Annotated in this window: 58 protein-coding genes, 1 tRNA gene and 4 pseudogenes (1 of these 63 cut by a window edge); 22 read left to right on the top strand and 41 right to left on the bottom strand. The window is 64.2% G+C overall.

Annotated elements, in window-relative coordinates; genetic code table 11:
• From AB0C34_RS19095 to AB0C34_RS19050, 10 genes are all read right to left on the bottom strand, one after another.
• Nucleotides 1-59, bottom strand: partial view of a DUF6374 family protein gene (locus AB0C34_RS19095; RefSeq protein WP_357074283.1) — the 5' portion only. Its footprint begins 181 nt before the window's first position; the window shows 59 of its 240 coding nt (coding positions 1-59); the start codon lies at nucleotides 57-59; the stop codon falls past the left edge of the window.
• A gap of 257 nt (nucleotides 60-316) precedes the next feature.
• Entirely contained in the window at nucleotides 317-1,615 is a 1,299-nt protein-coding gene (locus tag AB0C34_RS19090; RefSeq protein ID WP_357074280.1) for a cytochrome P450, read from the bottom strand.
• Nucleotides 1,616-2,003: 388 nt separating this feature from the next.
• A complete protein-coding gene (locus AB0C34_RS19085; RefSeq protein WP_357074277.1) occupies nucleotides 2,004-3,833 on the bottom strand; it encodes an acyl-CoA dehydrogenase family protein in 1,830 nt (609 codons plus the stop codon).
• A 1,340-nt stretch (nucleotides 3,834-5,173) separates the two neighbouring features.
• Nucleotides 5,174-6,424, bottom strand: coding sequence for a cytochrome P450 (locus AB0C34_RS19080; RefSeq protein ID WP_357074274.1), 1,251 nt, complete (start codon nucleotides 6,422-6,424; stop codon nucleotides 5,174-5,176).
• 175 nt (nucleotides 6,425-6,599) lie between these two features.
• Nucleotides 6,600-7,832, bottom strand: coding sequence for a cytochrome P450 (locus AB0C34_RS19075; RefSeq protein WP_357074271.1), 1,233 nt, complete (start codon nucleotides 7,830-7,832; stop codon nucleotides 6,600-6,602).
• A 9-nt stretch (nucleotides 7,833-7,841) separates the two neighbouring features.
• On the bottom strand, nucleotides 7,842-9,089 hold the full coding sequence (locus AB0C34_RS19070) for a cytochrome P450 (protein WP_357074269.1): 1,248 nt from the start codon (nucleotides 9,087-9,089) through the stop codon (nucleotides 7,842-7,844).
• 23 nt (nucleotides 9,090-9,112) lie between these two features.
• Nucleotides 9,113-9,718, bottom strand: a complete 606-nt coding sequence (locus AB0C34_RS19065) for an ATP/GTP-binding protein (RefSeq protein WP_357074266.1) — start codon at nucleotides 9,716-9,718, stop codon at nucleotides 9,113-9,115.
• Entirely contained in the window at nucleotides 9,693-10,037 is a 345-nt protein-coding gene (locus AB0C34_RS19060) for a DUF742 domain-containing protein (protein ID WP_357074263.1), read from the bottom strand. Before AB0C34_RS19060 ends, AB0C34_RS19065 begins: the two co-directional genes overlap by 26 nt.
• Complete coding sequence (locus tag AB0C34_RS19055) at nucleotides 10,034-10,459, bottom strand: roadblock/LC7 domain-containing protein (protein ID WP_357074260.1); 426 nt, start codon at nucleotides 10,457-10,459, stop codon at nucleotides 10,034-10,036. Before AB0C34_RS19055 ends, AB0C34_RS19060 begins: the two co-directional genes overlap by 4 nt.
• Nucleotides 10,459-11,853: a sensor histidine kinase gene (locus tag AB0C34_RS19050; protein WP_357074257.1), complete on the bottom strand. Its 1,395-nt coding sequence runs from the start codon at nucleotides 11,851-11,853 to the stop codon at nucleotides 10,459-10,461. The genes AB0C34_RS19055 and AB0C34_RS19050 overlap by 1 nt, the downstream gene beginning before the upstream one ends.
• A gap of 686 nt (nucleotides 11,854-12,539) precedes the next feature.
• Between AB0C34_RS19050 and AB0C34_RS19045 the strand changes: the two genes are divergently transcribed.
• Entirely contained in the window at nucleotides 12,540-12,971 is a 432-nt protein-coding gene (locus tag AB0C34_RS19045; RefSeq protein WP_357074254.1) for an SRPBCC family protein, read from the top strand.
• A gap of 115 nt (nucleotides 12,972-13,086) precedes the next feature.
• Here the strand turns inward: AB0C34_RS19045 and AB0C34_RS19040 are convergent, their stop codons facing one another.
• Entirely contained in the window at nucleotides 13,087-13,803 is a 717-nt protein-coding gene (locus tag AB0C34_RS19040; RefSeq protein ID WP_357074251.1) for an SDR family NAD(P)-dependent oxidoreductase, read from the bottom strand.
• An 85-nt stretch (nucleotides 13,804-13,888) separates the two neighbouring features.
• Here AB0C34_RS19040 and AB0C34_RS19035 point away from each other — a divergent pair, with 85 nt between their 5' ends.
• Together AB0C34_RS19035 and AB0C34_RS19030 are read left to right on the top strand one after the other, a co-directional pair.
• Nucleotides 13,889-14,440 (top strand): helix-turn-helix domain-containing protein, encoded by a 552-nt coding sequence (locus AB0C34_RS19035; protein ID WP_357074248.1) that lies wholly within the window; start codon nucleotides 13,889-13,891, stop codon nucleotides 14,438-14,440.
• A 22-nt stretch (nucleotides 14,441-14,462) separates the two neighbouring features.
• Nucleotides 14,463-15,248 (top strand): alpha/beta fold hydrolase, encoded by a 786-nt coding sequence (locus AB0C34_RS19030; protein WP_357074246.1) that lies wholly within the window; start codon nucleotides 14,463-14,465, stop codon nucleotides 15,246-15,248.
• Nucleotides 15,249-15,311: 63 nt separating this feature from the next.
• Here AB0C34_RS19030 and AB0C34_RS19025 read toward each other — a convergent pair whose 3' ends face one another.
• Complete coding sequence (locus tag AB0C34_RS19025) at nucleotides 15,312-16,850, bottom strand: DHA2 family efflux MFS transporter permease subunit (protein ID WP_357074243.1); 1,539 nt, start codon at nucleotides 16,848-16,850, stop codon at nucleotides 15,312-15,314.
• Nucleotides 16,847-17,782 carry a 4-hydroxy-tetrahydrodipicolinate synthase gene (dapA, locus tag AB0C34_RS19020; RefSeq protein ID WP_357074240.1) on the bottom strand — a complete coding sequence of 312 codons (936 nt, stop codon included), beginning with the start codon at nucleotides 17,780-17,782 and terminating at the stop codon, nucleotides 16,847-16,849. The genes AB0C34_RS19025 and dapA overlap by 4 nt, the downstream gene beginning before the upstream one ends.
• A 70-nt stretch (nucleotides 17,783-17,852) precedes the next feature.
• Here dapA and AB0C34_RS19015 point away from each other — a divergent pair.
• Nucleotides 17,853-18,718, top strand: a pseudogene (locus AB0C34_RS19015) (LysR family transcriptional regulator).
• 3 nt (nucleotides 18,719-18,721) lie between these two features.
• Here the strand turns inward: AB0C34_RS19015 and AB0C34_RS19010 are convergent.
• Complete coding sequence (locus AB0C34_RS19010; protein WP_357074237.1) at nucleotides 18,722-19,375, bottom strand: hypothetical protein; 654 nt, start codon at nucleotides 19,373-19,375, stop codon at nucleotides 18,722-18,724.
• A gap of 275 nt (nucleotides 19,376-19,650) precedes the next feature.
• Between AB0C34_RS19010 and AB0C34_RS19005 the strand changes: the two genes are divergently transcribed.
• The gene (locus AB0C34_RS19005) at nucleotides 19,651-19,845 is read left to right on the top strand and encodes a hypothetical protein (RefSeq protein ID WP_357074234.1); all 195 of its coding nucleotides are present in this window, start codon (nucleotides 19,651-19,653) and stop codon (nucleotides 19,843-19,845) included.
• A 220-nt stretch (nucleotides 19,846-20,065) separates the two neighbouring features.
• On the opposite strand, the gene AB0C34_RS19000 is transcribed toward AB0C34_RS19005, so the two are convergent.
• Both AB0C34_RS19000 and AB0C34_RS18995 read right to left on the bottom strand, forming a co-directional pair.
• Nucleotides 20,066-20,560, bottom strand: coding sequence for an MFS transporter (locus tag AB0C34_RS19000; protein ID WP_357074232.1), 495 nt, complete (start codon nucleotides 20,558-20,560; stop codon nucleotides 20,066-20,068).
• Nucleotides 20,548-20,736 carry a hypothetical protein gene (locus tag AB0C34_RS18995; RefSeq protein ID WP_357074229.1) on the bottom strand — a complete coding sequence of 63 codons (189 nt, stop codon included), beginning with the start codon at nucleotides 20,734-20,736 and terminating at the stop codon, nucleotides 20,548-20,550. The genes AB0C34_RS19000 and AB0C34_RS18995 overlap by 13 nt, the downstream gene beginning before the upstream one ends.
• An 80-nt stretch (nucleotides 20,737-20,816) precedes the next feature.
• Here AB0C34_RS18995 and AB0C34_RS18990 point away from each other — a divergent pair.
• Together AB0C34_RS18990 and AB0C34_RS18985 are read left to right on the top strand one after the other, a co-directional pair.
• Nucleotides 20,817-21,186 (top strand): annotated as a pseudogene (locus AB0C34_RS18990) (dihydrodipicolinate synthase family protein); the annotation flags it as partial.
• Nucleotide 21,187: 1 nt separating this feature from the next.
• On the top strand, nucleotides 21,188-22,294 hold the full coding sequence (locus tag AB0C34_RS18985; RefSeq protein ID WP_357074226.1) for an aldehyde dehydrogenase family protein: 1,107 nt from the start codon (nucleotides 21,188-21,190) through the stop codon (nucleotides 22,292-22,294).
• 145 nt (nucleotides 22,295-22,439) lie between these two features.
• Here the strand turns inward: AB0C34_RS18985 and AB0C34_RS18980 are convergent, their stop codons facing one another.
• A complete protein-coding gene (locus tag AB0C34_RS18980) occupies nucleotides 22,440-23,414 on the bottom strand; it encodes a helix-turn-helix domain-containing protein (protein WP_357074223.1) in 975 nt (324 codons plus the stop codon).
• A gap of 51 nt (nucleotides 23,415-23,465) precedes the next feature.
• On the opposite strand from AB0C34_RS18980, the gene AB0C34_RS18975 reads away from it, so the two are divergent.
• Both AB0C34_RS18975 and AB0C34_RS18970 read left to right on the top strand, forming a co-directional pair.
• Nucleotides 23,466-23,858: a cupin domain-containing protein gene (locus AB0C34_RS18975; protein WP_357074220.1), complete on the top strand. Its 393-nt coding sequence runs from the start codon at nucleotides 23,466-23,468 to the stop codon at nucleotides 23,856-23,858.
• A 10-nt stretch (nucleotides 23,859-23,868) separates the two neighbouring features.
• Entirely contained in the window at nucleotides 23,869-24,093 is a 225-nt protein-coding gene (locus tag AB0C34_RS18970; RefSeq protein WP_357074217.1) for an aldehyde dehydrogenase family protein, read from the top strand.
• Here the strand turns inward: AB0C34_RS18970 and AB0C34_RS18965 are convergent.
• Entirely contained in the window at nucleotides 24,082-24,810 is a 729-nt protein-coding gene (locus tag AB0C34_RS18965; protein ID WP_357074215.1) for a hypothetical protein, read from the bottom strand. The two genes, AB0C34_RS18970 and AB0C34_RS18965, sit on opposite strands and share 12 nt — an antisense overlap.
• Nucleotides 24,811-25,009: 199 nt before the next feature.
• On the opposite strand from AB0C34_RS18965, the gene AB0C34_RS18960 reads away from it, so the two are divergent.
• Nucleotides 25,010-25,429 (top strand): hypothetical protein, encoded by a 420-nt coding sequence (locus AB0C34_RS18960; protein WP_357074212.1) that lies wholly within the window; start codon nucleotides 25,010-25,012, stop codon nucleotides 25,427-25,429.
• Between the two features lie 618 nt (nucleotides 25,430-26,047).
• Nucleotides 26,048-26,236, top strand: coding sequence for a hypothetical protein (locus tag AB0C34_RS18955; RefSeq protein WP_357074209.1), 189 nt, complete (start codon nucleotides 26,048-26,050; stop codon nucleotides 26,234-26,236).
• Nucleotides 26,237-26,517: 281 nt separating this feature from the next.
• Here AB0C34_RS18955 and istB read toward each other — a convergent pair whose 3' ends face one another.
• Together istB and istA are read right to left on the bottom strand one after the other, a co-directional pair.
• Nucleotides 26,518-27,402: an IS21-like element helper ATPase IstB gene (gene istB / locus AB0C34_RS18950; protein ID WP_357074206.1), complete on the bottom strand. Its 885-nt coding sequence runs from the start codon at nucleotides 27,400-27,402 to the stop codon at nucleotides 26,518-26,520.
• Nucleotides 27,399-29,027, bottom strand: a complete 1,629-nt coding sequence (gene istA / locus AB0C34_RS18945) for an IS21 family transposase (protein ID WP_357074203.1) — start codon at nucleotides 29,025-29,027, stop codon at nucleotides 27,399-27,401. The genes istB and istA overlap by 4 nt, the downstream gene beginning before the upstream one ends.
• Nucleotides 29,028-29,294: 267 nt before the next feature.
• Between istA and AB0C34_RS18940 the strand changes: the two genes are divergently transcribed.
• On the top strand, nucleotides 29,295-30,329 hold the full coding sequence (locus AB0C34_RS18940; protein ID WP_357074200.1) for a LysR substrate-binding domain-containing protein: 1,035 nt from the start codon (nucleotides 29,295-29,297) through the stop codon (nucleotides 30,327-30,329).
• Between the two features lie 142 nt (nucleotides 30,330-30,471).
• Here AB0C34_RS18940 and AB0C34_RS18935 read toward each other — a convergent pair whose 3' ends face one another.
• From AB0C34_RS18935 to AB0C34_RS18920, 4 genes and pseudogenes are all read right to left on the bottom strand, one after another.
• Nucleotides 30,472-30,867, bottom strand: coding sequence for an ectoine synthase (locus tag AB0C34_RS18935; RefSeq protein WP_357074197.1), 396 nt, complete (start codon nucleotides 30,865-30,867; stop codon nucleotides 30,472-30,474).
• A 169-nt stretch (nucleotides 30,868-31,036) separates the two neighbouring features.
• A pseudogene (locus AB0C34_RS18930) lies at nucleotides 31,037-31,293 on the bottom strand (diaminobutyrate--2-oxoglutarate transaminase); the annotation flags it as partial.
• Between the two features lie 50 nt (nucleotides 31,294-31,343).
• Nucleotides 31,344-32,816: an amino acid permease gene (locus AB0C34_RS18925; protein ID WP_357074194.1), complete on the bottom strand. Its 1,473-nt coding sequence runs from the start codon at nucleotides 32,814-32,816 to the stop codon at nucleotides 31,344-31,346.
• A 159-nt stretch (nucleotides 32,817-32,975) separates the two neighbouring features.
• Nucleotides 32,976-33,740, bottom strand: a complete 765-nt coding sequence (locus AB0C34_RS18920) for a flavodoxin family protein (protein WP_357074191.1) — start codon at nucleotides 33,738-33,740, stop codon at nucleotides 32,976-32,978.
• Nucleotides 33,741-34,184: 444 nt separating this feature from the next.
• On the opposite strand from AB0C34_RS18920, the gene AB0C34_RS18915 reads away from it, so the two are divergent.
• The 6 genes and pseudogenes from AB0C34_RS18915 (at nucleotide 34,185) to AB0C34_RS18890 (ending at nucleotide 38,056) form a co-directional block, all read left to right on the top strand.
• On the top strand, nucleotides 34,185-34,493 hold the full coding sequence (locus tag AB0C34_RS18915) for a hypothetical protein (protein ID WP_357074188.1): 309 nt from the start codon (nucleotides 34,185-34,187) through the stop codon (nucleotides 34,491-34,493).
• Between the two features lie 518 nt (nucleotides 34,494-35,011).
• Nucleotides 35,012-35,545, top strand: a complete 534-nt coding sequence (locus AB0C34_RS18910) for a hypothetical protein (protein ID WP_357074185.1) — start codon at nucleotides 35,012-35,014, stop codon at nucleotides 35,543-35,545.
• Nucleotides 35,546-35,693: 148 nt separating this feature from the next.
• Entirely contained in the window at nucleotides 35,694-36,809 is a 1,116-nt protein-coding gene (locus AB0C34_RS18905) for an aldehyde dehydrogenase family protein (RefSeq protein WP_357074182.1), read from the top strand.
• Entirely contained in the window at nucleotides 36,757-37,308 is a 552-nt protein-coding gene (locus AB0C34_RS18900) for a hypothetical protein (RefSeq protein ID WP_357074179.1), read from the top strand. The genes AB0C34_RS18905 and AB0C34_RS18900 overlap by 53 nt, the downstream gene beginning before the upstream one ends.
• Before the next feature lie 24 nt (nucleotides 37,309-37,332).
• A pseudogene (locus AB0C34_RS18895) lies at nucleotides 37,333-37,509 on the top strand (enolase C-terminal domain-like protein); the annotation flags it as partial.
• A 154-nt stretch (nucleotides 37,510-37,663) separates the two neighbouring features.
• Nucleotides 37,664-38,056: an enolase C-terminal domain-like protein gene (locus tag AB0C34_RS18890; RefSeq protein ID WP_357074709.1), complete on the top strand. Its 393-nt coding sequence runs from the start codon at nucleotides 37,664-37,666 to the stop codon at nucleotides 38,054-38,056.
• Here the strand turns inward: AB0C34_RS18890 and AB0C34_RS18885 are convergent.
• Nucleotides 38,025-38,351 (bottom strand): GYD domain-containing protein, encoded by a 327-nt coding sequence (locus AB0C34_RS18885; RefSeq protein WP_357074176.1) that lies wholly within the window; start codon nucleotides 38,349-38,351, stop codon nucleotides 38,025-38,027. The two genes, AB0C34_RS18890 and AB0C34_RS18885, sit on opposite strands and share 32 nt — an antisense overlap.
• Nucleotides 38,352-38,790: 439 nt before the next feature.
• Between AB0C34_RS18885 and AB0C34_RS18880 the strand changes: the two genes are divergently transcribed.
• A tRNA-Pro gene (locus AB0C34_RS18880) sits at nucleotides 38,791-38,864 on the top strand.
• A 44-nt stretch (nucleotides 38,865-38,908) separates the two neighbouring features.
• Here AB0C34_RS18880 and AB0C34_RS18875 read toward each other — a convergent pair.
• From AB0C34_RS18875 to AB0C34_RS18800, 16 genes are all read right to left on the bottom strand, one after another.
• Nucleotides 38,909-40,180, bottom strand: a complete 1,272-nt coding sequence (locus AB0C34_RS18875) for a site-specific integrase (RefSeq protein ID WP_357074706.1) — start codon at nucleotides 40,178-40,180, stop codon at nucleotides 38,909-38,911.
• Nucleotides 40,180-40,464: a helix-turn-helix domain-containing protein gene (locus AB0C34_RS18870; RefSeq protein WP_357074173.1), complete on the bottom strand. Its 285-nt coding sequence runs from the start codon at nucleotides 40,462-40,464 to the stop codon at nucleotides 40,180-40,182. Before AB0C34_RS18870 ends, AB0C34_RS18875 begins: the two co-directional genes overlap by 1 nt.
• A complete protein-coding gene (locus AB0C34_RS18865) occupies nucleotides 40,461-41,396 on the bottom strand; it encodes a helix-turn-helix domain-containing protein (protein ID WP_357074170.1) in 936 nt (311 codons plus the stop codon). The genes AB0C34_RS18870 and AB0C34_RS18865 overlap by 4 nt, the downstream gene beginning before the upstream one ends.
• Nucleotides 41,393-41,806 (bottom strand): hypothetical protein, encoded by a 414-nt coding sequence (locus AB0C34_RS18860; protein WP_357074167.1) that lies wholly within the window; start codon nucleotides 41,804-41,806, stop codon nucleotides 41,393-41,395. Before AB0C34_RS18860 ends, AB0C34_RS18865 begins: the two co-directional genes overlap by 4 nt.
• Before the next feature lie 34 nt (nucleotides 41,807-41,840).
• Nucleotides 41,841-42,866, bottom strand: coding sequence for a toprim domain-containing protein (locus tag AB0C34_RS18855; RefSeq protein ID WP_357074164.1), 1,026 nt, complete (start codon nucleotides 42,864-42,866; stop codon nucleotides 41,841-41,843).
• A gap of 5 nt (nucleotides 42,867-42,871) precedes the next feature.
• The gene (locus tag AB0C34_RS18850) at nucleotides 42,872-43,213 is read right to left on the bottom strand and encodes a hypothetical protein (protein WP_357074161.1); all 342 of its coding nucleotides are present in this window, start codon (nucleotides 43,211-43,213) and stop codon (nucleotides 42,872-42,874) included.
• 1 nt (nucleotide 43,214) lies between these two features.
• Complete coding sequence (locus tag AB0C34_RS18845; protein WP_357074158.1) at nucleotides 43,215-44,741, bottom strand: hypothetical protein; 1,527 nt, start codon at nucleotides 44,739-44,741, stop codon at nucleotides 43,215-43,217.
• Between the two features lie 20 nt (nucleotides 44,742-44,761).
• Entirely contained in the window at nucleotides 44,762-45,391 is a 630-nt protein-coding gene (locus AB0C34_RS18840) for a hypothetical protein (RefSeq protein WP_357074155.1), read from the bottom strand.
• A gap of 40 nt (nucleotides 45,392-45,431) precedes the next feature.
• Nucleotides 45,432-47,441, bottom strand: coding sequence for a hypothetical protein (locus AB0C34_RS18835; protein ID WP_357074152.1), 2,010 nt, complete (start codon nucleotides 47,439-47,441; stop codon nucleotides 45,432-45,434).
• Nucleotides 47,438-48,538, bottom strand: coding sequence for a hypothetical protein (locus AB0C34_RS18830; protein WP_357074150.1), 1,101 nt, complete (start codon nucleotides 48,536-48,538; stop codon nucleotides 47,438-47,440). Before AB0C34_RS18830 ends, AB0C34_RS18835 begins: the two co-directional genes overlap by 4 nt.
• The gene (locus AB0C34_RS18825; protein ID WP_357074147.1) at nucleotides 48,535-48,933 is read right to left on the bottom strand and encodes a hypothetical protein; all 399 of its coding nucleotides are present in this window, start codon (nucleotides 48,931-48,933) and stop codon (nucleotides 48,535-48,537) included. The genes AB0C34_RS18830 and AB0C34_RS18825 overlap by 4 nt, the downstream gene beginning before the upstream one ends.
• Nucleotides 48,930-49,259 (bottom strand): hypothetical protein, encoded by a 330-nt coding sequence (locus AB0C34_RS18820; protein ID WP_357074144.1) that lies wholly within the window; start codon nucleotides 49,257-49,259, stop codon nucleotides 48,930-48,932. The genes AB0C34_RS18825 and AB0C34_RS18820 overlap by 4 nt, the downstream gene beginning before the upstream one ends.
• Nucleotides 49,256-49,579 carry a hypothetical protein gene (locus AB0C34_RS18815; protein ID WP_357074141.1) on the bottom strand — a complete coding sequence of 108 codons (324 nt, stop codon included), beginning with the start codon at nucleotides 49,577-49,579 and terminating at the stop codon, nucleotides 49,256-49,258. The genes AB0C34_RS18820 and AB0C34_RS18815 overlap by 4 nt, the downstream gene beginning before the upstream one ends.
• A gap of 145 nt (nucleotides 49,580-49,724) precedes the next feature.
• A complete protein-coding gene (locus AB0C34_RS18810; RefSeq protein ID WP_357074138.1) occupies nucleotides 49,725-49,940 on the bottom strand; it encodes a DNA-binding protein in 216 nt (71 codons plus the stop codon).
• Nucleotides 49,941-50,110: 170 nt separating this feature from the next.
• Nucleotides 50,111-50,815 carry a GntR family transcriptional regulator gene (locus AB0C34_RS18805; RefSeq protein ID WP_357074135.1) on the bottom strand — a complete coding sequence of 235 codons (705 nt, stop codon included), beginning with the start codon at nucleotides 50,813-50,815 and terminating at the stop codon, nucleotides 50,111-50,113.
• A 126-nt stretch (nucleotides 50,816-50,941) separates the two neighbouring features.
• Nucleotides 50,942-51,793 (bottom strand): hypothetical protein, encoded by an 852-nt coding sequence (locus tag AB0C34_RS18800; protein ID WP_357074133.1) that lies wholly within the window; start codon nucleotides 51,791-51,793, stop codon nucleotides 50,942-50,944.
• Nucleotides 51,794-52,417: 624 nt separating this feature from the next.
• Between AB0C34_RS18800 and AB0C34_RS18795 the strand changes: the two genes are divergently transcribed.
• From AB0C34_RS18795 to AB0C34_RS18785, 3 genes are all read left to right on the top strand, one after another.
• A complete protein-coding gene (locus tag AB0C34_RS18795) occupies nucleotides 52,418-53,563 on the top strand; it encodes a toll/interleukin-1 receptor domain-containing protein (RefSeq protein WP_357074130.1) in 1,146 nt (381 codons plus the stop codon).
• A 12-nt stretch (nucleotides 53,564-53,575) separates the two neighbouring features.
• The gene (locus AB0C34_RS18790) at nucleotides 53,576-54,046 is read left to right on the top strand and encodes a DUF4231 domain-containing protein (RefSeq protein ID WP_357074127.1); all 471 of its coding nucleotides are present in this window, start codon (nucleotides 53,576-53,578) and stop codon (nucleotides 54,044-54,046) included.
• A gap of 165 nt (nucleotides 54,047-54,211) precedes the next feature.
• On the top strand, nucleotides 54,212-55,102 hold the full coding sequence (locus AB0C34_RS18785; protein WP_357074124.1) for a hypothetical protein: 891 nt from the start codon (nucleotides 54,212-54,214) through the stop codon (nucleotides 55,100-55,102).
• The last annotated feature ends 687 nt before the right edge of the window (nucleotides 55,103-55,789 follow it).

Raw genomic sequence — 55,789 nt, 5'->3', positions numbered from 1 at the left:
CGCTCGCGCGCCTGCTCCAGGTTCATCCTGGCGGAAGGAATGGGCGCGAGATCGGACATGCGCAGACGATACCTCGAGTCGAACATACATTCGACACATGCCGCGCGGTCGATCCGGCAACGGTAGCCGACGGAAGCCGTCCGCCGACTCCGGACGACCGAGACCCGACGCGTGCTGTTCGCCGGGAGACGAACGCGTCAGTTCGGTTCCGGAGGATCGACGGCCGAGGCCGCCTACGCGAAGAGTCGGACAGATCGGACATGCGACCTCCGACGCCGGACAGTGCGCCCTACCTCCGTGTGTCCATCGGATCGGACTACGGCGTAGACAGTCCACCGGGATTGCCCGAGAAGATGTTGAGCGGAGGTGACTCCGGGAAGGCGACCGGTAGGGCGGTGAGCGCTCGGTGGAATGGACCGGGTCGCCAGGCCAACTCCTGCGGCGCGACAGCGAGTCGCATCTCGGGCAGGGCATCGAGCAGCTGATCGATGGCATCTTGGGCGATCAGGTACGACACAGACTTGGCTGGACAGGCGTGTGGCCCGAGACTCCACGCGAGATGCGCTCGGTTGTCGATGTAAGTACCCGAATTGATCGCGGGGTCATTGTTGCAGCCGGACATGCTGATGATTACCGGCTGGTGTGCGGGTAGCCAGACACCATCGATCAGGATCGGCTGTTTCGGGAAGGAGACGCAGTAGTTCGACAGCGGCGGGTCGGTGTACAGCACCTCGTCCAATGCGTCACGCGTCGACAGGCTTCCGCCGAGAATGCCGCTCCCGAATCGGTCGTCGGTGAGCATCAGCCGCAGGGTGTTGACGATCAGATTCTGCTGCGGTTCGATACCCGCGCCGTACAGGCACAGCACCTGATGAGCCATCTCGCCGTCGTCGAGGCCGGCCGGGTGCTGGCACAGCCCCGAGACGATGTCGCTACTCGGCTCGGCACGTTTCAGTTTCACCAGGTCGAACATCGCTCCGGTGAACATCGCGTGGCCCTTGTCGGCGTCCACGCCCTCGAACATCGCGGCCATGCCCATCGCCGCCCGCTGTCCGATCTCGGGCGGGCAGCCGAGCATGGCATTGACCACCGCGAAGGACAGCGGAAATGCGTACTGGTGAATCAGATCGGCCGAACCGTCCTGGCAGAAGGTGTTGATCAGTGGAACCGCTATCTGCTCCACGGTGGCGTGCAGCGCGAACATGTCGATCTCATCGATACCCGCGACAATGGCCTGCCGGTAGCGGGCATGTACCGCACCATCGTTTCGGATCATGGCCGGGCGCCACTCCAGCATCGGCCGAACCGGGCAGTCGCCGGGGATATCTTGTTGCCAGGTGCGCGAATCGGCCGGGAAGTGCTCGGGGTCGTTCAGGATCCGAATCGCGGCGTGATAGCCGATTACCAGCGTCGCCGGTACACCGGGCGCCAATTCCACCGGTGCCAGCGAACCATATCGGCGCCGCATCTCACGGTAGGCGCGTTGCGGGTCCGCCGCGTACTCCTCCGAATACAGCGCGACCCGGGGGCCGTCGGTAGCGATGGGCGATCCATGCTGGACAGGGCACGCTTGCACCGGGGACGAGTTGTGCGGCGGTAACTGTGGCTTGGTCAAAGACGAAACTCCAGACGAGGAACCAATATTGGGCGGGCGTGGTCAGCGCGCACACGCATATGCCTCGGTCACGCACGAATGGCGTACGGGCGCATGGGCGTACCAGTTTCGACCAAGATGCCGCGCGTACCTCGAGCAGGTACCGCGCGGCGCCTCGAACCGAACCCAACGCATACCGTACGCGAACCGCCGACGCAGGGCCGAGCTTGTGCGAATATCTCGATCGACCCGTCGACCCTCCATGGCGAATCAGCGCTATGCCCTGCGGAACAAAACGCTGATTCGACGTATCTACTTAGGAGGGCGCGGGTTTGGCGAATATGTCGACCCGAACGATACTCGAAACGAGCGCCATCACGCCGCCTGGCCCCACACCTCCGAATCGGCCCTACTCGCGCCGCACGGGCAACTGATCCCAGTCGGCGAAATCAAGCCACGCTTGCTGATAGTCGTCCGCGGCGATCGGCGCCGCCAGCGGTGGGATATCGAAAGCGCCCACCAGTATGTCCAGGTGATCGGCGAGCTCGCGGCGGCAGGCGGTGAGTTCCATCCCGAGCCGAGCCGCTCCCTCCGAGTTCAGCAGCCCCTGCGAGGTGTACCAGAGGGCGTGTTCTTGCAGACGTTCCAATCCATACGCCGTCGCCAAGACACCGAGCAGCCCGCGAGCGCGCCTGTCCCAACTGTGCTCCGCCGCAGCCAAAACACAGTCAGCGGCCAGTCGCTCGGCTATCGCTGTGGACAGTTCGATTGCCGCGGAGTCGGCCCCCAGGACGTCTGGACCGGTGTCGCCGGCCTCGGCCGCTGATGCCAACACGCGTTCTCGTTCGGTGAGCAGTCGCTGCCACCACGGGGTGTTGCCGGGCGAATTCGCGACGCTCAGCCCGGTGACCTCCAGATGGCTGGGCCCACGCCCTTGGGCGACCTGCCATGCCATCTTTCCGGTCGTCACCTGTAGAACCTGGTTCTCCCCCTCCGCGGTGATGATTCCTTCCACGTTCCCAGCCCAGTCCGTGATGTAGTTGGCGCGCAAGGCTCCCTGGGCCGCGCAGCGTTGACGGCATATTGACAGAACCGCCAACGCGGTATTCGACAGAATCGGCTTGGCCAACATCGCCCGGACGGATCGGGTGAGGTCGGCATCGTCCGCGAAACGTTCGCGGACATCCTTCGCAAGCAAGGTCATCGCGTAGACCTGCGCGACAGACGACGTGAGGTCACGCAGGAACGCGTCGCGTTCGCTCAAGGCCGGTCCGCTGCCTGCGCGGCGCTGTTTTGCGTAGTGCCAGGTAATTGCGGTCCCCGCCCTGGCGCCGGCCACCGCCGCGCTGGCCAGCGTAATCCGCCCGGTCTGCAAGGGGCTGATGGCACGGTGGAAGCGCGCTCCGCGTGACAACTTGCAGATCAACTGGCCGTCGGCGAAGTGAGCCCAGTCCCCGCCCAGCAGTCCCTCTGCGGGCACCACCGCATCCTGGAACATGATCATCGCGTTGTCCATCGGCGCCCATGCCTTTTCGGGCAGCGGCGCGACATGGACGCCGGCCGCAAGCCCCGCGTCCGTTCGTAGTCGTAGGAGAAACGGAAACACTCCTTCGTCGACGCCGTCGACCATGAGCCGGGCAGTCACGATCACCGTCTTGGGGACATTGCCCGCGGCGACGTTGGGCATGAACTTCACCGCACCCGCATTCGGGGTGCGCAGCAGGAAAGTTCCGTCGGGCTGGTGAATCGCCAGCGTCTGCATATCGGTGGCGTTGGTGCCCGCGAGTTCGGTGAGCATCAGCACGCCGATCGCCTCCGCACGGTCCAGTTCGTCCAGGCACTGCTGCTGATAGGGCGAACCGTTGCCCAACTCGTCGATTCCGCCGACGACGAGGCGGAAATGCCCCGACATAATCGGCAGCAGCCGGGGCGCGGCGATCGCCGCCCAGTCGAACACCGCACCGAGCAGCGCCGTGTCGGCAGCGATGCGACGCGACGACCCACCCAGATCACGGATGAGATTGCGCAGCATCTCATAGCTACGCTGCACTTCGGCGTCGTGCGTGTCACCCCGGGCATAGTGATCATCGAGCGCGACCATCGCCTTCTGCACCCGAGTGTGCAACTGGTCGTCGTCGCCGAACAGGGCAGCCCGCAAGGCCGTGGTTGTGGTGTCGACGTGCTGCGACACATCGGGCAGCGATGACACGAGCGTGGCGGGCGGGTCTGTGATGGTCATGATGTCCCCTAAGTCAGTTGGTGTCTGGGGTAGGCGTCCCGGAGTCCCCCGGTGTAGCGGGGTGCAGCTGACGAAAGTTCCGCAGGAAGGTGCGGTGCGCAAGGGCTGGTCACCCTTCCGTGTCGGAGGCTCCCGTTGCTGATCGAGAACCGGTGCGGATCGTCGCTTCTCAGGGATCTACCAAAGGTTGCCCACGAGGCAAGTGTGTGATGAATGGACACCGATAGTGGCTCTGCGCCAGCAGATCCGAGGCGGCAACGTGGTCGGACGCCCCTGAGCCGCAGAGCGGAGCCGCGCTTGGTTCCACGCGCTTCCGCTGGTGGAGTTCATCGAATCTCCGCCCGGTATGAATCGCGGCGCCGGCACCGAATTGCCAGCTGTCATCGGCGGTTACCTCACCACGATCGGCATCACACGAGGGGGAGCCTGTCACACCGGGATTGCGCCCATGCCTCGTGCCTCCAGCCACCCCACCGGCAACCGACATCGACCGAGACACTCGCACCGGTGCGTGTGCAGGAAGTCCTCCGTGGCCGCACTGCCCGGGCTCACCATCGAAGCGGCTTACCGGCAGCTCACCGGACGAAAACGCACTGAGCGGTAGGTCCATACCCAGGCCGGCCTAGCACTGGCCTGCAGACTCATCGACGCGCTGCGCGTTGTGCTGCGCTACGAATGCGAATATGCCTGTAGCGCAATCACTTTCGTCGGATTCGAGAATCGGCACAAACACTCGGAGTCCTTCCTTGCGGGGGCACGACGATGATCACCGGGCGCGCGGTGGCGGCCATCGGTTGGCACACATGATCAGATTGCCGAAGCGGCGTTCAGGGGTAGCGAAGAGGGAATGAAGCCTGTGTTACGTAACAGATCACAGCTCCGTCCCATGGGTGACCGTGTCCGCTCTGATGGGACCGGCCCCACGTAGTGAACTCTCACAGCATTGCCATCAGCAAATCATACACGTATACAACGGATTTCAGGCACCGAACCCGCTAGCTGACCTTTAACCCAGCGCCGGGTGGCGAGGACCGTATCGGCCAACAGGGCGTCCGGGGCCGCGACCAGCGCACACGCCGCCACCTATCCGCGCGGTCGGCCATGAAGAGACATCCGCTCACGACTACCGCTGCATCAGTCGGACTTTCGACACAAACTGCACCGCCCACGCCGAACCGGCATCCGCACCCACAGATGACCGAAGCCCTTGGTTGGGTAATCCGTTCTGGCGCAGGCGGATTACCCAACCAAGGGCTTCGCTTCGAGATCGATGGGAGGACTGGACCGAACCCGCCGCCCGAGAGCAGCACTGGGGCTCGGTCACTCACAAAGGGTTCTCCTTAAAACACCTTCAGCGGTGGCGATTCGGGAAAGACTACCGGCATGGACACCAGAGCCCGATGGAAAGGCCCTGGCCGCCACGACAATTGATCCGCCGGACAGGCGAGCCGAATATCGGGGAGAGCATCGAGCAACTGATCGATGGCGTTCTGCGCGACCAAGTACGCCACGGACTTTGCGGGGCAGGCATGCGGCCCGGCGCCCCACGCCAGATGCGAGTTGTTGTCGGTGTATTCCCCGTCGTGGATCGCGGGGTCATTGTTGCAACCCGCCATGCTGATGACTACGGGTTGGTGCGCGGGCAGCCAGACATCATCGATCAGGATCGGCTGCCTCGGATAGGTGACGCTGAAGTTCGCCAACGGCGGGTCGGTGAACAGCAACTCATTGAGCGCATCCCGAGTCGAAGGGCCTACTCCGGCGAACCGATCATCGGTGAGCATCAGCAGCAGCGTGTTCACGATCAGGTTCTGCAATGGCTCGATCCCCGCGCCATACAGAGTGACCAGCTGATTGATCAATTCCGCGTCGTCGAGTTGGTTCTGATGGGCCAGCAGCCGCGAGGTGATGTCGTCGCCAGGTTCGGCCCGCTTACGGGTGAGCAGGTCGAACAACGCGTTGGTCAACGTTGTGTTGATCTTGTCGGCGTCCACCCCCTCGAACATCGCGGCCAACGCCTTGGCGACCTGCTGCCCGATGTCCGGCGGGCAGCCGAGCATGGAGTTGAGCACAGCAAAGGTGAGTGGGAAAGCGTACTGGCTGATCAGGTCGGCCGTGCCACGCTCACAGAACGAGTTGATCAGCGGGACTGCCACCTGCTCGACGGCACTGTGCAGCGAGAACAGATCGATTTCGTCGATGGCGACCGTGTTGGCCTGCCGGTAGCGCGTGTGCTCGAGTCCCGCACTGCGCAACGCATTCGGGCGCCATTCCAGCATCGGCAGGATCGGGCAGTCACTGGGCACGCTCTTCTGCCAGCTGCGCGGGTCAGACGGAAAATGTTCCGGATCGTTGAGAATCTGCACGGCGGTGTGGTAGCCGATCACCAGCGTGGCGGGTACGTCCGGCGCCAGGTCCACCGGAACCAGCGAACCGTACTGGCGGCGCATCTCACGATAGGCGCGATGCGGATCTGCGGCGAATTCCTCGGTGTACAGCGCAACTCGGGTAACACCGGTCTCCACCGGTGATACGTGCGGAACTGGGCAGGCGCGAGCCTGGGTGCTGTGCTGTGGTGTGGTCAATGACATGACTCCAGGTATAGAACAGGAATACGACGGGCGTTCCGAGTGGTCTCGGGCATGTGTCCCCTTGCGTCGGAATGCGTTGTCAGGGCGGTGCGGCCCGCCGGGGCGGGGTCTTGATCAGGGCGAGGTGCGGCGCCGAGCCGCTACTTCTCGGTGCGTTGAACGAATGGAACCGCGGCTACTCCTCGCCGGCTAGGTAGACCGGTAACGTCCGGTGCCCATTCGACACGAAACTGACCACAGGCTCCACCTTCGACGCAGCCACGGCCAACCGCAGGTTCGGAAATCGCCGGAAGACCGCCGGGAGAACGATGGCGGCCTCCAGCCGCGCCAGCGGGGCGCCCAGGCAGTGGTGGACACCATGGCCGAAGGCCACGTGCTGATCCCTGGTCGGACGCGTGACATCGAATTCGTCGGCGGTCGCGCCGTGCACCTTCGGGTCGCGGTTGGCGCCCACGTAGCAGGCCAGGATCGCCTCGCCCTTGCGGATCCGGATCCCGTCGATCTCGATATCGTCGACGGCATAGCGCATCGGCAGGTGGGCGACCGGTGATTCGAAACGCAGCGTTTCCTCGACCAGATCAGTCCAGGGCACTCGGCCCTCGACGATCTCGGCACGCAGTTGCGGACGGGTCAGCAGCGCGAAGATCGCCTGATCGAGGAGGTTGACCGTGGTCTCGTGCCCGGCATTGATGACCAGCATCAGGGTGTCGACAAGTTCCTTCTCGGTCAGCCGCGAGCCGTCGTCCTCGTCCCGGGTGGCGATCAACACACTGGTGAGGTCGTCACCGGGAGTTTCGCGCCGATAGGCGACGAGTTCACTGATCAGCCGGTACATCTCGAGGTAGTTCGCCCGCGCTTGTTCGGGCGTGAACGAGCCGTCGAAAAACCCGTCGACACAGGTGCGGATTGGCGAACCCAAGTGTTCCGGCACGCCCATCAGCTCACTGAGGACCTGGATCGGGACCAGATAGGCGAATCGCGCACGGAAGTCGACCGACTCGCCCCTCGGCGTCACCGACAGATCGTCCAACAAGATCTCGGTGATCGCCTCGATGCGCGAACGCAGCGCCGCGGTACGGCGATGGGTGAAAGCCGGCGCCACCAATTTACGCAGGCGGCGGTGCCCGGCTCCGTACGCGGTGAACATATTGTCCACCGCCACCCAGGAGTGCAGTGGCCAGTCCTCGGTGATCTCGCCGTTTATGAATGCCGTCCAATGCTGCCGCGGGTCCTTCGACACTTGTGGGCCGGCCAGCAGGCTTTTGAGCACGGTGGCGTCGGTCACCGACCACGCGGGGACACCGCCGGGCAATTCCACCAGGCTGACCGGCCCTCGTGCACGTATCCGCGCCGACTCACCCTGGATGTCGGTACCGGTGGTGTCCAGAGCTATCGGTTCATGCTGCATCGACTCTCCTTACGGCATACTCAACGGCGGACACTCGGGGAATACGACCGGCAACGCGGCCATGGCACGGCTGAACGGGCCCGATCGCCACACCAGCTCCTCGGTCGGCACGGCCAGCTGTATCTCGGGGAGTGCGTCGAGCAACTGGTCGATGGCGTCCTGTACAACCAGGTACGCGATCGACTTGGCCGGGCAGGCGTGCGGCCCGGCACCCCACGCCAGATGCGAGCGATTGCCGGTGTAGTCCCCGCCGCGGATCGCCGGATCGTTGTTACAACCGGCCATGCTGATGACGACAGGTTGATGAGCGGGCAGCCAGGTGTTCTCGATCAGAATCGGCTGTCGCGGATAGGACATGCAGTAGTTCGCCAACGGCGGGTCATCGAATAGCACCTCGTCCAGCGCGTCGCGCGTCGACAGGCTCCCACCGAGGACATCGCCACCGAACCGCTTGTCGGTGAGCATCAGCAGCAGAGTATTGGTGATGAGATTCTGCTGCGGTTCGATACCCGCACCATAGAAGCTGATCAGCTGGGAGACCATCTCCGTGTCGTCCAGGTTGGCCGGGTGATGCGCCAGCCGTGACGTGACATCGTCACCGGGCTGGGCGCGACGGAGCTGGATCAACTCCATCAGCGCCTCGCTCAGAGTCTGCATTCCCCACGCGGCGTTGACCGTGTCGAAGAGCGCGGCCATGCCGGTCGCCACCCGCTGTCCGATTTCCGCCGAGCAGCCGACCAACTGGTTGATGATCTCGAAAGCGAGAGGCAGCGCGTATTGGCTCACCAAATCCGCCGAACCATCCGCGCTGAAGCTGTTGATCAGCGGTATGGCGATCTTTTCAACCGTGGCATGGAGCCCGTGCAAATCGATGGCGTCGATGCTCGCCGCATATGCCTGTCGGTACCGCGTATGCGCTAAGCCACTGTTGCGCAGCGCATTCGGATACCACATCATCATCGGCTTGATGGGTGAGTCGTCGGGAACGTCCTGCTGCCATATCCGTGGATCCGCCGGGAAGTGCTCGGGATCGTTGAGGATCCGCAGGGCGGTGTTGTAGCCGATCACCAACGTTGCGGGAACACCCGGTACCAACTCCATCGGAACCAGCGATCCGTGCTCGCTGCGCATTTCACGGTAGGCCCGATGCGGGTCGGCGGCGAACTCCGGGGTGCTCAACAGAACTCGGGGGCCAGCGTTGTCGATCGGTGAGCCGTGCGCGACGGGACACGTTCCGGGCGTGGCGACGTCGGACACGAAGTTCTCCGAATATGACGCGGTCAAAGACGGGACTCCAGACGTTGGAACAGGAATTCGACGAGAGTGATCAACGAGCGCAGACACGTCCCTCGGTCACGGGCGTCGAGCGACGTCAGCGGCGTGCCCGGTTCCAGGTCGAGCGCGTCGCGGACTTCGTCCAGTGAATAACGCTTGGCGCCCTCGAACTGGTTGACCGCAACGGAATACGGCACGCCGCGTTGTTCCAACACCGAAAGGACCTCGTCGGACTTCTCGATACGACGGGTATCGACCAGCACCAAGGCGCCGAGCGCGCCGCGGGCCAACTCCTCCCACAGCGGCACGAAGCGCTTCTGCCCCGGCGTGCCGAACAGGTAGAGCGCCAATTGCGGGCTCAGGGTGATGCGGCCGAAGTCCATGGCGACGGTCGTCTGCGATTTGCCGGGCAGACCCGCCATATCATCGATGCCGACGCTGGCCTCGGTGATGGTCTCCTCGGTGCGCAGCGGCCTGATCTCCGAAACGCTGTTGACGAAAGTGGTCTTTCCGACACCGAAGTTGCCTGCAACAAGCAGCTTCACCGACCGGATCACCGTGTCGGGTACGTAGTCGATAGCGTCGTCAGACCGCGAGAGCACGGAGCCCATTGAGTACCTCCTCCAGCAGGGCGATCTCCGGCAGGGTTTCCTCCGGGGTTGGGATGACCATATGGTCGCTGTCGAGGAGGTCGGCCACGATGATCTTCACGACGGACGGCGGTAGGTCGAGATAGGCGGCGATCTCGGCGATCGACAGGGCACTGCGGCACAGCGTCAGGACCCGGCGCGCGTCGGGGCTCGCACCGGGCGCCGGATCCTTGGCGGCGACGGCCAAGGTGACCAGGTCCAGTTCACGAGTGGGACGCGAACGTCCACTGGTGCGCACATAGGCGCGCACCAGATCGGGATCACGCCGGGATCTCGTCATGGCGTTTCGCTACCGTCGGGCCTCCTGCGGGGCTGGCTGCCGAGCTCGCGCCCGACCCGCGAGGCAAGCTCGTTCATCCGGTGCGCGACGAGACCGACATCGATGTCGGTCGTGGTCGAGACACCGAGTAGGGCACCCTCGCCCGCCGCGGTGATGAGGATCATCCCCTGGTCGTACTCGGTCATGTTCTGCCGCACACCGTTGTCGGAGCCGCCACAGAACTCACCGAGTGCCTTGCCGAGCGACCGCAGCCCCGAGGCCGCTGCGGCGAACCGCTCTGCGTCGTCCTTGGAAACGCCGTTCGAGTGGGCGATCCGCAGACCGTCCTCTGACAGCAGAACGGAGAACCGGACGCCGGGAATGCTGAGATCCTCCAGTAGCCAACCGAGTTTATTGCTGCTGTCGGTCACCGGTGTGCTCATCAGGATGTCATCCCTTCGGTGTGATCGGGTGCGGCGGCGCGGCCGCTCTGGGAGCCGCTCTGCCATGCGGCCGCGATATCAGGGCGGGCGAGTCCGGTTTCGGTGCGCGGGCCTCCCGACGTCGGTTCGGGCACCGACGTCACCGCTCGGCGCCGGCGCTTGGGTAAGCCGCCGCTGGTTATCTCGTGCACGGTGGATCCCTCATCCTCCCTCGGCCGCTCGTTCACTCCGGCTAGTACCGGTACCGGCACAGGCACCGATTCCGGCTCGGGCTGCGCGAGTTCGGTGATTTCGGCGGACTGTTCGATATTCTGTGGGGCAACCAGCAAGGGTTCGGGGACGTACACCATCGCGCGCATGCCGCCGTAGACGTTGGGGCCGTCGATGTACACGGTGAAGCCGTAACGGCGCGCCAGCGCGGCGATACCGGGGAAACCGACCTTGGGTGCGGGCCCGAGCTGGTGAATGTCGACCGGGCGCTCATTCGCGAGCACCTGCCGGGCCTCTTCCATCTGCTCGGCATTCATCCGCACGCCCGCGTCATCGATGATGACCGTGACGCCGTGGTGGCCCTCCTGGAAGCTGACATCCACGAAAGACATCGGCGGGGAATAACGTAGCGCGTTGTCGAGCAGTGTGGCCAGCGTGTGTACGAGCGGTTCCACGGCCCGGCTGATAACCACCCGGTCCAGTTGGCCCGAGCGCACGCGCAGGTAATCGCGGACACGACCGGTAGCGCCGCCGACCACGTCGGTGAGCGACTGCTGCGGCCAGCGCCGACCAGGAAGACCACCACACACAATGACGAACGACTGTGCCTGGCGGATCATCTGCTGAATGGTGTGGTCGATTCGGGTGAGCGTCGCGTAGACCTCGTCGTCCCGGTGTTGGCGCAGCGCGGCGCTCACCACCTGGCCGACGTCGGCGCCGAGGCTGACGACAGAGGTGCCGAACGAGCGGACCGCGGCGCTGGTCGCCTGACGCGACGCAGCGGACACCTCGGTACGCGCAACCTCCTCGGCGGCTTTGACCGCCTGCTGCACTTCGTTGTTGGTCTGCTCCCTGGTCTCCGAGCGCATCAGGCTCAGATCGTCGGCGTACCGCTCGGAGATCCACCGCAGGCACTGCGCCAGCCGCGAATTCTCCATGCCCGCCTGCACCTCGACCGGAGGAACCTGCGACTCGAACCGACGGATCGATTCGGCCACCGCGGGAAGCGTGGTGGCGGCGAACCGTTCCAGCGTGTCTTCTGTCGCGCGCTGTTCTCTGGTCAGAGCCTGGACCTTGGCCTGCTGAGCCTTGGCATATTGCACTGCATACAACGCCCCCGCTACGGCAATCACCAGAGCGGCGGCGAGGATCCATGAAAGCACCACGGCGATATCTTGATTCATCAGTTCTTTCGTCGTTGACTGGTCTCGGGGAATCGGCCCTCAGCCATCCTGCTTCGCTTGCCTTCCCTCGCCTGCCGACCATTGACGGACCGGTCGGTTGGGTCCGCGTCGGAGATCCGGAGCCCCGCGACGACACCGAGACTCACCGGTGTCTACTACCTCACTGTGCCCGCAGGACAGGCGATTCCATGATGAATCGCCGACCGCACGGCGTATGTCCGCACGATCACCAGAACCCGACCACCGCACATTAGCAGCATTCCATCGAAGTCTCTCGAGATGTACCGACACTTTTCAGTTTCCCGAAGCTGGGACGAAAGGCACTGCCGCACAGACGATTGGTGCGTAATAATGTTGGGCTACTGTGCCCTCCGAGATCGTGCACATCACGTCACGGCGCGACGCAGCGGCCCGTCGACAATTGATGTCGCCGCCACCGACACACGACAATGTCCTTACGCTGGGAATATGCCGACGAGAATGGGTATTCACTGATGTATCAATCGCTGTGTCGACAGTACCGGGATTCGACTGCTCGGCCAGTCCGGCGCAACGACACCGCCGGCGTATCGGCGCTGTCGCGCCCCATGGACAACAGACACGAACGCCGCCGCTCCACCGAGCTACACGTGATCTCGTCACCCGCCTGACTTCGGCGAACCGTCGGTACCGGATACCATGCGCCCATGGCAAAGCTGACGGTCTCCGTCGACGTCCCGATTTCCCCCGAGGACGCCTGGTCGCACACCTCCAACCTCGCCGAACTCGACAAATGGCTGACCATGCACGAAGCCTGGCGTGGGACCGTTCCCGCCGAACTGACCGTCGGCACTCAACTGGTCGGCATCGCCTCGGTGAAGGGCCTACGCAACCGAGTGACCTGGACCGTTCAGGCGGCCGAACCGCCCCGCCGGCTGCGACTGACCGGCGCGGGCAAAGGCGGGACCAAACTCGGCCTTCAACTACTCGTCGCCCCGAAAGGGTCGGGTTCGGAAGTCACCGTCGACATCGAGCTCGGCGGCAAGCCGCTGTTCGGCCCGATCGGATCCGGCGTCGCCCGCGCGGTCAAAGGTGACATCGAGCGCTCCCTCGACCGTTTCGTCGCGCTCTACGCCTGAACTCCTGCGCCGAGATACCTTGCGGCGAGTCGGGAATCGGCTCGTGGAGCAGACCTACGACACACCATGTATCGCCGCTGCGCACCGGGGCATCCGTCGCCAGCAGGCTCGGCGGTCAGCTGCTGAAGGCATCGAAGACTTCTTCGGCGCGGTCGCGGGTGCGATACATGTCCCAAGCCGCGTCCGCCAAGCGGTCGGGGTCGAGGGTATGACCCGCTGGGCTGCCGAAGCGGGCCGGGTCGGCGGTCACCATGGCGTGGATGTCGCCGCGTTCGACCAGGCCGCCGATAGTGAGGGTGCCGGCGTAGACGTGGCGCTCGACCAGTGCCGCGTTGAGGGTGAGGGCATAATTGCGGAGCGCGGCAGCCGCGAGGGCGAGGTGCCCGACCATCGGCATCGGACGGATGCTGGACAAGCCGCCGGCAAAAAGCAGTGCACCATCGCCACGATCCAGCATGCCGGGCAGCACGGCCCGCACCACCTCGACCGCCGGCCAGACCCCGTCGAACGCGGATTGCGCTGTGGCTATGTCGATTTCGGTGATCGGGACCGGCAGTCGAGTGAGACCGGGGCCGTAGTAGGCCACCGCGACTTCACTGTCGCGCTGGATCTCGTCGAGCACCGAACTCAGCGATGTCGGGTCCGTGACATCGGCGACATGAGCGGTGGCCTCGATGCCGTGCGTCACGAGATCCGCTAGGTATTCGCCGTGCCTGACGGCACTGCGTGAGACGACCGCGACGCGAAGACCTTCACGGCCGAAGCGTCGGGCCATCGACATTCCGAGACCGGGGCCGACGCCGATAATCAGGGCCGTTCCGCTGTTCGACATACCATCTCCTAGAATTCGAGGGGGTCCTCAATTTTCGACCGTACCACGAATCCGAGGCTCCCCTCAGATTTTGTAGACTGTCTCCATGACCAAGCCCCTGCGCCGGGACGCGGCCCGCAATCGCGCGAAGCTGCTGCATGAGGCGGCCGACGTGTTCGCCGAGCAGGGCCTCGACGGCTCGCTGGAGGAGATCGCGCGCCGCTCGGGGGTCAGCATCGGGACGCTGTACAACCACTTTCCGACCCGCGATGTGCTGATCGACGCGTTGATCCCACCGCGGGTGGCGGCATTGGACGAGGTGGCGGCGCGGGCGGCGGCCGAGCCGGACGCGTGGGCAGCGTTCGCCGGATTCACCAGGGACCTACTCGGCAGACTGACCACCGATCGTGGGTTGCTCGACGCGTTCACCGGCGACCATCCCGCGGCAGCCCAACTGGTGGCGGCGTGCCACCGGGGGATGTCTCAACTGTCATCGGTTCTCGACCGCGCGCGAGAAGCGGGGGCGGTGCGTTCCGACGCGAGCGACGAGGACGTCGTCAACCTGCTATGGGCGCTGTCGCTGCTCGGAGACGCCACCGGCACCATGGCATGGCGCCGATGCCTGGATCTCGTACTCGACGGCCTCCGAGCCCCCTGACCGCGCAAAGGAATTTGCACCCATGCCATACGCCGAAGCCACCGACGGCGTTCGCCTCGCCTATCAGTTCGCGGGTGTAGGCGAGCCGCTGGTCCTACTCGCCGGACAGGCCAACAACCACCACTGGTGGGACAGCGTCCGCACGGACTTCCAGGACGGCCACCACACGATCACGCTCGACTGGCGCGGTACCGGCGACAGCGACAAACCCGACGAGGTCTACAGCACACCGGGATTCGCCGACGACGTTGTCGCGGTGCTCGATGACCTCGGCATCGAGCGGACTGCCGTCTATGGAACGTCGATGGGTGGCCGGGTAGCGCAATGGCTAGCGGCCCGCCACCCAGATCGGGTGCACACCTTGGTGCTCGGCTGCACCTCCCCCGGCGGCCGCAATAGCGTCGAGCGCGGTCCCGCGATCAGGAGGTCACTGGCCCAACCGGACAAGGTTGCCGCGAGACAGGTGCTGCTGGAATTGATGTACACCCCGGCATGGCTGGCGAGCGAATCCGGCCCATACAATACGCTCGGCGACCCCAGGATGCCTGCCTACGCGAAGCGCAGGCATCTGTACGCCAGCAACAAACACGACGCGTGGGACGCCCTGCCGGACATCCATATTCCCACCCTCGTGCTGCACGGCAGCGACGACCGCTTCAACCCCGCCGCGAACGCCGACCTGCTGGCCGAGCGCATCGCCGGGGCCCGCGTACACCTGATTCCCGGCGCCCGGCATGCCTACTTCGACGAATTCCGCACCGTCGCGAGTCCGCTCGTCCGGGAATTCCTCGACGGAGCGCGTCCGTAACCGGCAGAGGACCGCGACGTCCCGAGATCACCGTGGAGACGGCTGATCTCGGGACGAATTGGACTACACGTGCACCACCGATGCCGCGTCCGCGGCCTCCGGATTCTTCAGCTTGGTCCGGGGCAGGAAGAACGCGGGGATCACGGTGAGGACGATCAGCACCAACGCCACCACGTAGGTGTGGCTGAAGGCCTCCGCGGCCCGCTGCAGACCCGTTTCGACCGCGCCCGGTGGGAGTTTGCTCGCCAGTGCGGGGTCGAAGTTCGCGGCAATCGCCGGACGGGCGAGCGGCTCGTTGTTCAGCAGGTTGGTCAGCACGACCGACATCGTCGCGGTACCGATCGAACCCGCGGTCTGGTTGACGATGTTCATCAGTGTCGAACCGCGCGCGACCTGCTGATGGGTCAGGGTCTGGATCGCCGCGGTCATGATCGGCATCATCGTGCAGCCCATGCCGAGCCCCATCACGAACAGGGCCGCGATCATGGTGACATACGAGCTGTCCGCGTCGAGCTGGACGAAGTAGGCCGTACCCAGCGAGATCAGCGCGATACCGAAGATCACGATCTTGCCGGGACCGATCTTGTCGACCAAGCGTCCGGCGATCGGCATGGTGAGCATCGCACCGAGACCCTGTGGCGCGATCAGCAGACCTGCCTGCAGCGCCGATTCACCGCGCACCTGCTGCAGATAGGTCGGCAGCAGCAGGCCGGCTCCGAAGAAAGCGATCGCGAACAGCACCATGGTGAGCACCGAGAAGGTCAATGAGCGGTTGCGGAACAGGTGCAGATCGATCAGCGGGTGCTCGGTGCGCAGCGCATGGAACACGAACGAGATCATCAGGACTACGCCGATGATCACGGGAATCAGCACCCTCGCCGCCTTGACCGTCCCCTCACCGGGGATGGAGGAGACACCGAACAGGAACAGCGCAAGACCGGGTGAGGCAAGCAGCATGCCGAGGAAATCGAACGACTCCGACGGCTCCGGCTTGTCGCCGGGGAACACGATGACGGCGAGTACCAGCGCGATCACACCGATCGGCAGGTTGATCAGGAAGATCCAGTGCCAGCTGAAGTTCTCGATCAACCAGCCACCCAGGATCGGACCGCCGATCGGGCCGAGCAGCATTGGCACGCCGAGCACCGCCATCACCCGGCCGACCCGCTGCGGGCCCGCCGCATGCGTCATGATTGTCATGCCCAGTGGCATCAACATGCCGCCGCCGATGCCCTGGATCACGCGAAACGCGATCAGCGACTCGATGTTCCAGGCCGTGCTGCACAGCACCGAGCCGAGCACGAAGAAGGTCAGCGCCATGATGTAGAGCCGTTTGGTGCCGAAGCGGTCCGCGGCCCATCCGGTCAGCGGGATCACGCTGGCCAGCGCGAGCGTATAACCGGTCATGGTCCACGCCGCGACCGCGTAACTGGTGTCGAACTCCCGCTGGAAGGTGGGGATCGCGACGCTGACGACGGTGATGTCGAGGATCGACATGATCGCGCCGAGCACGACCACGCCCGCGACCTTGAAGACGGCCGCATCCAGCTTGTCGGCCGACGGGTCGAGTCCAGCCGCGTGAGTATCCGGAGGTTGTGTCACCGCTTCAGCGTTGCACTTCTGCGCTCTTCGCACCAGGGCATTACGGTTCCGCGTGTCGCGAAGTCGTCGAATGCGGCCAAGGCAGCCTCGGTCGCGGCGTCGCTCGCGGGCAGCAGAGGCAACCGGACCGCGGGACTGGGGATACGCCCCTGCGCCGCGAGAACCGCCTTGATGACCACCGGGTTGGGTTCGGCGAACAAGGTGGCCGACAGTGCCGCGAGCCGGTGACCGAGCAGCCGCGCCGGGTCGATCGGACCGTCGTGCCAGGCCCGAACGAGGGCGGCGAACGATGCGGTGTGTACCGCCGCGGACGCGGCGATCGCACCGGACGCACCGAGAGCGAGTAACGGCGCAATGTACTGGTCGTCGCCGGCCAGCACCGCGAAGTCGGCGCGGCGCGCGCCCATCAGCGCGATGGTGTCGTCATCGATGGCGCCGACAGCATGTTTGACGCCGATCACGTTCGGCAGGTCGGCCAACGCGAGCAAGGTGTCGGGGCCGAGCGTTCGACCGGTTCGGTACGGGATGTTGTACACGATCAGCGGCACCGGGCTGGACGCCGCCATGTGGCGGAAGTGCGCGAGCACCCCGGCCTCGGTCGGACGCGTGTAGTACGGGACCACGGCGAGCGCGGCGGTACTGTAGGCATCCAGCCCGGCGAGAGCTTCGACCGAACCCGCGGTGGAGTTCGATCCTGCGCCGACGATCAGCGGGGCATCACGCTCCCGGCAGACGCGCGCGCAGATATCGAGGATCAGCGCACGCTCCGCGGCGGTCAGCGTCGCGGGTTCCCCGGTGGTTCCCAGCGCGACGATTCCGGTGGCGCCGTCGTCGAGGACCTCGTTGGCGAGCCGCTCCAGGGCTTCGGCGGCCAGCGCGCCGCCGACGGCGAAGGGTGTGACCAGCGGAACGAACAGGCCTGCGAGCGTCATACCGACCAGCCTCTCCGGGCCGAAGATTCAGGTCGAGTTCAATCTATACCGCGGAACATAAGGTGACCTTATGCTCGATGTACGCAAACTGCGCTTACTACGTGAACTGGCTCATCACGAGACCATCGCGGCGGTGGCGCAGGCCCTCGTCTACACGCCGTCGGCGGTGTCACAACAGCTGGCCGCCCTGGAGCGCGAGGCAGGCGTGCCGTTGCTGGAACGGACCGGACGCCGGGTCACGCTGACACCAGCGGCGCTCGCGCTCGTCGAGCGCACGGAGACCATCCTGGCAGTGCTCGAGCAGGCCACCGCCGACCTGGCCTCGATTCGGACCGAGTTGACCGGGACACTGCGCATCGGCGCGTTCCCCACGGCCGTCCGGACCATCCTCTCCCCCGCACTTGTCGCGCTGAGCAGCGCATATCCACACCTGGAACTGCGGGTGACCGAACTGGATCCGGCACTGGCGCCCGACGCGCTGCGCGCCGAGCGGCTGGACGTCGCCCTGGTGCAGGACTACGACTACGTCCCGATCTCCACCGACCCCGGCCTGGAGACCGAGCCGCTGGTGGAGGAAACCGTCTTCCTCGCCGCACAGTTCGCCGCCCCGCTTTCGGCGCATCGCGAAGCCGTTGGATTGCAAGCACTCCCGGCACACTGTGTCACACGATGACCCTACGGGCGTGCGAGGCGGCCGGATTCACGCCGCGCATCCGCCATCACGCCGACGACTTCGGTACCGTGCTCGCGCTCGTTGCCGCCGAACAAGGGGTCGCCCTCGTCCCGGAACTCGGCGCGCTCGAATGCCCGTCCGGAATCATCCTCAACCCCCTGCCGACTCGACGACGGACCCGCCTGGCCTACCGACGCGGCACCGGGAACCATCCCGCGGTGCGAGCCGCACGGCACGCACTGTTGCAGGCGGCGGGGCGCTGACCGTCAGCGCAGCCGATATCGACTGGTAGGCACCAGATCCAGGTTTCGGTCGCCGCCGAAGGTGGCGACGCTTGTCATCAACTTGCCGATCCGGCGCGCGAGATCCGCATCGTCACCGCCACTGCCGTAGAAGGCGTGCGGATCGGTGAGCGCTTCGATCGGGAACAACTCTTCCACGATGCCCGCGATCACGGGCGCGTCGGGTGTGGCCGGTCCGGTCACAAGATTCTGCACATAGCCGAACGTCGCCTGGGTCTCGATGGCGATCGGGGTGTGGGTGCGCCAGCGGTCCAGCCACTCGGCGTGCGACAGGTCATCCGGTTTGCGCAGGAACGCGAGGTTGGCCAGCCCCGGCGAACGTTCCAGCGGGACGACAACCGGCGGGACGATCGGCGTCACCTCCTCGACGTGCCAGCCCACCACCTGCCCGGCGACCGAGTTGAGCACCTCCGCCGCCCTCGCGGGAGCCTGCTGCCATGTCCACCAGATGCCGACGACCGCCTGCACCGGCGCATCGAACGTCGTGATTCGAAGCATCGCGTTCGCCACATCCGCGTCGGAGATATTGACCTGCACCGCGTCGGCCCCGATCAGCCGCCGCGCGAGGTCAGCCGTCACGAGATCACCGGCACCCCACAGCGCGAAGATCGATTTCATCACAGTCCGCTTTCGAGAACACGTTTCACTTCGCAGAGTAGCTCACCCCGCAGTGGCGCACCGTGACTGCATGGCCTCGGACAGCCGTACCCACCCAGGCCCAGGCTTGCCAGCGATCGCGGCCGCGCCGGCACCTGACGGACCACGAGCAATCGAAGCCACGGGAGCGGCCCGGGTGTACGCCTGTCGTATTACCTGTTCAAGCGCCCGTTTGACGCACAGGGGACCGGGTAATAGCGCCGGGTACCACCCCTACACAGGAGAGGTTCCACATCATGAGGATTACGCGCGGTGCGAAGCTCATCCGTCTCGACGACAACCAAGTGGCGGTACAAGTCAAGGTGATCCGACGCAGCCCCGTGGCGTACGCGGAGATCGAGCCGCGCGGTGGCGGACATCGCCGCGCGATCCTGTTACAGGAACTCGAACGGGACTATCGGCTCGAACCAGGACTGGCAATGGATCAATAGCATTCGCTGATCCGGACCCAGCACCGATCCGGACCCCAGCACCGCCTCCCTCGTACTCGCCCGTGCACGCCCCAGATCGAACTGACCGCGATCGCCTGGCCGGATACCTGGGCGAGTCGGCGGCCAAGTGGAACCATGCGAAACCCCGACGCTCGCCACGCGAGCGCCGGGGTACGTTCGGGTTCGGCGACGAGATGGTACTTCGGCCGCGGGAGACCGGCTAACGCTTCCATGTCCGCCAGGTGCAGGCGATCGGCCCGACGACGAACACGTAGGAGATCACCGCCGCCAGGGCGCAGCCGCCGACGAAGACGAGCGCCCAGTCGTAGGAACCGGTGGAGTCGACGAGATAGCCGATGATGATCGGCATGGTGATCGCCGCGACGGCGCCGAAGCTGTTGAAGACACCGCCGCCGAGTCCGGAGATCTCTTTGGGCGAGTCATCGGACATGACGGCCCACCCGAGAGCGCCGAATCCCTCGCCGAAGAACGAGAGCGACATCAGCGCGACAACCATCCAGGAATCCTCGACGTAATTGCACAGAATGATCGAGCTGGCCAGCAGCAGCCCGGCGATGATCGGGATCTTGCGGGCGGCGGACTGTGACAGGCCCGGGCGCAACAGAACATCGGAAATCACGCCACCACTGAGGCCACCGATGAATGCGCAGATCGCCGGAAGCACCGCGATGAAACCCGCCTTCAGAATGGACATGCCGCGCGTTCCTGGACGAGATACACCGGAAACCAGGTGAGGAAGAACCCCGTAATGGCGGTGATGAAGAACTGGCCGAAGAAGATGCCGAGAAGCATGCGATTGGACAGCAGCAACGTCAGGTAGCGCACCTGGTCACCACCACCCGTCCGAGGTGCGGCGCCGGGCTGGTCCATGTCGACCAGCGCGCCGCCCTCCTCGAGGTAGGCGATTTCGTCCTCGGACAGGCGCGGGTGCTGCTTCGTGCCGTAGATGCGTCTATTCCGCCATCGGCGATCGCCTCACTTACATCGGCGGACTCCCCACCGCGGTGATGTTCGCCCTGCCGTACCTCGCTTTGGGCGTCACCACCTATTCTTCGGCGATCGTCACCTTCGTTCCGCAATTCGCGCTCGACTTCTACTCCGCGCTCCGGCGCGGCGACAGCGCCTTTGTGATCAACGCGCTCAACGAGTTCGTGATCCCGTACTGCAACCTGTGCAATCGCAAAGAGGGCTACGCGGTCAGCATCATCAAGGGTGGCAAGAAAGTCATCGGCCGCGACGCCGGTCCGATCCGAACCCCTGACCGATCTCGACGATATCGAACTCGCCGAACTGGCCGACCTCGTCAAGAAAGTGAGCTGAGATGACCACCGCACCGACAGTCACTCTCACCGGCGTCAACCTCATCGGCAACGACGACGTCGCGGCCGCCGGCCCCGCATTTCGCGCGACCGATCCAGCGTCCGGAGTTGCCCTCGAACCCGTCTACCACCAGGCGTCCGCAGCCGACATCGACCGTGCCACGACACTCGCCTGGGCAGCATTCACCACCTTCCGGCAGACCACGTCCGAACAGCGGGCCGCGTTCCTCGATTCCATCGCCGAGGAGATCGAGGCGCTCGGATCGACGTTGACCGAGCGAGTCCATGCCGAGACCGGCATCCCTACCGCCCGCATTCTGGGCGAAACCGGCCGCACGACAGGACAGTTGCGCATGTTCGCCGACGTGGTCCGGGAGGGTAGTTGGACGCACGCGCGCCTGGACACCGGTGACCCCGACCGCGCCCCCCTACCGAAGCCCGACCTGCGCCAACGCGAGGTGCCGGTGGGACCGGTGGCGGTATTCGCGGCAAGCAATTTTCCGCTGGCATTCTCCGTAGCGGGCGGCGATACGGCCTCTGCCCTGGCTGCCGGAGCGCCTGTGATCGTCAAAGGGCCTTGGGGACAGGTGCTGATCTGCACCATCGGGTACGCCACGACTGGCTGGTTCGGCTACGTCACCTACGGCTCGAGGCCGACGATCCGCAGAACAGCGGAGCACCGGTGGGTTACTGCGGTCATCGTGCGATTATGTCCACCCAGGGATCTCGGCTCTGAGGCCGTCGACGAGTTCGGGCACCTTCTGTACCCGACGGCCGTAGAAAAACGGGATCGGAAGACGGCGCTGGAACGCGCAGCCGGGCCGCTGACACCACCATCAAATGCCGACCGCACCACCCGAAAGAGCGTTGAGCAAGCCGCCGAACAGGCTGCCGAAAAGGTCGCCAGCCGACGCGCACGCCTGGGAGTCGACCCGTCGAAACCGCGCATGACCGACCCATACACCGACGAGAACGAGACCACAGCGGCCCGCGATGACTCGGCACCAGAGCCCACCAATTCCTCCGCGCCCGAATGGGAGCGGCACATGCCGCCGCCAGGGCACAACTACAGCCAGAGGCACCGGCGCGACCGTGGCTTCGAGCGCTGACCAATCGTGGCGCGTCCCGAAAGTGTCGGCGGAGACGGAGTATTCGACCCGGGACTATTCGCAGTAGCTCCGTGTCCTGGACTGCGACATGCCGGACCGACTTGGACCGGGACACCTCTGCGTCAGGGCGAGACCCGCACGTTGGTCACTGTGCTGTCGTGATGGGTCCGAATCGGCGGCGGTATGCGGTGGGGGTCAGCCCGATTCGGCGGCGCATACATGCCCTGAGGTTGGACGCGGTTCCCAGTCCGCTGGCGCGGGCGACACGGTCGAGGTTCTGTTCGCCGCGTTCGAGCAGTCGGCACGCCAGCGCGACGCGTTCGGTTGTCAGCCAGGCCAGGGGTGTGGTTCCCAGTTCGGCCTGGAAGCGGCGGTGCAAGGTGGCGGGGCTGACCGCTGTGCGGGCGGCGAGGTCGGCGACGGTCATGGGCTGGTCCAAATATGTTTGGGCCCAGGCGAGTACGGGTGCCAGAGACGTGTCTTTCACACCGGCAATGGGGCGTTCGACGAACTGTCGTTGTCCTCCGTCGCGGTGGGTGGCGAAGACCAGGCGGCGGCTGACCGCGGTCGCGATCTCGGTGCCGTGGTCGCGACGAATGAGGTGCAGGCCGAGGTCGAGCGCGGCGGCGCTGCCGGCGGCGGTCAGCACGTCACCGTCGTCGACATAGAGGACGTCCGGCTCCAACAGCACCTTCGGATAGCGTGCGGCGAATCGCTCGGCCCACCGCCAGTGGGTGGTGGCCCGACGCCCGTCGAGAACCCCGGCCGCGGCCAGTGTGAACGCCCCGGTGCAGAAGCTCACCAACCGCGCGCCTCGCTCCGCGGCCTGCTGGACGGCCCGAATCACTAGCGGTGAGCACCCCGCCTCCGGGTCCGGGCGATTCGGCACGATCACGGTGTCGGCCGTCGCTGCCGCGTCGAGCCCAGCCACCTCGCTCAGCGTGAACAACCCTCCATGCATCTGCGCCGCACCACCCTCGGCACACAGCCGGAACTCATACCACGGTCGGCCCAACTCCGGGCGCCGCAGTCCGAACAACTCGGTCGCGACGCCCAACTCGAACGGGTTCGAGCCCTCGTCGACGATCACCACAACCCGATGCGAGGATCCACACGACATATGCGATTTCTAGCACTTCCCTGGTCGAGGCGCATCAATGACGATGGCACGGTGAGCAATGAACCAGTCGACCTGCACGCCGCGCTAGCGGCCTTCGATGACTTGTGGGCACCGCGGATCGCTGCCAGGGTCAACGACTACGACGTCCGCATCGCTAAAGTGGCCGGCGAGTTCACCTGGCACCGTCACGACGACACCGACGAATTCTTCCTCGTCCTCGACGGAGAACTACGAATTGCCTTGCGCGACAAGCACAGCGAACGCACCGTGACTCTGCCCAAAGGTTCCCTTTTCGTCGTCCGCCGCGGTGTCGAGCACAAACCGTCCTCCGCCAGCGGCGCATCCATCCTGATGTTCGAACCCAGCGGCACCCCCAATACTGGCGACCACCATGAACAACTGCCCGAACACATCACGACCACCACGGGACACGCGCTCGACTGACACGGACACGATGCGATCATCCGGCTTCTGCATCGAACCAACCATCTTCACCCGCGTTGTCGACCCGTCCTGGGAAATTGCGCAGAACGAGGTGTTCGGCCCGGTGCTGGTGATCACCCCGTTCGCCACCGACGAGGTGGTGATCCTCAAGCACATGACCCGGGTCTGGGCTGAGACCGGCGGAAGCTGGACGACCTACTTCACCCGGGAAACCCGCCGTGACTCAACGAGGTGAGCCGGAGGAATTCAGACCAGTTGAATACGGGGTCGGGATCTGGTTGTGTTCGTGCCGGATTGCTGTGTATTGGGCCCAGTCTCGGGCGGCGAGGGCGGCCCATCGGACTGCGGTCTGCGGGGCCAGGCCGAGGAGATCGGCCAGGACGGGGGCGGGCATGGCCGCGGCGAGTTGGAACAGGGCGGCTTTGCGGGCGTCGCTGGGTTGGATACCGCGGGCGACGAGCTGGGAGCGCATGGTTTCCCTGGTCAGGTGCTTGCCGGGGACCCCGCCGGGGAACAGCCAGTTGTCGGGTCTGCTGATGTAGGAGGCCCATCCGGGGCGGGTGAGGTGGTCGCGGACGAGTTGGTCGAGGGGTCCGGGGAGTTCGATGGGTGCGGTGTCGAAGGTGACGGTCACCGTGCCGGGACCGGCGGTGATCTGGTGGGCGCGCATGCGGCAGATGCGGGACAGGGGTTGAGCGAACAGCAGCGTGAACAGCCCGGCGATGCGGATGTTGAGGCCGATCGTGGTGTCGTGGAGCAGGGTTTCGACGTGGTCCCAGCGCTGTTCGTCGGACAGTGTGACCTCCGGCAGCTCTATCGGAGGTCGCGGAATGCCCAGCTGCGATGTCACGCCGACGCGGCCGGTCCATTCGATGAACGGCGCCAGCATCTCGCCGTGTCCCGGATGGTCGACCAGGTAGACCTCCAGCACCGCCTGCGTGAGCTGTGACAACGCGAGGTCGCGGCGCTCAAGCCAGGTGAGGAACTTGATCGCGGTCAGGATCGCCGTGGCTGTGCCAGCGAATTTTGACAGCGGATGTCGGTGAATATCAACGGCACTTGGGTGCCGAATCGGCGACGTGTATCGGTGAATGCCGACAGCGCCTGGCGTTGAGCGTGCTGGGCGGACGGGGTGCAACAACGGTCGACGAGTGCTGGGAAGTTCGGTGTCGTCGGCCTTGATACAAACCCGCTTTCGGAACCGTCGGCGGGCGGGTTTCCGGGTGTTTGCCGGGCTCAGCGTCGGCGGCTGCCGGGCAGGTGTCGAGTCGAGCCAGTTCGGCGTGGAAGTCGGCTTCGATTCGTTCGGCGAGAGGGCGCGGATCGTGTTCGGCGTATCGGTGGGGAGTTGGAGCGCGGGCCGGAATTGCTGGAACAGGCGGCGATCCGGCTTTGAGACGTCACTTCGTCCAAGCGTGCTCGATATCGGGTTTGGCGGCCACGCAGTCGGCGCAGATGTCGAACCGGCGGTTGCCGTGGATGCCGCGCCATCAGGTGCAGTTCGTCTGCCACCAGCCGGTTGGGAGCCGATTGTCGGGTTACTCTCTTCTGCGATGGTCACCGCCAGATGATGTGGCTGGGCACCAGGGGTAGATAGGCGGTCGGGTAGCAATGGCCTTGGGGACAGGTGCTGATCTGCACCATCGGGTACGCCACGACTGGCTGGTTCGGCTACGTCACCTACGGCTCGAGGCCGACGATCCGCAGAACAGCGGAGCACCGGTGGGTTACTGCGGTCATCGTGCGATTATGTCCACCCAGGCCATGCGCATCACCGTAGTCCAGTGGTTCGGCTGCTTGCTGCTGTTCGAAGCCGAACTGTTTCGTGCCGAAGAGCTCTGCTCGCTGGGGAGTCCAGAAGCTGGATCGAGGAGTGCGCGGACACGGCGTTCGCCACCGCGACATCGTGGCTCGAACGCAGCATCGAGATCGAGGTTCATCCGGAATCGCTACCCGAGCTGACTGAAGTATTGAAGGCTGCGCACCGCGATACCGTCGAATCTCTGAGATCGACTTCGGCCGCGAATCACCCCGTACCGGCATACCGGTGGCGGCTACCCGCCGCGGTCTATGCGGCCGGATGGGACGCGCTCGACCGCAGGTGGCTGTCCGGCAGCAACCTGCGAGGTGAGCCCGTCGCCGCCTCGTGGGAATTCGAAGACCTCATCAGCGAACTCCGAGGTCATGGCGTGAGCCGAGTTGTGCTTTATCACCCGGCACCCCGCCTCTGCTGCGAAACGGATGTAGAACTCCTGGCGGAAAGACGCTTCGACTGGATGGAGGTGGAAGGCCATCTGACAATCCCCTCCCTTGACTGGATGGTCACGCTGGACGTCTACGGTTCCTGGGAAGCGTTCGGGCGGTTCGCGGAAGCCTGATCTCGGATCGCATGCACGGCACTGAGCCCCCGCGCGGGCCGCCGGCCTAGATGCCGCGCCACCTGATCTCCGGACCTCCGCAGCCGCTCCAACTCCTCGTCCGCGAGCACCCTCGTCGCCACGAACCGACCCTCCAGCACGCCGACCAACCCCGTTAAGCACCAAACACCATGCGCCGCAGTCAGAACCAGGAAACGCCCTGACCAGCGGCTATCCCAGCTTCGTTGTTCTTTGCGCGGTGACTACCGGAACCCCATTCCGACAGCGGGACCGGTGCCGGCTCAGCTTTGGAGCTCAAGCTCTGGCTGGTCGGCCGACTCGTCGGCGGGCGCATCAGCGTCGGAAACCGTCGCTTCGGCTGCCGGCGCGGCGGCGCGGTCTCGGGCGGTGCGGGCCAGCCGGTAGGAGTCGCTGCCGGTCTCGATGATCTGCCCGCCGAACGTCAGCCGGTCCACGATCGCGGCGCACAGTCGCGGCTCGGTAAATGTCTTTCCCCAGCCTGAGAACGGTTCATTCGACGCGATCGCAACGCTGTTCTTCTCCTCCCGCTCCGTTAGAACCTGGAACAACAGCTCCGCGCCGCGCCGATCCAACGCCATGTATCCCAGCTCGTCAAGGCAAAGCAGATCGACCCGGCCGTAGCGGGCGATCGTCTTCGACAGTTGCTTCTCGTCGGCGGCCTCGACCAGCTCGTTGACCAGTTTGGTGGCCAGGATGTATTTCACGCGGTAGCCGTGCATCGCGGCTTCGGTGCCCATCGCGATCAGCAGATGGCTCTTACCGGTGCCCGAGTCGCCGATCAGGCACAGCGGTTGGCCCTTCTTGACCCATTCGCAGGAGGCGAGGGTGTTGATTGTGGCCGGGTCGACGTTGGGGTTGGCGTCGAAGTCGAACGCTCGCAGCGACTTGTCACGCGGGAACCCGGCGGCGCGTATGCGCCGCTCCGAACGCCGCCGCGCCCGGTCGTCGCACTCGGCTAACAGCAGCTCGGCCAAGTAGGCGCGATACGACATCTGCTCGCGGGTCGCGGACTCGGTGATCTCGCCGAACTGCTGGCGGATCGTTGGCAGCCGCAGCATCCGGCACGCCTGATCGACCGCCGCGTCGGCGGCCTGCTCGGTCATGCCGTGGCGGCGCGGCGTCGCAGAGCCGGTGAGGGTGGTCATTTCGAGGTGGTCCCTTCCTTGGTTGTGGGTCTGGGGATTCGGAGAAGCTGGTCGTAAGCCGCGACCGACGGCAGGGGCCTAGCGTCGGGCGGCAGTTGCGCGAGACGGCGCGCGGTCAGCGACGGGATCGTGTTCGGCTCCGGGGCGTCCAGCTCGACCGGCGGCGGGATGTCGTCGGCGATCCGGCGGGCTTCCAAAGCCACCGCGTCAGCGGTGAGCGCCCCGGCGGCCAAGGCGGCTTTCAACCCGGCGAGCACCTGGTCGTGGGGCATGTGGCGGTGCAGCAGCAGCACCTCGACCAGGGCGCGGGTGCCTGCCTGATCGCCGTGGGCCTTGCGGGCGGCGGCCCACCATTCGTCGTGGGTGGCGGTGAACGTGCCCGCCGCCCACGCCTGTTCCAACGCGGTCGCCCCGGCCAGCGCGCCGGGCTTGCGCAGCAGCCCTTCCAGATAGTGGTCCAGCGTGAACCGCGACTCGCTCTTGCCCGGCAGCCGCTCGTGGCGGGTGGCCTCGGCGCGGCCGTCATAGACGACCAGGTGCGAAGCGTGCAGATGGACGCGGACCTGGCGGCCGATCAACCGCACCGGCACGCTGTATCGGTTGGTGCGCACCGTCACCAGCGAATACCGGTCCACGCGAGGCGTGAACCAACGGCCGGTCTCGAACGGCTCCTCCGGCAAAGGCCGCAGTAGAGGCTTCTCCACGGCGAAGTGCTCGCCGATCGTGTGCGGACGGGCGCCGATCCGGCGGGCATCGTCGGCGATGTCCCAGGCGTCGACCATCGCGTTGAGTTCGCCGATGGAGTCCACGCAGGGGACGGGGACCATGTGATTGCGCCGGTACCAGCCGATCTGGCCTTCCACACCGCCCTTCTCATGCGCCCCCTCGATGCCCGGGCGGCAGTAGAACGGATCGAACCCCACGTGGGAGTGATAGGCGGTCCAGCGTTCGGTCTCGTCCCGCAACCGGCCCAGACCCACGACCCGCGACACCGCAGCACTGAGGTTGTCGTAGCGGATTTTGCCGAACGGCACCCCGCCCAACACCTGAAAGGCGTGCTCGTGGCCCTCCAGGAACGCCTCCAAGCCTCCGGACAGGGAGCAGCGGTGAACGCTCTTGCCAGAGAACGACAGCCGCAGCGCGAACAGCCACACCACGAGTCGTTTGCCGCGCAGCTCAATGGTGACGTCGCCGAAGTCGACCTCGGCTTCCTCGCCCGGCCTGTGCGTCTGCGGGATGAACACCTCCGCCGGGCCGCGTCCGGCCTCAATCCTGATCTGCGGCTTGCGTTCGGCGACCCAGTCCCGCAGCGTCTGATACGACACGTCCGTCATGGCGTGCTCGTCGATCAACCGGGCGTAGATCCGCTTCACCGTGTGCTGCTGCTTGCGCGGCGCGTCCAGATCCGCGCGCAACATCGCGTCGATCACCGACTTGAACGGGTCCAGCTTCGACGCCCGCGACGGATACCGCTTGCGCTCCTCCGGGAACGCCGATGTTAGCGCGGCCTTCACCGTCCGATAGCCGACCTTGTGTTTGCGCTCTAGTTGCCGACCCGACATCCCGGCCCGTGAGTCACGCCGGATCGCGGCGTACAACTGCACCTTTGATTGACCAGACGGCACCGGCCGGAATCTCCTCAGGAACGAAACAAGTTGCGAGGCAACCGAATCTCAGCGGCCACTATGACGGGCCGACACGGCGCTGTCAAAATTCGCCGATACCAAGTTCTCCCGTCAGGTAGTGCTGTCAATGTTCACCGTCCGGTGCTGTCGGAGATCACCGATGTAGTCAGGCGCCGGAGGCGTGATCGACATATAGCGGCAATACTTCGTCAGCTCAGTTGTTATAGCATGGCGGATATTGTCGATAGAATCGTTAAGCTATCCCGCATGATCGACCCGACGAAACTCAGGCTGCTGATCGCACTGCACGAACGCGGCACCGTGCATGCCGCGGCCTCGGTCTTGCATATTTCGACATCGGCAGCATCACAACAGCTCGCCACACTCGCGCGTGAGATGGGTACGGCGTTGACAATGCCCGACGGACGCCGACTCAAGTTCACCGACGCCGGGAGTGTCCTCGTCGACCACGCCTACCGGGTTATCGCGCAACTCGAACGCGCTCGATCCGATGTCCAAGCGGCAGCCGGCGGGGAACTCGGGACGATCACGATGGGTTCGTTCCCCTCGACGATCTCCTCGCTGCTCATTCCCGTCGTAGACATCCTGCGGGAACGACACCCCAGGCTGCGGATAAATATCCGGGAGATCAGAACTCCTGACTATTCGGACGGGCTCGCCAGTGGCGAACTCGACATCGTCGTCGGCATCGAGGCAGACGGTGCACCCTCGGTCGACGATCCTCGATACACCCGGATCGCGTTGGGCAGCGAAGTCATCGACATCGCTATACCCGCCAGCCACGACCTGGCCACAGATAACCCAATCGACCTCGCTGCCCTCCACAAGCAGCAATGGGTCGGCACCATCGTCGGTGACGCGTGTGACCAGATACTCCGGTATGCCTGCCAATCGGCCGGTTTCACCCCGAGGATCCGACACCGTGCCGGTGACTGGGCAGCGATCTTGGCGATGGTGAAGGCCGACATGGGAGTAGCGCTCGTTCCCCGTACTGGACGATTGCCGATACCCCATGGCGTCATCATCGCTGCGACCCGGAACCCCGAGATACGGCGCCACCTCCACGCTGTTGTGCGACGAGGCACCTCCACGCGTCCCGCGGTGGCGTACTGTCTCCACGCACTGCGGGAGGGAGCTGGAAACTTGGACAGATCCCAGCACGGTGGGCAGCGCGAACTGGCCGACTTTACTGCGGTCTGTCATCCCGTGTCAGGCGCCATCCGCGAGGCTGGGCAACCTGCCCGCACACACCCACCTCACCCTCGCAACTTCCATGCATAGAGCGGCTATCGACAAGTGGCCGGACGTGGCCGGTAGACCAGAGGACACATGTGTTTCACGTCACCGATCACGACGCCGCCGTGATGGTGGGTGGGGTAGCGGTCGAGCAGCGCGTTGTCGGTCAACGCTATACGGGACCTCCTCAGCTCTCGGATACGGCGATCAGTGGGTAGACGCCGTTCTCGTCGTGGACCTCCTGCCCGGTTACCGGAGGGTTGAACACACAGATCATGCGCATCCGGCTGGTGACCTCCAGCCGATGATGCTCGTGTCCATCGAGCAAATACATCGATCCGGGACCGAGTCCATAGCGGACCTGGTTGTCGAGATCGACGAGAGTGCCCTCGCCCTCGATCAGCCACACAGCCTCCACATGATGGCGGTAGTGGAATTCGTGTACGGTACCGGCCTCGATGGTGGTCTCGTGAAAGGAGAATCCGACACCGTCGCCGCCGAGCACGATACGTTTACTGCGCCAGCCGGCACCGGCGACATCGCGCTCGGTGCCGGTGATTTCCGCCGTGGTGCGCACGATCATCTCAGTTGCCTCCCCGAACAGTATCCACCGCGTGACGCGGAATTCCGAGACCGTGATCAAGTTCGTCGTCGGTGAGCGGCGGTAGCAGTTTCACCACCTCATCCTGGGCACACGAGGTCTCCACCAGCACTCCTCGTTCGAAGGCGACATGGCACACCCTGCCCGCGTTGATCACCGCGGCCGGCTTGTCCAGACCGGACGAGGAATCGTCGAGCACCCGCTCCATCCATTCCGACTCATACGAAGAGTCGAGGTAACCGACGTAGGGCATCGGCGTGGAATGCACCAGCGGCACACCTGCGCCGGTCCGCTTGGCAGCATTGCCCGTAACCGACAGCGCACCGAGCGTCATTCCGTGAAAGCATTCGTGAAGTTGCGAATCGCGGTTCGTCCGGTTACCTCGCGAGCGAGCTTCAACACCGCTTGCGCACATTCGATTCCAGGTCTCGAAACAGTCATGTTCGCAGTGGTCATCATTAATCCTCCTGTGCTGCGTGTGTCAGATCCAATGGCGACGTATCCTTCCGAGGGAACGGCGTAGTCCTCGCCGATGTCCGATACCATCCAGCAATCAGTGCGGGGATTATGATCGCCAGCGTTGCGATGGTCCACCGTTGCGTGTGGTCGTCGCTGACTGCCATCAGTATGACCACCGTGGCAAGAAATCCCAGTGTGGCTATACCTGTGTACGGCGTTCCGGGCAGCCGAAATGATGGGCGATCGGCGATTCCCTTGCGCGACAATCGCCACAGTTGCAGCTGGCAGAGCACGATGGCGGCCCACGTCGTAATGGTGCCCAGCGAGGAGATGTTCAACACGATCTCGAAAGCTTTGCCGGGCACGATCGCATTGAGTACGACTCCGCACAACGCGATCAGGCCGGTCAACAGGATACCGCCGTAAGGCACCCCGGCACGCGACATCCTCGACGTGAACGATGGTGCGCTGCCGTTGACCGCCATCGACCGCAGGATCCGCCCGGTCGAATACAGTCCAGCGTTCAGGCTGGAGAACGCTGCGGTGAGCACGACAACGTTCATGATCGTGCCCGCACCACTGACTCCCAGCTTCGAGAAGAACGTCACGAACGGGCTCGTCCCGGACGCGAAGGCTGTGTAGGGCAGCAATAGTCCGAGTAGGACGAGTGATCCGACGTAGAACACCGCGATCCGGGCGATAACCGAATTTATCGCGCGCGGCATGATCTTCGCCGGGTTCTTCGCCTCACCCGCCGCAGTGCCGACCAATTCGACTGCGCCGTAGGCGAACACCACGCCGGTAGTAGTCGTGACCAGCGGCAGGACCCCGGTCGGGAACAAGCCACCACTGTGCGAAATCACAGAGAGCCCCGTTGGCAGACCGTGGATGCCGAATTGGCCGACCAGGATGATGGTCCCGACAACGAGGAAGGTCACCAACGCGATCACCTTCACCAGCGCGGCCCAGAACTCGAGGACACCGAACCACCGCACCGACACCATATTGATGCTCAACATGACCGCCAACGCAATCAGGGCGATCACCCACTGCGGAACGCTCTGGAACGGAGTCCAGTAGCGGACATAGGTGGCGATCGCTGTAGCGTCGGCTATCCCGGTCATCGACCAGAGGAGGAAATACATCCATCCCACCACGTAGGCGAACTTCTCGCCGTGGAATTCACGAGCGTAAGATACGAACGACCCTGACGAGGGCCGGTGCAGCACAAGTTCACCGAGGGCCCGCAGAATGAAGAATACAAATACTCCACAAACCCCGTACACGAGAAACAGTCCCGGGCCCGCGACTGCCAGCCGCCCCCCGGCGCCAAGGAACAAGCCGGTGCCAATGGCGCCACCAATTGCGATCATCTGCAGTTGCCGCGATGTGAGGGCTTTGTGATACCCCCCATCCTCCGCTTGTAGAGCGGATTCTATATGCGTATGTCGAGTGCGACGAGATATAGTCATGAGTCAGTCTTTCGCGCGATTATCAGTTTCGGCAGATAACGAACCGCTATCCAACGGCCCAAAGATTCGCGGGGTCACGGAATCAGTTCTGATCGAACGGCTGGTCGTAAGGGATGAAAGGTCGCCACATAATTCGCCGAGATCAGGCACATGCGGGTGTTACCGGTTGACGGTGTTGTCGACCGCTACTTGTGCCTCCGTCGGCAGCCACGCGGCGGAATCACGAGCCTGTCGAGCCTCCCCGACAAGGCCTGTTGCCTGAATTCGGGGCCAGACGACGCCGCTGCGGATGGAGTCGAGGCGGTAGTCGGTGACCGTGCAGTCGAACAACCTGGCTCCGAGAAGGTATGCCTGATCGAGGGCGACGGTGTCTTGGCTGATCTCGCCACGCGAGTTGGCGACACCGTGTACGACGCCGACGAATTCGTGGCGCAGATAGCGGGCCAGCTCCTGCAGCTGAGCGATGACCCCCAAGCTCGCACCCGGATAGTTCTCCTCAGAGCTGATTGCGACAGCTATCCGCTTGTGCATCAGGCACGCTTTGATCTCGTCCGAGTTCGGGTGATCGGCCGTGGTGTAGCAGAAGATTCGGTCGATAAAGATCTTGAGCTGACCCGCGACGCCATACCAGTAGAGCGGTGTCGCAAAGACGAGTGCGTCCGCGCGGACAACCTTGTCACGGAGTAGCGATTCGTACTCGTCATCGATGGAACATCGTCCGTCCGCACGGCGGCATGTTCGGCAGTCACGTAGCGGAGTTGTGACCACGTCGCTGAGATCGACGATGTCCACTTCGTAACCGCGGCTCGCCGCTCCGGCCAGTACCACTTCGGCCAGGAGACGGGAGTTGCCGTCTTTGCGGGGGCTCGAGCTCAACGCGAGGACTTTCATGAGGCAATAGTCGGCCAGCTCGGTTGTTAGCACAAGGCGGATATTATTGACGGAATCGTTAAGCAATCTCGCATGATCGTGCCGACGAAACCCCCGCTGCTGGCTCCCTGTACAAACGCCCAGGGTCGCTCTTCGCACCAGAGAGCACTTCGGCCGCGTGCCAGACCTTGATCGCGTTCGGTGTGACCGGCACGGCCTGTGGGGTCCAGATGGCCGAAAAGTGGCGGTAGCACGTCTACCGCAGATAGTTTCCGGAGCCAACCGGAGTATGAGGAGCATTCGCCCAGGTCAGGCTTCAGACTACCGCATATAGCCTGCGGCTATATGCGGTAACTCCTTAGCGCCGGATCGGGCAGATTTGCTACTCGACCCCCGGAACGGCGCACCGACATCCACCAAGGATTCCTCGACGGTACGCACTGGGTGGACCGGACGTGCTGTTTGCGCCCTACGGTCCGGTGGACAAGGCTGGATGGTGTGGGGCGTGATGACGCTCGGGGTGCGGTGTACACCGATATCGCGGAAACGTTCGACGCGGTGTTGTCGAGCGCCGAGCGCGAACGAGCCGAGCGCGGTGAGGTGCCGTGGCTGGATGAGGTGATCGCCGAACTCGCCTCGATCACCACTCAGGCTCATGATCTGGTCGTGCTGCACGCGGTCGGCGGCATCATCGCCCAGCGCGGCTACTACTCGATGGCGGATTTGGCAGCGCTCACCGACGCCGACCCGGCCGCGGTGCGCCGTGTGCTGGCCGAGCTACACGCACGCCACTTCGGCATCCGCTGACCGGAGTACGCCCCGGCCGGTGTCTATTTGGGGTATGTCGGCGGCGCCTACATCTGCATGACCAATGTCACGAACCTATACAGGCGCCCTCTCCCCGAATCGGGGCGGATGTCGATCTGGTGGGTCGCCAATCGTAGGTGTAGGCGAGCCGAATACACCCGGCTCGCCTATTTCTGATTGGAGATCGTGTCGGTGTGTAGGCAGGTTTGGGTTCGGTTCGGCTGCTTGGAGTCGAGCACCCCCGGTGGTCATCAGTGCTCACGCCCTACCCGCATGCCTTTTCCAGCGGGCGCGGTGGCTCTACCTCCGGTATATCGGGTAGCTCTCACTGCAAACCGAGGTGATGGCACCAAAGTCTTCACCATTACAGGGCGTCTCGCGCGCGAAGCCCTGCTGCCGTGACGAATCCGTTGGCCGAGCTTCTCAGGCAGATCAGTCGAAAAATGGAAGACCTGTGCTTTCGAGGAGCCGTCGGTATCAATCGTGGTCTGTACAGCACCTCGGGTGGGCTTCATGACATGAACTCTCACGTTGGAGCCGAGGACGATAACGGAGGACCATGGATCCGGCCCACCATCGAGCACGAAAGCTCCCGCCTCACACCGCCTGACGGTCGACTCGACCGTGATCTCGTCGCCCCGAACTCGTTCGGCCGTCACGGAGATGTCCTACACGCTGGCAACGTGCCGGAGTCGGGTACACCGCTGTATCGGGGTGTTGCGCGTCTGCTGCCGGACGGGACCGTGAATCCTGCCTACCGACAGGCTGTTTCCGGTGTCGCGGCACCACGTGGTGCCGCGGACTTGTCGGCCGAGGATCACATCACGCAGGTCCGTGCACGGCACAGTGATTCCACGTCGTGGACCCGGGACCGAACCACCGCGGCGGTCTTCACCAATGGTGACGGTGTCATCCTCGAATGGCGCACCGGTCTGCCACCTGATGGTGCGTTGTGGCGATTCAAACCGACCTGGGATATCGATGGCGATCTATCCCAAGTCCTTGTGCAGGGCACCCTGACCGATGCGCGTGCGGTGCGCCACTTGGCGTAAGGGCGCAAGGAGTAACCACAGGCGCGCGGACACCCGCAACCCTCATCGGTGTCGCCGGGCCTTGGTCTCGACGCCCGGTCGAGGTGTTTGTTTGGGGTATACCCCAGTTTGACACGGGCGACATCCCGCCCACCCAGGAACCTCGGAGTTGGTCGGGCGCGCGATTCGCAATGCGGTTCGCACTCATGGACTGCCCGAAGGAACATTCGGGCTGATCCACGGGCCCGGACATGAAGTCGGCAGCACGCTGGTCACCGATCCGCGGATCCGCGCCGTCGGCTTCACCGGCTCTCGACAGGGTGGACTGGCGTTGATGTCGGCCGCGGCGGCCCGGCCGGTGCCGATCCCGGTCTACGCGGAGATGTCGAGCGTCAACCCCGTCTTCGTGTTGCCAGCAGCGCTCGCCGAGCGGGGCAGCGAACTCGGCGCGGCCTACATCGCGTCGATGAATGTCGGCGTCGGTCAGTTGTGTACCAGTCCAAAACTGCTGTTCCTTGTCGACGGGCCCGGAGCGGACGACTTCGTCCAGTCCGCCACCGACGCTGTCGCGGCCACCGTGGCCGCTCCGATGCTCTCGCCCGCTCTCGCCACGGCGTTCGCCCAGGGCGTCAGCCGCGTCACCGACAACACGAACGTCACAGTTGCCGCCCGCGGAACTGAAGACGGTCGGCTCGCCGCCCCGGCTATCGCGCAGCTTTTCGTCACCACCGCCGAACAGTTCCTCGCCGATCACCTGCAGGACGAAATATTCGGACCCGCTTCAATGATCGTGCGGATCGGTGCCGCCGGCCTGCTCACGCGAATCGTCGAGGGCTTGGAAGGTCAGCTGACGGCGACCGTGCACGCGGCACCCGCCGACTACGAGATGGCGCGGCCACTGCTCGACCACCTCGAATTGCTCGCGGGCCGAGTGTTGTTCACCGGTTGGCCCACCGGCGTCGAAGTCGGCCATGCCATGGTCCACGGTGGCCCGTTCCCCGCGACATCAGCGCCCGCGACGACCTCGGTGGGAAGTCGCGCCATCGAACGCTTCCTGCGGCCGGTCGCCTATCAGAACGTTCCCGAAGAGCTGCTGCCCACCGAACTACGCACCGACAACCCACTCGGAATCCCGCGCCGGATCGACGGCACACCGCGCAGCACCGACCAGCCCCATGCGCACCGACTCGAGCCATCTCCCGGCAACGACGCCACACCACCAGGAGCACACCGTGCCCACCTCGGCCATCTCGACGAAGCCGGCCGACGCACTGTCGGCTCCTGACGCCGCGCTGACAGCCTTCACCCCGGGCGCGGCGACTCTCGACCGGATCGCCCAGGTAAAGCTGTCCTCGAGTGTGCTCTCGCTCCCGAACCCGATCAGTGATGCGAAAGTCTTGACCGGCCGCCAGCGACCGATGACCAAGGTGGTCTTCCTCTTCGTCGAGATCCGAACCGACAGTGGCCATGAAGGTATCGGATTCAGCTACTTCGAGCGCGCGGGCAGTCCGGCGCAGTTCGCCCACGCCAAGGAAGTCGCACCCGTCCGGATCGGTGAGGATCCCAGCGATATCGCCAAGATCTGGACCAAGCTGCAGTGGGCCGGCGCTTCCGTCGGCCGCAGCGGTGTCGCCACCCAAGCCGTCGCCGCCATCGATATCGTCCTGTGGGACCGCAACGCCAAGCGCGCCGGCCTGCCGATGACGAAATTACATGGCTCGCATCGTGATTCGATCAAGTCCTACAACACCTCCGGCGGATTCCTGCACACCCCCATCGAGTAGGTCAGCGATAACGCGACCGCTCGCCTGGCCGACGGAATCGGCGGCATCAAGCTCAAAGTCGGTCAGGCCGACTGGAAACTCGATGTCGCCCGCGTGACCGCGGTCCGCGAACACCTCGACGACGACATGCCACTGATGGTCGACGCCAACCAGCAATGGGATCGCCCCACCGCACAGCGCATGGGCCGGATCTTCGAGGAATTCAACCTCGTTTGGATCGAAGAACCCCTCGACGCCTACGACGCCGAAGGACATGCCCATCGCCCGGAACCTCGACACCTCGATCGCGACCGGCGAAATGCTCGCCAGCGTAGACGAACACGTCCGCCTTATCGAGCCAGGCTAGGTCGGCACCATCCAGCCCGACGCACCCGGCATCGGTGGCTTCACGCAATTCCTGAAGTTCGCCGGACTCGCCGAACACAACCACCTCCAGTTCGCGCCGCACTTCGCCATGGAAGTCCACCTGCATCTGGCGACTGCCTACCCCCTCGACGCGTGGGTCGACCACTTCGACTGGCTCGACCCGCCGTTCAATGAACACCTCGAGATCCGCGACGGCCGCATGCACCTGTCCAACCGTCCAGGACTCGGGTTCACAGCGACCAAGCCCGCGCCTGGACCGTGGCCACCGCTGAATCCACAGTTAGCAGCTCAATGTCACGCCCACCCCGCAGCCGATCACTCCGGTGGCCGGAGTGATCGGATGGTGGCGGCTACCGCCCGGCGCCCGGTGGTCGATATGTGACATTTCGTGCGGCGGCTTCATCGAACTGTTCTGGAGTGAGCAGAGCGACGGTGTGCGAGACCGCAGCACCGGACGCGGCCGTGCGAACGGCCAGCGCCGCGGCAGCCACCTCGTCCGGTGTATCACCGATCACGAACAGGTCGTCCACGCCGAAAGCGAAATAGCAGGCGTCCACATGGCCGCCCACGCTCTCGACCATCTCGGTAATGGCTGCCCTGCGGGCGGTACCGCCCTGCTCGAGCAGCCCACGTGCCCCCTCAGGGGAATAGCTGACCTGCCAGAGATACTTCGGCATCGCGCCTCCTGCTCGCAGCTATCGGTGATGCAGCGTCCCGCCCCGGCCGACCGGCCGACCCGACCCGGCAAGCACCGGCGACATCTGAGATTACGGACCGAAGACCGATCATCAGTCCTCTTGCGGCAACTTTACAGCAAACATTGTGTCACTGTAATCAGAGGTCTGCCACAAACTACCCGCGAATACGTCGACCACATTGGGCAGCAACCGATCCCGCGACCATTCAGCAGAAGGCCGAACCGCGCAAGTGCAGGTTTATCGGCCACAATGTCCGTATCGCCACCAGGATCGACCGGGTGCGGGTTTCCGGCGGACGCCCGGACGCCCTCCGCGGAACAACACCGGCCACGACCCGCCAACCCGCCCTGACCAGTCGATTAGTTCCGTCACCGGGTCGTGCGGTAATCTCTTCGAGCGCCCGCAAAGCGGACGCGGACGGGCTGTGGCGCAGTTTGGTAGCGCACTTGACTGGGGGTCAAGTGGTCGCAGGTTCAAATCCTGTCAGCCCGACACAGAGAAAACCCCTTCCCACCTGCACGGGAAGGGGTTTTCTGCTATCGGGCTATCCGGAGAGTTGGGACCAATTTGGGACCAGAGCCGCCCTGTAGATGCTGTGACAGCCTGACGCCGTCGTCGCGCAGGGCTTCTATGTCCGGGTGGAGGTAGCGCTGGGTGATCCGAGGGTCGGTGTGCCCCGCGATCCGCTGCAACCGATGTAATGGGACCCCGGCGTCGGCGAACCAGGTGAGTCCCGTATGCCGCAGATCGTGCCGCCGTAGGTGCTCGTAGCCCAACTTCGCCACAACCTCGTCCCAGTGCGTCGCCTTCCGTAGAACACCGGTAGCGATCCGACCGCCGCGAGGCCCGACGAACAACCGCGCGCTCATGAAAGCCTCTCGCCGATCCTCGTCGTTAGCGTTCCGCAGTGCACGGTCGGAATCGACGTGTGTGCGAGCGACGTTGATCCGGCGTAGAACCAGCGGCTGAATCTCCGCAACGATCGGAATGATGCGTGCCCGTTTGCCTTTCGTGCCCTTGTCCTGCATTCCGCCAGGGCCGGGGGTGGTTTGACGCCGCAGGGTCCACACCCATTGTTCGGTGTCGATGTCGCCCACCCGGCACCCGGAGACTTCGCCTATACGCGTGGCCGTACACGCGGCGAACACCACTGCGTCACCCCATCCCTGGTAGTGGTCGGCGGACGCGTCGACCAATGCTGCGGCGAGCTGTTGGAGTGTCGCCCAGTCCTGCAACGCTAGCGCCCGAGGGTTGTCCAACTCGTCCTCATGTCGCGCGAGCTGACGTTGCCACCCGCTGACATCGACGCGGTTTCGGTCGATAACTTCATCCCGAACGGCTTGGTTGAGCACTCGCGCCAGCGCGGCAAGTGTGTTCTTGATGGTGGACTGGCCGCATCCATCCGCGATCCATGAGGCGACGGCCCGATCCGCGATACCAGTCGTGATCATGGTGACTGGCAGATGCCCGATGGCCGGCACGATTCGGAGCCGCCAACCCGCCCGGTACGGGTCGAGCGTTTTGGGCTCCACGCCGCGCATGGCCGTGTCCCAGTGGGTGCTTCCATACTCCGCGAGGGTGGCGGTGGCGGTTTTCGGATCGACACCGCGGACGGCGGCTTGCTCGATTCGTTCGATCCAGTTCTCCGCCTCTTCACGAGTATCGAACGACTCCGATTTTGATGCGCGTCGCTTGGTTGCCGGGTCGGTCCAGCGGACCCGCGCCCGATACGCGCCGACCTTGCCGCGGAACTCGATATCACCGCGGACTGCCACCCCGAGTGGGATCGCCTGCGCTTGGCGGTCCATCACGCTGCCGCCGGGTCAACGCGCCTACTGCTCAGATAGGCAATCACGTCGGCGCCGCTGTAACGGATCACCCTGTCCGAGACCACAACGAACGGAGGACCCTGCGGCGGGCGCGCGGTGCGCCAGCGGCGCAGGCTGGACGCATCGACTTTGAGAAAGACCGCGACCTCGTCGGTGGTGTACCACTCTGATTGCTGAAGCTCGCGGACCTGCTCGTCCATCGCTCCACCGGTCCCCCGGTCTGTCACGGGGTTCCGCGCCTCAGCCCACTCGATGGCCGTCATCGTTCGTCTCCTTGGGTGTACTCCTGGGCAGCGGCAAGAGTGCGGGTGACCGTGGACGAGCTGACCTCGACCCGCTCGGCGATTCGGGCGTGCGACCAGCCTTCGTCGTGCTTCAACCGCAAGATCGCAGCGACCGTGTCTGGATCGCGGCGCCGTGCCGGGTCGGCGCTGCACACCCGCTCGGCGACCGACACCCAGCGGTCGATTCTGTGCAACGTCTCGGTGCACCGCTCGTGCACGGGGACCTCGATCTCGAGCCGCTGCGCACCATCCAGCTCCGGTGTGCCGTGGTGGGCGGCCAGTTCGCTGGTGGTCGAGCGGGTCTCGGTGCGGACCTCGCGCACCGAGACGGTGCGTACCGGTTCGGGGCTGTGCTCGGGTCGCGGCTCGGTGCGCACGGCTGATGCGGTGTGGTGCTCACGGCCGATCATGTGTGCGAGTGCGGCTCCCATGCCGAGTACGGCGACCGGCAGACAGGCCACCAACACCGTGACCGGCCACGGCGCCGAGGTGACCCCGGTAGCTGTCATGAGGTGGTAGGCGATCTGCCCGACCGCGCCCAAGATGAGGCTGCCGAACGCTGACCACTTCGCGTAGCTGCGGGTTCGGTCCGAACGGATTCGACCCGACAGCCAGACATACAGCGCGTAGGAGGCGTAGGCCTCCATGCCGACCGGCAGTGTGATCGCGGTGTTGACCTCGAAATCGTCCGCGATTCCGGGCAAGGGGTGAACCGGGCCGAAGCCGGTCAGCTGACCGAGTCCGACCCAGCCGGACCAGATCGCGACGAAGGCGGGCAACGCCAGCAGCAGAACCGGCCACGCCCGCAACGGGCTGCCGACGGCGCGTGCACCGGGTTGTGCATCGTCTGGTGCGGGGTGGTGCGCAGCGTCGTTGCTGCGCACCACCTGTGCACCGGTGTTCGGGTTCACTGCTTGCTCCACGCACCGCCGGTGCGGGCGGGTGTGTAGGTGGCGGTGAACAGTCGCGCTTTCGGGTAGGCGGGGTCGGGTCCGGTGTAGGTGACCGACAGGGTGTTACCGGTCTCGAACTCGGCGTCGCCGGCGGTTTCGAGGGCGGCGCCGATGGCCTGTTCCATGCGCCAGCTCACATACAGGTTGCGCGGCCCGGCAGTGGTGTCGAGGGTGATGACGAGCTGGGTGACCGGTTGGCCGTTCTCGTCGCATTCGACCTCACCGGGTGCACCGCCGAACTTGAGTTTTGGCTGCTCGACCGCAGCGGTGATGCGACCGGTCACGGTGGTGCCGGGTTGGGTGTTCTTGCCGAATGCGGATGTCGGGCGGGCGGCGTTGCGGAAACGGGCACTGATGTTGGTGGTCATGGGGATGGTTCCTTCCTGGTTTGGTCGATGCGGGTCAGCGGGTGCGGGTTCGGTCCGGGTGGCGAAACCGCGGACGGTCCTGCTCAGGTCGCGGCTGGGCCCGGTTGGTTCGGTCCAGGTAGGTGACGGGTTCGAGGTCGGTCAGGTCGTATCCGGCGTCGAAGTGGTCCGACAGGTCCTTGCCGCTACGGGCCTGCATGACCCGGACCTCTCCGACCCGGCCGGTGAGTGTGTCGGAGACGCGGGCGGCGTGCCGGTAGCCGGGGCGGTCGCGGTCGGCGACCACGATCACTCGCGCCGCCCCGGCGAGCCAGCGGGCGTGCTCGGGTGTCCATTTCCCGGCGCCCATTGCGTTGCAGGTCGCGATCTGCCCGGCCCGGTTCGCGCGTTGCACGTCCTTCTCGCCCTCACAGATGTAAATCTCGCGGCCGGTGTCGAGGGCTTCCCGGATATCGGCCAGCTTCCACGGCAGCGCAGCGAAACCGGTGTTCTCCCATCCGGTTCCGGTCCAATGCCGCTGATAGAACGACTTGGCGTGCCCGTTCTCGTGTGGGGTGTGTAGCCGCACCACCGCACCTTCGATCTGCCCGGCCGGCCACCGGTAGATGTAGGTGTCGACCGGTTCCGGCTGCCCAATTTGGGCGCCCAGATCCCGGGTCGCCGGCAGCGGGAAACGAGCCGCGAGAATCGCCTTCTCCACCGGCGAGGCACCCACCCGCTGCCCCGTCGACCCGGTCACCGGGCGGGCGGCGGTGTGATGGGGGTGGTTGGAGTCGCGTTGCGACAGCCGGTCGAACAGGTCGCGGACTCCCAGACTGAGGCGGTCGAGGACTTGCTCGTCGTCGCAGCGTGCCCAGCACCGCACGATCGTTTTACTCTGCTGTGGGTCGTACCGCACACCCAACGACGGGTTGTGGTGGTGGCCGTCGCCCTCGTGGACCGGGCATAGGTAGTTCGTCCACTGCTGTGCGGACCGCGGGAACCGTGCTGGACCGACCCGGCGGACCAGGGCGTCGGTAACGACTTCATACGAACGGCCGTGCGACGGTTGCGATGTCATCATCGTCACCGCCCCCGCTCGATCTCGGAGTGCGGCCGTTGGGCGGCGGTGAGGATGCGGGCCTGCTCGATACTGCGCCGCTGCACCCCGTCCAACCGGTCCGCGCCCGGTGCGGCGAGCATGCGTCGCATATCACTGGGGGTGCGTGCCCACCGGTCGTGGACGTCTTTCAGGTATTTCCATTCACTCGGGTGCGGTCCGTTGCGCCAACCCTGATCGATCGTCTCCTCCTGGACGTAGAGGCTGTGGATCTCGGTGTCGCTGGCGCCGGGTCGATCTCGCAATCGTGACAGGCGGTCGACCTCGGTGAACGCCTCCCGCATCGCTTCCTCGTGCTCGATGTGCATCTCACCGGCTCCTGTCGATCCCGTTGCGGCCCTGCCCGTTACGTTCGGGGTGCGGCCAGGACTCGGTGCCGGGCTGCTCATGGCCAGAGGCGCCGAGGTCGCGCAGGTAACTGGCCCGTTTGCCCACGACCCCGCTGTTGCCTGCGTCATTGCCGGGCCCTGTCGATTCCGGACGCTGCCGTGGCCCGTCTCGGTCAGCGCCGTCGGTGTTCGTCGCGGCGCGACGCTGATCGCTGCCGTAGCGCTCGTGCTCCGGGGTGGCTTGAACGAGTTTCTGCACTGCCTCGTCGCGTTCACGCTGCAACCGGTCACGCTCCGCGGTGACCTGGTCGATGCCGGGCCGGTCGCGTAGTTCCTCGATTTCGGCCGCCAGGCGCAGGTTGCGGTTCTTCAACGCCTCGATGTGTCCCTCGGCGGTGTCGAGTTTCCGTTTGATCTCGTCACGGTCGGTGGTGACGCCGTCCAGGCCACGCTGCAGCATTCCGACCCGCGAGCCGAGCCGGTCACGATCCGCGACGATCTCGGTCAGCTGGCGCTCGACCTGCGCCAACCAGTCGCCATGCTGCTCATGCTCACCGCCTAGTGCGGGTTCGGTCCTCTGCGGGGTGCGGTCGACCTTCGGGATGGACTGCTCGACTGCGGCTTCGGCGATCGTGCGGTGATGATCAGCGAGAGCCTCGGCATCGGCGAACACTCCCATCTCGGGTTGCTGCCGATAGGCACCGTCCGCGGTACGGATGATGCCCAATGGGTGTTCCAGCTGCTCGGCAACAAGTTCGGGGCGGCCCTGCCGCTGGTATACCGGCCGTCCGGCCCGGTCCCGCACGACCGCTTCCACGGTGGTGCGATCTTGCGGCCACACGGTGTGGTCGATGTCGCAGTACATCCACGCCAACCCCTCACGCGGGTTGTCGAATCCGCGGGTTTCCCGGGTTTCGATGTGGCCGTCGGTGCTCCACGTCAGGCTCGCTTCGAACCGCGGCGTCTGGAGCTGGTCACGCTGCGGGGTGTGGGCCTGCTGCTCGCGCACGGTGCGGGCGACCTGTGCACGGTACTTCAGGGCGTCGATACCGCGGACCTTGTGCGCCCGGTCGAACAACCGGCCCGGCTCGAACCGCGGGAACGCCGTCGCCGCATCCAACCCGTCGAGGGCGATGCCCTGTTCGACCTGCGTCAACCGGGTGTTCGCGACGATCCGGGCACGCAGATCGTTGGCGTGCCGGGTCAGCGATCGCGTATCCCGGTAGCGGCGTTCGTGATCCACGCTCGGGTCCGCCGCACGTTCGGCGATGGTGAGTGCGTGGGTGCGGTAGCGGTCGATCATCTGCTGGGTGAATACCAGCTGGTGTGCACGTGCGGTTTGCTCCTCGCGGCGCTGCTCACGCAACTGCAGGCTGATGTCCTTGCGGATCTTGCGGCGTTCCAGCCAGTTCCCGGCTTGGGCGTGCAAACGCAGCAGATGGGTCAGTGTGTGCCCGAACTTGCGGACCTCGGCGATCATTTCGTCTTCGGGGCTACGGTCAGACATGGTGGTGAATTCCTTTCGGGTTACAGAGACGGGGAAACGGGTGTGGTCCGGCTGGTTTCGTGCCGGGCGCGCACGGTGTCGATGCGGCTCATAGCGGCGCGGACGGCGGTGACGATGGCCACGGCGATGGCGGCGATGGCGTGTCCGACGCCGTTGACGGCGGTAGCGACGACGTCGGGGATGCTCGGGCGCAGTGCGGCGTTCCACCACAGGTAGCCCAGCCACGCGGCGCCATAACCGGCCAGTGGACCGGTCACGAGCCACGGCTGCCCCCATGTCGCGAGCGTGGTCGCGGCGACCACAACAGCGGAGCCGCCGGCCGCGCCGCGCACCATCCGCCGCCGCGCCGTGCGCCCGGCCACGGCGACTGCTCCCGGATCGAGCGGCTGGTCCCACGGGGCGCTGCTGGCATCGGTGTCGTCGTTCTTGACCAGGCGCAGCGTCGGCCTGGCGGGCGGCTCGGTCTCGGTGGTCGGCTGCTGGTGTGGTGGGTTGTCGGCCGCGGCTGCTGCGGCGGCGGCGAGGTAGTCGGCGAACTGGTCGGCGAGGATGTCACCGATGGCTTTCGGGTCGATCGGGTCACGGCCCCGCTCGCGGCGCTCGTCGGGGTCTTCGTCGTTGTGGTCGTTGTTGTCGGGGAACACGCGCATGGCTGTTGCCTCTCAATCGGATTGATGAAGGGATGGGCGCTCAGGCGACGGCGGTGTCGCCGGAGATCCGCGGCTTGCTGGTGGGCTTGGCGGCGGCTTCGGCGGCCGGGGTGCCTGGTAGTGGGCGCAGGTCGGTGCGGTCGACGGGGATGACGCGGCCCCATTGGGCGCGGCGTGCGCGGGCGTAGACGACTTCGCCGGTGTCGAGTTGGCGCAGCACATCCGGGTCGACCAGCCACATTTCGCCAACGGAGACCTGGCCTTCGTCGCCGTGGCGCTGGCCTTTGATCAGATGCCGCGACGGCAGCATGCCGCGCACCGAACCGAGGTGCTTGCACAGGTCGCCGGCGTTCTCGTTGTAGCCGAGGATCAACCCACCCGCGCACGCTTTGAGCAGCCGGTTCAAGGTCCACTCATCGCGGGCGAGTCCTTCTTGGGACTGGGCGGCGAACATCAACGCCACCCCCTGGGAACGGCCCCGCTCGCACACATCGATCAGCCCGATCGAGCCCTGCTCGGTGGTGGTCGCCGAAACCTCGTCGATGATCACCGTCACCGAACGCCGCTGGTCCTTGGCGGTGCGCCCGGCCCGCTGCATCACCATCCGCAGGATCGCGGCGACCTGAGCGCGAGCGGCGTCTTTATCCAAACCGGGCACCGTCACATACAGCACGTCGAGGTCATCGAGGTTCTTGCCACCGTCGAACACCATCCGACCGCTGCTGTCCTGCAACAGATCGAACAGATTCGACGTCTTGATCAGGGCGTCGTCCAGTTGCGGCACCTTCTCCGCCTGCAACGCGTCGATCATTCGTTTCACGTCCGGGGCGCCGCCCCAGATATCGAGCAGGGTGTCGGCGTTCAAGCGCTCCAGGAACTCGGCCGAGGACTGCGGCGGCCCGACCGGGGCGTCGACCACAAGTGAGATGATGCGGCGGCGCATCTCATCGAAATGCTGCCCTTCACTTGTGGTTGCTTGTCCGGCGTTGAGCAGGTCTCCGAGCACGCCGCGCATGTCACGGGCGGGCATGCTCTTCCACAGCTCCAGCCGATCCCCGTCAGGGCCGACCATCGCGATCTTGGCGGGGTCGATGCCCTTGCGCAGGGCGATGTCCCGGATTTCCAGGCCGAGTTCTTTGTCGTCCTGGCCGCCTTTGCAGGAGATAAGGACCTGCAGCGGGCGGGGATGCTTGCGCCGCATCGCGGGCACGTCTTTCCACGTCTGCCAGGCGGTCCACTCGTATTCGAGCATCCCGGCGAAGTAGCGTTTGATGGTCTCGGTCTTGCCGCCACCAGTGGTTTTGACTACCGCCAGGTGGCGGCGGGCCTGCTTGTGCGGGATTACCAACCACTGCTGGTGCCGCGCGGTCAGCTCCTGCCACAACCCACGCGTCTTCGCCGTTGTCGTGTTCGCCAACGGCCCCAACACGATCCCCTCCCCCACCGTGTAGGGGGCACCCAGCTGCGCCGCCGCGGCCGCGCGGGCGAACTTACGGGCCAGCATCGCCTCCTTGACCCGCTCGGTACGACCCAAGTTCTTGAGTCCCACGGTGTGGGTCTTGTGCACGAACTTCGCCCACACATACGTCGCGGTCACCGCCGCGAACGGCGCCCCGAGAGCGAGCATCATCCGCAAACCCGACAAGTCACCATCCGCGACGCGTGCTGCACCCGACCACAACAAGGAAGCCGGGGTCGTCCACGAACCGCCGGCCAACGCCGAGGTCGCGGGAAGCAACAGCGAAGCGATCGCGAAGTTGCGCAACCGGTGCGGCGCCAACGGCCACCGTGCCGCGATGGCGACAATCATCACCAGCATCGCCACGATCACGACACCGCACACGGTCGCGGTGCCCACAAAGTGCGTGACGCTGCTCAAATCAGGCAGGTCGATGCCGTCGAGCTGCTTGATCGGCGGCTTCTCCGGGTGAATCCCGACCGACGGCGACGGTCCCTGCTCGACCGGCGCCGGCGCTGGTGTCGGGGTGGCGGTGTGGAGTGGGTCGCAGTCGTCGGGGGTGATGATCCAGTGGCAATTCTGGTTGGTCATGATGCTTCCTGGGTGAGATGAATGAGGGTGCGGCGGCGGCGATTCGGGCTCTGCTGTTTCTGGGCTTCGCGGATCGCGGCGTAGCGGGGCAGGAACTTGCCCCATTCGCGGTCGAAGTCGCGGATCACCAGATCCAATGCGAGATCGCCGAATTCCTTGTCCGGCAGCCGCTTCGAGGCAGCGGTGACGTTGTCGAACACGCCGGTGGTGCGGCACAGATACAGCACCCCGACCATCGCCTCGTCGGTGCTATCGCGGGCGGCGCGAATCGCACCCCGCAACGCGACATCCATGTGCTCGGGGTCCTTCTTCGACAACTCGACCTCGACCCCCCACCAGCCATGACGGCCCTTCACCACACCCAGGAACCGGCCGTCATGCACATGCGGGCGACCCAGCCGCGGTTCCCGGCCGCTGCTGAACAGCACCGGCTCGCTCGGCTTACGCCGCGACACCTGGCCGGCAGTGTCCTGGGCGCGATGCCGCAACACCCGTTCCGACACCCACACCTGCGGGTCGGAACCGACCAGCATCACCCGGGCTTGGGCCACCGCGCGGTAGTGCTCGGCCAACCCCAACGGTGGATGCCAATCCGACGGGCGCCAACCGAGATAGCGGGCCGCGGTCACCCGGGTCGGCACCACCCACTTCTCGCCTGCTTGGACATCGTCGAGCTCGTAGATCCGGCCTTCGGCGTGCAGCTGTTTGGCCAGGCTGTAGACGTGGTTACGTTCCATCCCCAGAAACCAGCCCAACACGTCCAACTGCATCCCGTGCATGTCCACCAGCCCCCGCAACGCTGTCGACCTCCGTGGCGCCGACCGGGACACCCGCTGACCCCGCAACAAGTCCTGGACAGTGGTGCGCGGCAGACCGACGCGGCGGGCGATCTCGACTTGGCTGACCTCACGGGCACGCAGGGCGGCGACCTCACCCAGCACCTGCTCGACCTGCCGTGCTCGCAGACCCAACTGGCGAGCGATCTCCTGATACGTCGCGCCGGTCGCACGCAACCCAGCGATGATCTGATCGCGGTGATCGAACTCCAACCCCGCGTACCGATCCGGCCGCGCCGCGATCTTCGTGTTGTGGTTCATCGGGTTCGCTCCCTTCCCTGCCCCTGAGTGCGTCGGCGGGCTGCGATATCGGCGCGGGCCTGCTCAATGAACTCGCGCATCTCGGTGGCATCGATCCCGCGGCGCTCGCACGCCTGCACCGATCGCTGCCAGCGCGCCAACTGCAAAGCCTCTAACTGCGACTCGGACGGAACACGTTTCGGCACAGCAGATTCCGGGTCGTACAGGTACGCCTTCAACGGCCCCCGTGCCCCACCGCGCGACCGCAGGATCTGACCCTCGTACTCGCGGGTGGGCCGCTGCCCCTCCCGCTCCAACTGCCGGCGGGTTCGCAAGTGCTGCGGCGCCAAACCCCACGGCCAGGTCGGCAACCCGAACTTGCGGCCGTCCGGATCATGAAAACGGTGCCCGCTCATCGCGACCGCCCGATCCCACCGGAACGCTCCCGCCTTTTGCGGTCACGGTCAGCGGCGACCCTCACGCGGATCCGCGCGGCCGTCGCCGGAGTGTGTCGGTAGTCGAGTAGCCGATCCCACACGGCGGTGCGCTCGGCGTCCACCTGCGCGCTGACATTGGCATGCCGAATCCTCGACATCTCGAAATCGGCGCCGCGGTATCCCTTCGCGCTGGACGCATCACCCGCAGCGACCGCCATATCCGACAGCACGCCATAAACGACGTCCAAACGGACTTCCTCGACCTCCAGCTCAGCCTGTTCGCGGCGACGGTTCGACGCGTTCATCGCGTCACCTCAGCCACCTGTGAACGCGGCACACACGACCCTGGCCGCTCCGCCGGCACACCCGCATTCACAGGACGGCAGATGTTCGGCGACGGCTTGTAGTCCTGGTAATCGATCCACGCCACCGTGCACCCACCCATTCCCACAAGCAGCAGCAAACCGAACGCAGCCAGCCGCAACGCGGGCGGCAACAGACCCAATGGGGCGTACACCGCACCCGCACCGGTGAACTCCGGGCCAGCCATCGAATGCAACGGGATATGCCGACCACGACCACCGTCGAAATGGGTGACCGTGTACCCCTGAACAGGAACGCTCATCGCCGAACACCCCACCGCCGCGACGACCGCCACAGCACAACAGCGCCCAGCAGCATCACCGTGAACCCGACAACCGCAGGATGCGTCAACATCAGAAAACCCACCGACACCGCACCAACCGCGAAACCGAACGACCGGGCGCGCATCACGCCACTCCGCTCTCGTTGAGCGGACGAACCAGGGCGAGAACTTGATCGCGATCGACCTTGATCAGCTTGGGCCCGATCTGAAAGCCCTCCAGCAGTCCGTCCCCGACCCAACGGCGAACGGTGCGAGGGTGCACTCCGCCAGCCAATTCCGCAGCATCACGCAGGCTGATCAGCACGCGCTGAGCGCTCATTGAACCACTTCGTCTGCTCATGAATGTCACTCCTTTGACGACTTGTCATTACGTATACGCAACACTGTATGTGTAGTTACGTATGCGCACAAGACCTACACATGTGTAGGCGTCAAAGAACGTGAAAAGGGCCTGATCAGAGTGCTGATCAGGCCCCTATACGCTTCGGAGGGAAGCAGTCTGCGGCTAGCTCATTCGGACGAATCCTCGTTGCCAGGAGCCACTGATCCAGGGTCAAGCGCCATGCGGAAGAGGAAGGCGTCGTAGCGGTCCCGCGGGTACGAGACATTCGAGATCATGAGCACGCGGTCGTCGGCGGCGAGGTAGCGCTGATACACAGCCTTGACCAGATCTCCGGACGGAGTCTTGAGCCACTCAGCGTGATCAGCGGGAGGCAGAGAGTCCGTGATGGTCTCCTCCAGAAAGGCCGCCGTTGAGACATCGGGGGCACCTACAGGCTGGTAGCTGTCCGACACTGAGATCGGTCGACCACCTTCCGATGCACGGATGATCACGTGCGTCACCTCGGAACCGACCTCGACGCCGAGCTTCGTCGCCAAATCGTCCGTAGCGATGGCCGTTCCAATATTGCGCTCCACGTCGACGGGCTCGGTTGCCTCGTTCTCGAACGTTGCTTCTGGACTCTCAAACTGCCGCTCAGGCGAAACCCTGGTGAGATTGGGCCGATCCGCCACGAACGTACCTTTCCGACGCTCCGTCCGAACCAACCCCTGACCAAGTAGCAACTCGATCGCATTGCGTATCACGATCTGCGAAACGCCATGACGCTTCGCCAGTTCGGGATAGCTACGAAGCTGGGTTCCCGCCGGAAGCTCTCCCGCTCTGATCTTGCGTGCGTACTCACCCGCGATTTTTACGTACGCCGGTTCTGTCATCGACCGATCCTTTCACTCGTCCAACCAAGCAGGAGCCAGCCTCACGTCCTGCCGATACACAACTACGTATACATACATCATGACAGGCGTCGAGTCGGTCGATGTGAGACGTTGCCAAATCCGCCACTACGTTTGACGAGACCAGCATTGGGCCTTGTCGTGCAGATTCCACCAGGCAACAAAATGCGAATCCTCGCCGGTCAGCTCCCACCCGGCCGCGAGCTTGTCGAAGAACGTGTTGGTACCGGTCTTGCCGCCCCGAGGTTCCCCAACATAGATCAGCCGGTCCCCGCCTGCCTGCTCGTAGGATTCGAGCGCTTCGGCCGACATCGGATTTCCCCACCCAGGCGGCCAGCACAGAAACAGCACGCGGTGCGGCCCTTCGCCAGCATGCCGAGCCGCGTCCAAGTCTGCGAGATCGCCGACACGACTCCAGACGTCCCGTTGTCCGGCGCCCTTGCGGAATGAGATGTTGTTCGATTGGTCAGGCGGCTCCGAATCGAATGCCAGGACGTCCACACCGAGACGTTGAAGCTGACTCGCCCAGTAGCCTCGCCCGGCACCAAGCTCCAGTAATCCGCGCCCGTCACATGCGCCGGCAACCCACTTCAACGTCTCGGGCGACGGGATCGCATAGGCATATGCATCCTGAAGAACGGTCTGCGCGTATGCCAATCGCCCACTGCCGTTAGGTCTGCCACCGTTGACCTCTCGGCGCTTCCCTCGCTCCGTCGGCCCTGAGCCGACGTCGGGCCCGACGATGTCCCAGTACGGATTCTGGCTGTCACCGCCGGCCATGTAGTGGAGCAAGCGAATATCAAAGGCTCGATCCGCCTCGTCGTCTCCGGTTCCCGGCATCGCCGCCGCAGTGGCGAGATACTCAGCCACCTTGGGATACGAAGTGCGAAAACGCTTTTCGTCGCCGAGGAGCTCGGAGAGCTCCTCGTGACGCTCTGGTGTCAACACAAATCCCGTCACCTGTTCCAGTGTGCCGGAGCACGACACGCAGCCTTCAGCGGATCTACAACCCAACACAACCAATCGAAGATCTACCACTGCCCGGGGAAGCACCCCCGTGTCGTCCATACAAACACTACGCACCAGCATCAATGGCTAGAGGCACGGAGGGCACACTGATGGCGGTCTCAGGTTGGAGCACGCGGGGCATGATCGACCGATACACCCGATCCACGCCGCCGTCTGGGCCGTTTCCAGGCTTCTCCAGCCCTGGATTATGGGATCAAACACGCTGAGCGGTGTCCTGACCAGGCAATACAGGGCCGCCATATAGAGGTTCGCTGCCGGTATCACCAGCGGTCAGTGCTCACGCACGCTGACCTGAACGACTGTCTGCGCGAAGATGCTCCGTCGCAGCTCGACTAGCGCGGAAGCATCGATGATGGTCCCGGCTGCGATCGACCTCACGCAGCGCCGTGGGCGCGGCGTCCGCGGTTGGCGCGTCGAACAGTGCTCGTGTTCGTGCCTCAGCGGCGGCCAACTGCGAAGTATTGGGTTCGCCGTTCGGCTACGGCATTTCGGCGGGGCGAGATTTTGACGTCCGTTCCCTGTGTCGCAACAAGTCTCGTCCTGCATGATGTTCACATGAGCCTCATGCCAAGCGGTTTCTGGAGCTACGCACGTTCCGACGACGAAGCGACAGATGGTCAAGTTGTTCGGCTAGCGCACCGACTCATGAAAGAATTTCGGCTCCTAAGTGGCACGAATCTGGAAATTTTTATCGACCGAGATTCGATAGCATGGGGCGAGGCGTGGGCCGATAGAATCGACGATTCGATACACGGCACCACTTTCTTTATTCCATTGATTACCCCCTCCTACTTGAGCAGCAATTCCTGTCGCAGCGAATTTCTGAAGTTTTGGGGCAAATCAAATTACGCACAATTACAGCAATTAGTCCTGCCAATTATTTTCTCGGGAATCGATCTCGATTCTGATACGGACGACGACGTACTTTCTATCGCAATCGCCCGGCAAGCAGAGGACTGGAGTGAACTTCGGCTAGAGGACGAGAACTCTAGCAAGTATCGCAAGGGCGTGAACAGACTTGCGAAGCGGCTCCAAACGATCGCTGAAACCATCGCGGCACAACCTGAAATTTCTTCCACCCGCACGCTGCCCGAGATTTCCGATCGCGATACAGAACGCGATAACGACGACGAGCCCGGCTTTTTGGAACGAATAGTTCAGATAGAAGAAGAGCTTCCCCTTTGGGAAAGTACCACTAAGTCAATCGGCAAGGCAATGGAAGACATCCAGATTGCGATGATCGAGTCGGAACCAAACATCGAACGCGCAAAGAAATCCGGTGCTGTGGCCGCGCGGATCAGAGCAATCGGTAAATTGGCCAATAGTCTCGACCAGCCTACACTTGATTTTCAGGAACACGCAGAAAATTTTAGAAATCATGCAGTAGCACTAGACCCAGCATTCAAGGCACTTATCCAACTCGCTGAAGTATCCGATGTAAATGATCGACGTTCGGCAGCGGCACTGGCTGATACGATTGACGCCTTCCGCCAAGGCCTTGCGGAAGCTATGACCACCGATCAGACTTTCCGGAATAGCCTTGAGATGGCCGCAAAGATTAGTCGAGATATGAAAAAGCCAACTCGGAAGATCTTGGCGGCGATGCGTAGCATTAACGACGCAGAGTCGATCCTCGGAGACTGGGCCGATGGGCTGAGAAACGCCAGAGTTTCCGCAACGGATCTGAATCCGACTTCCTGAGACGAATGATCAGTGAGTGAATCGACGAGTGCCGCTAAGGCCACCGTTCCGTACGCACTTCAGGTAGCCGATGAGTCGTACGGATGGTATTTCACGGCAGCGAAGCGGGCACGGCGGCGCTACCGCACATCCGAGGTCGTGCAATTATTGACATCCGCAGCCATACCAATCGCTGCACTCGTGATTGAGGGAAACACACTAGTTCCGGCATGCTTGGGCGCCATCGTTGTGATTACGACAGGATTGAGCTCGATATTCCATTGGCACGACAATTATCTACGTTTCAGCCAAGCACGCGAAGCTGTCGAAGCCCAGCGTCGCCGTTATAGGACGCAAGCACCGCCGTATGAGAACCCCAGGACACGCGATCAAGTGTTGACTGACTCTATAACGGCGATTGAACGGCGAGAAATGGGATCATGGTTGGAGATCGCTGGCAACCGACCCGAAGCGATTGTCCCATCTCAAGAGAATCCTGCGTGACTAGTATTCACTCGACACATCGAAGTGAGCCGGAATAACACCAACAATGTCGAGTTCTTATCTAAATTACAATAGCCCCTCACATAGCGTATACGTCAGTAATAGCAATTCGATCATAGGAGGTTGCCCAGCTATGTCGACTAATAAGGTAGAACGGCAGTCAGAGTGAAGATATTTGTAAGTTGGTCCGGACCTACTGCAGGAAATCTCGCTTTATTCATGCAGACATGGCTTAGGCAAGTAATTCAAGAACTTGAGCCGTTCATGTCGCAAAGCAGTATCGAAAAGGGCACTCGCTGGAGTAAGGCTCTGTCTGCACATCTCGGCGATACAAGCCAAGCGATTGTCTGCGTTACCAGGGATAATCAAGCCGCGGATTGGCTCAATTTCGAGGCTGGAGCTCTGGCCAAACTACCGGAATCGAGGGTCCGAACCTTACTAGTCGACATTCTCCCAAGCGATGTAACTGGCCCGCTGTCAGAATTCCAACACACGATCGCATCGAACAAAGAGGACGTCTGCGCACTAATAGAAAGCATCAACGCTCATTGCGACAGACCGCTTTCACCCGGCATTCTGGCATCGGTGTTTGAACGTGAGTGGCCAGCGTTTGAGAACAAAATTGCCGAAGTTATCGAGTTAGGAACGCAATACGAAAAGGAAGTTACACCAACGCGGACGGATTCAGATCTACTCTCTGAGATCTTGGAACGGGTCCGCGCGATGGAGCGCATCGGAACAGAACAGTCATCGCTGACAAATCAGCTACTGAATCAGATTTCGATTTCCGACCTCATTGCCGGACGATCGCTTGATTCATTCCTCCAATTCGAGCGCCTCGGCGGCCATCTAGCTGAACGAGAACGTGAATACCAGGTTCTTAGCTCCATGACAAGCCTGGTGGCTGGACAGCAGGTCGCGAGAAACAACAGCGTTGATCCCTTCGGCACAGCAATGGATATTGTTAAGCGAGGAGAAAAATTATACGTTAGGGTGACCCTCCCCGATGGATCAAAGGATGTGTTAGAAATTGGTGACGTGCGATTGGTGAATTAGAATAGACTTCTAGGAGTTATTTCCACCCTGACCTAAATTGCGCTACATCCCGCGCTTAGGGCCGTGCCGTGTACGCCGAACCACTTCGGAACCGGGTGGAAACTTGCCGTACGTGCGACGAAATACTCCAGTCACATTGCTTGGCATCCTGCTAATTGGGCAGCATCACTGCCCAATTACGGTTCAGACCGTGGCCCAGATATATCAGTTATTTTGAAGCATATGAGTAACTGTCATGATTGCGAATCAAACAGTTGATGGCTACGCCTCAACCGTTCGTGTGCGAAGAATGCCAACCCGCCTCTTGTGGTCATCTCTTCCCGGACCACGCACCCCGAACGCGCTCCACCTCATGTAGCCGTCCCACCGAAATCGCGTGCTGTAAACCGCCACCTGCGCACCCTGCATCTATCACCGCCCTGAGCGCGCCCCGTCGCGCGAACACGCCACCTCCGGTGGCGCTGCTGTATACCCCGACTCTCCCCACCTGACGTCACCCCGCTCCCAACCCCCCCTTGTGGCGATCTTTACCCCTTGTGGTCTCCCTCCCCTTCTTGTGGTCATCTCTTGTCTTTGCCTTTTGTGTTTTGTGTTGTCTCCTACCCTGCCCGGGGGGCACACAAAAAAAAAAAAGAAGCCAAAGAGAGTGTAACCCCGGCAGGGGTGGATACGGCGCCAAAAAACCCC

The sequence above is a fragment of the Nocardia sp. NPDC049220 genome (assembly GCF_040647855.1).
GTDB lineage: Bacteria > Actinomycetota > Actinomycetes > Mycobacteriales > Mycobacteriaceae > Nocardia.
This window is presented reverse-complemented; position numbering and strand designations above follow the sequence as displayed.

Bases quoted from the DNA above. Each gene is read 5' to 3' on its own strand.
- AB0C34_RS19085 (WP_357074277.1), bottom strand. From the start codon at position 3,833: ATGACCATCACAGACCCGCCCGCCACGCTCGTGTCATCGCTGCCCGAT.
- AB0C34_RS19080 (WP_357074274.1), bottom strand. From the start codon at position 6,424: ATGTCATTGACCACACCACAGCACAGCACCCAGGCTCGCGCCTGCCCA.
- AB0C34_RS19075 (WP_357074271.1), bottom strand. From the start codon at position 7,832: ATGCAGCATGAACCGATAGCTCTGGACACCACCGGTACCGACATCCAG.
- AB0C34_RS19065 (WP_357074266.1), bottom strand. From the start codon at position 9,718: ATGGGCTCCGTGCTCTCGCGGTCTGACGACGCTATCGACTACGTACCC.
- AB0C34_RS19060 (WP_357074263.1), bottom strand. From the start codon at position 10,037: ATGACGAGATCCCGGCGTGATCCCGATCTGGTGCGCGCCTATGTGCGC.
- AB0C34_RS19055 (WP_357074260.1), bottom strand. From the start codon at position 10,459: ATGAGCACACCGGTGACCGACAGCAGCAATAAACTCGGTTGGCTACTG.
- AB0C34_RS19050 (WP_357074257.1), bottom strand. From the start codon at position 11,853: ATGAATCAAGATATCGCCGTGGTGCTTTCATGGATCCTCGCCGCCGCT.
- AB0C34_RS19045 (WP_357074254.1), top strand. From the start codon at position 12,540: ATGGCAAAGCTGACGGTCTCCGTCGACGTCCCGATTTCCCCCGAGGAC.
- AB0C34_RS19040 (WP_357074251.1), bottom strand. From the start codon at position 13,803: ATGTCGAACAGCGGAACGGCCCTGATTATCGGCGTCGGCCCCGGTCTC.
- AB0C34_RS19035 (WP_357074248.1), top strand. From the start codon at position 13,889: ATGACCAAGCCCCTGCGCCGGGACGCGGCCCGCAATCGCGCGAAGCTG.
- AB0C34_RS19030 (WP_357074246.1), top strand. From the start codon at position 14,463: ATGCCATACGCCGAAGCCACCGACGGCGTTCGCCTCGCCTATCAGTTC.
- dapA (WP_357074240.1), bottom strand. From the start codon at position 17,782: ATGACGCTCGCAGGCCTGTTCGTTCCGCTGGTCACACCCTTCGCCGTC.
- AB0C34_RS19010 (WP_357074237.1), bottom strand. From the start codon at position 19,375: ATGAAATCGATCTTCGCGCTGTGGGGTGCCGGTGATCTCGTGACGGCT.
- AB0C34_RS19005 (WP_357074234.1), top strand. From the start codon at position 19,651: ATGAGGATTACGCGCGGTGCGAAGCTCATCCGTCTCGACGACAACCAA.
- AB0C34_RS19000 (WP_357074232.1), bottom strand. From the start codon at position 20,560: ATGTCCATTCTGAAGGCGGGTTTCATCGCGGTGCTTCCGGCGATCTGC.
- AB0C34_RS18995 (WP_357074229.1), bottom strand. From the start codon at position 20,736: ATGGACCAGCCCGGCGCCGCACCTCGGACGGGTGGTGGTGACCAGGTG.
- AB0C34_RS18985 (WP_357074226.1), top strand. From the start codon at position 21,188: ATGACCACCGCACCGACAGTCACTCTCACCGGCGTCAACCTCATCGGC.
- AB0C34_RS18980 (WP_357074223.1), bottom strand. From the start codon at position 23,414: ATGTCGTGTGGATCCTCGCATCGGGTTGTGGTGATCGTCGACGAGGGC.
- AB0C34_RS18970 (WP_357074217.1), top strand. From the start codon at position 23,869: ATGCGATCATCCGGCTTCTGCATCGAACCAACCATCTTCACCCGCGTT.
- istB (WP_357074206.1), bottom strand. From the start codon at position 27,402: ATGACCACCCTCACCGGCTCTGCGACGCCGCGCCGCCACGGCATGACC.
- AB0C34_RS18940 (WP_357074200.1), top strand. From the start codon at position 29,295: ATGATCGACCCGACGAAACTCAGGCTGCTGATCGCACTGCACGAACGC.
- AB0C34_RS18935 (WP_357074197.1), bottom strand. From the start codon at position 30,867: ATGATCGTGCGCACCACGGCGGAAATCACCGGCACCGAGCGCGATGTC.
- AB0C34_RS18925 (WP_357074194.1), bottom strand. From the start codon at position 32,816: ATGACTATATCTCGTCGCACTCGACATACGCATATAGAATCCGCTCTA.
- AB0C34_RS18910 (WP_357074185.1), top strand. From the start codon at position 35,012: ATGAACTCTCACGTTGGAGCCGAGGACGATAACGGAGGACCATGGATC.
- AB0C34_RS18885 (WP_357074176.1), bottom strand. From the start codon at position 38,351: ATGCCGAAGTATCTCTGGCAGGTCAGCTATTCCCCTGAGGGGGCACGT.
- AB0C34_RS18875 (WP_357074706.1), bottom strand. From the start codon at position 40,180: ATGGACCGCCAAGCGCAGGCGATCCCACTCGGGGTGGCAGTCCGCGGT.
- AB0C34_RS18870 (WP_357074173.1), bottom strand. From the start codon at position 40,464: ATGACGGCCATCGAGTGGGCTGAGGCGCGGAACCCCGTGACAGACCGG.
- AB0C34_RS18860 (WP_357074167.1), bottom strand. From the start codon at position 41,806: ATGACCACCAACATCAGTGCCCGTTTCCGCAACGCCGCCCGCCCGACA.
- AB0C34_RS18855 (WP_357074164.1), bottom strand. From the start codon at position 42,866: ATGACATCGCAACCGTCGCACGGCCGTTCGTATGAAGTCGTTACCGAC.
- AB0C34_RS18850 (WP_357074161.1), bottom strand. From the start codon at position 43,213: ATGCACATCGAGCACGAGGAAGCGATGCGGGAGGCGTTCACCGAGGTC.
- AB0C34_RS18845 (WP_357074158.1), bottom strand. From the start codon at position 44,741: ATGTCTGACCGTAGCCCCGAAGACGAAATGATCGCCGAGGTCCGCAAG.
- AB0C34_RS18840 (WP_357074155.1), bottom strand. From the start codon at position 45,391: ATGCGCGTGTTCCCCGACAACAACGACCACAACGACGAAGACCCCGAC.
- AB0C34_RS18835 (WP_357074152.1), bottom strand. From the start codon at position 47,441: ATGACCAACCAGAATTGCCACTGGATCATCACCCCCGACGACTGCGAC.
- AB0C34_RS18830 (WP_357074150.1), bottom strand. From the start codon at position 48,538: ATGAACCACAACACGAAGATCGCGGCGCGGCCGGATCGGTACGCGGGG.
- AB0C34_RS18825 (WP_357074147.1), bottom strand. From the start codon at position 48,933: ATGAGCGGGCACCGTTTTCATGATCCGGACGGCCGCAAGTTCGGGTTG.
- AB0C34_RS18820 (WP_357074144.1), bottom strand. From the start codon at position 49,259: ATGAACGCGTCGAACCGTCGCCGCGAACAGGCTGAGCTGGAGGTCGAG.
- AB0C34_RS18815 (WP_357074141.1), bottom strand. From the start codon at position 49,579: ATGAGCGTTCCTGTTCAGGGGTACACGGTCACCCATTTCGACGGTGGT.
- AB0C34_RS18810 (WP_357074138.1), bottom strand. From the start codon at position 49,940: ATGAGCAGACGAAGTGGTTCAATGAGCGCTCAGCGCGTGCTGATCAGC.
- AB0C34_RS18805 (WP_357074135.1), bottom strand. From the start codon at position 50,815: ATGACAGAACCGGCGTACGTAAAAATCGCGGGTGAGTACGCACGCAAG.
- AB0C34_RS18795 (WP_357074130.1), top strand. From the start codon at position 52,418: ATGAGCCTCATGCCAAGCGGTTTCTGGAGCTACGCACGTTCCGACGAC.